The sequence below is a fragment of the Pandoraea sp. E26 genome (assembly GCF_000681415.1).
In the GTDB taxonomy this organism is placed as follows: domain Bacteria; phylum Pseudomonadota; class Gammaproteobacteria; order Burkholderiales; family Burkholderiaceae; genus Pandoraea; species Pandoraea pnomenusa.
Window position 1 is genome coordinate 1 of sequence record NZ_AYXJ01000025.1, and the last position, 57,140, is coordinate 57,140.

A 57,140-nucleotide genomic window follows, 5' to 3' on the forward strand; every position below is an offset into this window, starting at 1 on the left:
GCCGGGGAAGCGGTGGCGCGCGATATCGGGACGTATGCAGATAAGAAGCGAGATGCGGCACAAAAGCTGGCCTACGCCACGACCGATCCGGAGTTGAAGGCGCAGTATCAGAAGGAAGCGGATGACTGGAAGGAGGGCGGCGACTTCCGTGCGGCAATGCACGCCGCTGGTGGCGCCATCATCGCAGGCTTGGGAGGGGGCAATGCTCTCGGTGGTGCGTTAGGTGCAGGGTTGACGTCGAAGCTCGGCGGAACACTGAACGAACTGAGCGAGAGCATTCAGAAGGCCCACCCGACGGGCAACGCCGATATCGATCAGGCATTGGCGCAGATTGTGGCGACGGGCGTTGGTACTGCGGTGGGGGCAGCGGTTGGTGGGAGTTCGGGAGCGTTTGCCGGGTATAACGTTGATCGGTTTAATCGGCAGTTGCATCCGAATGAGCGGCAGTGGGCTAAAGACAATGCGAAAAGCTTTGCAGAGTTTTACGAGAACACTACAGGAAAGGCCATAAGCCAGAGCCAAGCGGAAAACATGCTATTGGCCAACGGTTACCGATTAGTCGACGCATCTGCTAGCAAGGGGCCGGGAGGTGATGCAGTTGCGGTGGCATATATCGGCAAGAACGCCGGTTGTATGTTCACAGCGACTGCCGCCGAGTACAAGAATCCTTTCCTGTACGGAAACAAGGACGGTTCGCTAACGCCGGAGCAACGGGCATTGCCGGGAGCCATTGCTAATCCTAAACTCGGCCTTGCTATTGCGGGCGCGTTGGCGGTGCCGGCGGTCCTTCCTGCATTGTCAGCCATACCGGGGGCGCCGATCTTCGGGGTTGACGGGGCATTGGGGTCGACAGCATGGACTTCGGCAGCAGGAACCGGCACGATTAGCGCGGGCATCAATGCTGGCTCGCAGTATTGCCAGAACGGGACAGTCAATCCCGTTGATGTAGCCATTGCCGCGATATCGGGAGGCGTTGGCGTATACGGCGGGCTGGGATGGAACCGTTGGTGAATGGCGCGGGCGGTGCGATAGGCACGGCGATCAATAACGCCGTATTCGGTAAGCGCGATAGCATTATGTTTGGTGGCTTAGTGAGCGGCGTTAGCGCGGTCTTCGGCTATGGTGTTGGCAAAGATATGGAGACGCGGATCAACTCCATTCTGCGGCCCACGATCAACGGTTCGGGCTGGGCGGATGTCGGAAAATGGGCAGGGCCGTCGGGATTGAACTTCCTGTTACCGAACAATTTGGGTGTAATCGGGGCCGGCGTAGCCGGCGGGTCAGGTTCTGAGGCGGCGAGCGCCGCAATAAATGGTGTCAAGGATCGAATGGAGTCTGCAAAAAAATGATGCGTTTAGTGCTCCTACTGCTATTGGCCTATGCCCTGTCGATGCTATGTTTCGCGGCGATCAAAGTATCGTCTGTCCTGATGGCTGAAATATTTTACGGTGGAGCGTATCGGTGGGGAATGGATGACGTACGGTTTGTGCTGATTCGTGGCTCTCTCATGGCTCTAGTCTTCTGGATCGTGGCAATTCTGCAATATTTTCGGGTACGAAATCGGCTATAGCACAAACAACAAATGGAGATACCAGGATTTAGTGGACAGGGGTAGCCGTCGTAAGCCACTAAACGGTGCGTATACAGTGATCTCAAGGCTGAGGCAGACTGAACCGCACCGGGAATCGTGGAGGCTGGTTGGTTTAAGTTAATGCGGACACGTCAGCGGCATTTCTGAGTTGCCTGTAGTAGTTTGCCTCAGCTTCAGCAGGCGGAATATAGCCGAGCGGTTCCATCAGCCGATGATGGTTGTACCAGGCGACCCATTCCAGCGTTGCCAGTTCGACGGATTCCCTCGTTTTCCAAGGGGCGCGCCGATGAATCAGTTCCGTCTTGTACAGGCCGTTGATCGTCTCGGCCAGCGCATTGTCGTAGCTGCCGACCGACGGCTCGATGCCGGCCTCAGCCAGCCGTTCGCTGTAGCGGATGCTGACGTATTGAGACCCTCTGTCGGAATGATGAATCAAAGTCCCGTCCTCACCCGGTTGGCGGGCGTACAGCGCTTGTTCAAGTGCATCCAGAACGAAGTCCGTGGTCATCGACGAGCTGACGCGCCAGCCAACAATACGGCGGGCAAACACGTCGATCACGAATGCCACGTACAGCCAGCCTTGCCATGTCGAGACATACGTGAAATCCGACACCCAGAGCTGATTCGGTCGGTCAGCCTTGAACTGCCGGTTGACTCGGTCCAGCGGGCGCGGCGCGGTCACCTCGGGAATCGTCGTGCGAACACGCTTACCGCGAACTGCGCCACGCAAGCCCTGCAGTTTCATCAACCGTCCGACCGTGCAGCGTGCCACTGCAATGCCTTCCCGGTTCATCTGCTTCCAGACCTTCGGCACGCCGTAGACCTGCATGTTGGCCTGCCAGACACGCTTGATCTCCGGTTGCAAAAGCTCATCGCGTTTCGCGCGGGCGCAGCGCTTCGACGGATCGCGAAGTTGTGCTGCATGGCGTCGGTAGCCCGACGGGGCAATCCGCAAGACCTTGCAGATCGGCTCGACCCCGAAGGTGTCGCGATGCTGATCAATGAAGGCCTTCAGGACTTGAAACGGCGGTCGAGCTCCGCCTGGGCGAAAAACGCGCTCGCCAGTTTGAGAATCTCATTGGTCCGGCGCAGTTCCTTGACCTCGCGCTCCAAGGCCTTGATGCGTTCACGCTCGGCCGTACTCACGCCATCGCGCTCTCCACGGTCGACCTCGTCGCGCTTAACCCAATCCAACAGCGTCTGCGGCGTGCAGCCGATCATCGGCGCAATCGATTCGACTGCCGCCCACATCGAAGGATGCTCGCTACGCTGCTCGCGTACCAGGCGCACTGCGCGCTCTCGGACTTCCGGGGAAAACTTGCTTGGCTTCTTGTTCATTGCTCCATTCTCTCAAGAGTTGGAGCCTCCACAAAATCCGGTGCGATTCATGGTGCCCATGGATGGTTGGCCGGAGCAAGCCAAGGCGCGAATTCCGATCTCGTGAGCTATGGATCCAGTCCTAAGGTCGGTGACTTTCGTGTCGGTTCCTCCGTCTCCGCGAGTGCCATGCTTGGTCCTCTGGCCGGACAGTTCGGAGGTGGTGCAGGTCTTTTCTCTAACATTCAAGGAACGCCCATCACAGGGGGGTACTGGCAGACCAAGGGGGTGGCTGCAATTGGACCGAATGTCGGCGTTGGAGCCGAAATTAAATTCAATATCATAGAGTTTACTTATAAGGGGAGGTAGTTGATTGATGATGAATGCGAGCGTTGGGCGGTTTAATGTTATTAGGCGCCTCATAATTGCTATTATGGTTTTTGGATTTATTGGTTTTTTGGGATTTAAATTATTGCCGAAGTGGCTGGAATACATAACGATATTTTATGTTTTATTTTTTGTGGCGATTTTGTTTTTATTGATTTCGAAGTTTTACAGGTGCCCATATTGCAATTCTATACCGCGAGGACATCCGATTCCGTATGTGGATCTGGCTCCGGAAAGCTGCAAGGTATGCGGCCGATCATTGAGGGTGGACGATCAAGGTGATTCTTCTGACTGTGCGTGATAAATAGTGAGGTAACGGACGATTTTATATCCGCGTCGCTGTCGAGGTCCAACGGCGACGCCAACTCGGATTCGACTTTCCAGAACAACTCTGATATCAACGCGAGCAATACGGCGGTGATCGTGAGTGAACGCACCATCACGCTGACGAACGGCGCGAACCAGACGCAGGATCTGGCGAGCCTGAATCGCGATACGTCGAATCTGAACGAAACGGTGAACCGAACGCCGGATTTGCAGAACCTGCTTAACGATCAGTCACGCTTGATGGCAGCGGCGACGGCGGCCGGGGAAGCGGTGGCGCGGGATATTGGGACGTATGCGGACAAGAAGCGAGAAGCGGCGCTAAAGATGGCCGACGCCACGACCGATCCGGAGTTGAAGGCGCAGTATCAGAAGGAAGCGGACGACTGGAAGGAGGGCGGCGACTACCGTGCGGCAATGCACGCCGCTGGTGGCGCCATCATCGCAGGCTTTGGAGGGGGCAATGCGCTCGGTGGTGCGTTAGGTGCAGGGTTGACGTCGAAGCTCGGCGGAACACTGAACGAACTGAGCGAGAGCATTCAGAAGGCCCACCCGACGGGCAACGCCGATATCGATCAGGCATTGGCGCAGATTGTGGCGACGGGCGTTGGTACTGCGGTGGGGGCGGCGGTTGGTGGGAGTTCGGGAGCGTTTGCCGGGTATAACGTCGATCGGTTTAATCGGCAGTTGCATCCGGAGGAGAAAGCACTCGCCAAAAGGATCTCAGACGACGCAAAGGCAAGGGCATTAAAGAACACGGACGGATCACCGATCACAGCGGAGCAGATAGAGGATATGCTGCGCTCTGCGGCCAATAGCCATTATCGCGAGACTATTACAACAGGTATGGTAGTGCCGCTGAATGGGAGTACTACCGTGGGTCGGCTCTATGACACGGCCGGTATGAGAGTGACCAACGATGGAGCGGGCAACTACTATTTGGTGCAGGATTCGTCGATGTTTGCATCGCCTTCAGACGCGTTAAGAAATCTGATTCAGCAAAGCACCGGGGGACCGACTTCGCCCTACAGTTGGAACGTCCGGTCACCAGAGGCCGCGCAAGCAGGCTCGGCTCAGACACTTTCGACGAGCCCGTTCGCACAGGGGTGGAATACCGGCGAGAACTCTGCGGGAATTCAAAATTCCGATCCAAGAAATACGCCAACTATTGGCTTTCAAGCTGGATTCCATCTGCCGATTTCACCAGGGGTTAGTATCGGACCGAATGTCAGCTACACCGCTAACGATGGGGTAATGTCAATAAAGCCAGACGTTTCTCTTGGGACGATCTATGACATTGGCATGAGCGTTGGTTTTTCTGGGGATTTAAAGTACTCCGGACCTTCCGTTGTCAATTTTGGATTGGGGAGGTATCTAGGTGTTCAAATAACGCCGAGTAACTCCTTGGCTTGGGCGGAGAAATCTTGGATTGCTCCGGGTAAATATTTTAACGGAATAAGCTTTGGTATCGGGGTGGGTGTTTCGTCCCCAGTCAACGTGACGCTGGATCCGACATATTAGTATCAGAGCGGGAGGTGGATTTTCATGTGCGTCGTGGAGCTTGGTCCCCTTGGTGGTGCTTTGCTGTTTGTCTTGTTCATGTTTTTGTTGGTAAGTATTCTAGGAATAGTTCCTGGAATTCGGAGGGGTGTTGATAAGGCGGGAGGGAAAGTAAAAGAAGATTTGCGGGCTTTCGTGATTCTGGGTAATGGAGCTCTCAGATCGGGAGGAGGGTTATATCGTCTTAGTCTCTATGATCGATATTTAGTAATGGCTCTTATATCAGCGTCTTCTTATTCTTATCGTGATGTGGAGATCGTTGATGGTCAGTGGGGGGATGGTCGCTTAGTATTAGTTTTGCTTCGATTCCGAATGGTGATTTACGGGCGTCCGAATTCGGTCGATGCATTTCGCCGTGCACTTGCAATTCAAATAGAGTCGTGCGCTGGTCGAGGCAAATGATCGTTGACCCCGCACCCGAATTAGTACCCGTCTGACGTCACCCCAGAAGTGGATGGAGTTGACCCTGTAATCCCGGACACAGCGTCACGCTAAGGTTGCTGAATCCATCATGTCCAATCTCCAGACTACGTGATTGGACTCTAAATCCATGCGTTACCCAAATAGGGGGCGACGTCGGGGAGGGCTGGTCAGTGACGTTGAGGCGCAGGCAAGGGACAGCGTGCCCCATACCCTTGCCATGCAGGGTTTCTTGAGTGCCACTTGCACGAACTGATTCCTACTGGAGTCCCCGGCGGGAGTAAAATCGTTGCCACGCTATCTCGCGTATGCAATGCAGGTGCGCAATGCCGATCAACTATCTACGTGGTTTCACACATCCGGCACGAACCGACGCGGCCAATCGGCGTCTCGGCCGGTGGCTGGCGTTTGTCGCTGGGGCGGCCAATGCCGGCGGTTTTCTGGCGATGGGACAGTACACGTCCCATATGTCGGGCGTCGTGGCGTCGCTTTCCGACAATCTGGCGCTTGGCCAGATTGTCCTGGTCCTCACCGGACTCAGCGCGCTCCTGGCGTTTCTCACGGGGGCGGCCACCTCGGCGGTACTCATCAACTGGGGCCGCCGCCATCACACCAACAGCGAGTACGCTGCACCGCTGATGCTCGAGGCCATGCTGCTGCTGTGTTTCGGCTTCGTCGGGGCGAATCTGGCGCACCACCATTGGCTGTTCGCGCCCGGAACCGTAGCGCTGCTCTGCTTCGTCATGGGCTTGCAAAATGCAATCATCACCAAGATTTCGAAAGCGGAGATTCGCACGACCCACGTCACGGGTCTGGTGACGGACATTGGCATCGAGCTCGGAAAGCTGCTTTACTGGAATCGCTCGCAAGCCTCCCCGGACCGCAAGCATGTGAGCGCCAACCAGGCGAAGCTACACCTGTTGTCGTCCTTGCTGGGCATGTTCTTTATCGGTGGCCTCGCCGGTGCGCTCGGCTTCAAACATCTCGGTTTCGTCTCGTCGGTCCCGCTGGCCATCGCGCTCGTCGTGCTGGCCATCGTGCCGCTGCTGGACGATTTCTCCCATCGGGCGCACCCGTGATCGGCAGGCGACAGGGCGCGAGCACGGACGAGGTTGTTGACACACACATGCCAGGCCCACATGCCAAGCCCGCATGATCATGCCGGCGAGCACGGCGGCAAGCACAACGGTCCGTCGCGTTTGCCGGCACCCGCGCAACCCGTCGCGCCGCGCCCGGATCGCGCACTTCCACCGGGACCGAACGCCCGACTGACCAGCCGAACTCGACCCAGAACGGCAGCATGCCGAGTCGCCTGAGGCACGCGTGATACACCGCGAGCGCGACCGACAGACCATATGGCGTGCAACGTTTGCTGGGCAGTCATGTACGGCTGCCAGACGTGCCGCGTCGGACGCTCCACTCCCGCGAACATCAGCAGATTCTGGTGGCGCAGCATGCGCCCAAACGCCTCGACATCGTCAAGCGAGACGATAAGCGTCGTTTCCGGATTCACGCTGTCGACGATCACCTGCGCGTCATCGAGCGTCGTGAGCGTCATCGAGCGTCCTGTGCGCCAGCAGTCCGAAAGCTGGCCGAGGTCGACAGTGCGAACCCCTCGTCGATCCAGCCGGTGATGCCGCCGATCATGATCTTCACTGGTCGGCCGAGCTGGGCAAGTCGGATCGCGCCTCGCGTGGCACCGTTGCAGTGGGGCCCCGCGCAGTAAGTGACAAACAAGGTGTCGGCCGGAAAATCGGCTAGTTTCGACGCAACGAGCTTTCCGTGGGGGAGGTTAACGGCACCCGGCACGTGCCCTCGGGCGAACAGCGCCGGGCTTCGAACGTCGAGCAGGACGAATCCGGGGGCGCCACTGGCTAGCGCGCTGGAAACATCCCAGCAGTCGGTTTCGAATTGCAAGGACGTCTGGAAATGATCGAGCGCGCGGGCGCTGTCGGCGGCGGGGACTGCGGTGACGGCGTTGGTCACGTGGCTTGTAGACATGGTCGAATTTCCCGTGGTGAGGGTGATGGGAGAGAACGCGATCCTTCAGTGCCCATTCTGTGCCCGCGCGGCGCACGGGGTAAGTGGCGTAATCGACAACATCCGGTAACATTACGCCATGAACCCACATTTCGTTGTCGCGCTGGCGTACGACCGGCTCTGTACCTTCGAATTCGGCTGCGTGACCGAGTTGTTCGCGCTGGAGCGCCCGGAGCTCGATGTCGAGTGGTACCGCTTCGCTGTCTGTGCGGCCGAACCCGGTCCACTGCGCGCGGCCGGGGCAATCACGATCTGCGCGCCCTACAAGCTTGGAATGCTCGATCGGGCGGATACGATCGTCGTGCCAGGGTGGCGCGATCCGGACGAAGTCCCGCCCGAGCCACTGCTCAGGAAGATTCGTGCCGCGTATCGGCGCGGCGCCCGGCTTTGCACCATCTGTTCCGGGGTATTCGTGCTGGCGGCCGCGGGGGTGCTCGACGGCAAGACCGTCACCACCCATTGGCGCTATGCGGAAAAGTTGCAGCGGCGCTACCCGAATGTGCGTGTGCAGCCGGATGCGCTGTATGTGGATGAAGGACAGATCGTCACGTCGGCGGGATCGGCGGCGGGACTCGACATGCTGATCCATTTGGTGCGGCGCGACTACGGCAGCCCCGTGGCAAACCGGGTAGCGCAGCGGCTGGTGCTGCCGCCGCATCGTGAAGGTGGACAGGCGCAGTTCGTCCCCCGGCCAATGCCGCCGGACGGAAGCAGCCGGCTGGCCAGGCTGATGGACTGGGTGCGCGAGCATCCTGCCTTGCCCCACACGCTGCAATCGCTCGCCGAACGGGCCGCGATGAGTCCGCGCACGTTGCAGCGCCAGTTTCAGGACGCGACAGGCATGGCGCCGTACGAGTGGCTCGTGCGCGAGCGCGTGAGCGTGGCGCGCGAGATGCTGGAGGCGGAAACGCCCCCGACGATCGCGCGTATCGCCGAGCTGGCGGGGTTCGGTTCGGAGGAATCGCTGCGCCGGCACTTTCGGCGTCTGGTCCTGACCAGTCCGGCGGCATATCGGGAAAAGTTCGGTCATGGTGCCGGGGGGGCGGCCAACCGGTAAAATGGCGGCGCAATGGCACGACGATGTCATTCTTACCTAGGATCCCCGGAGGGCCTCATCAATGCGCAAACTCGCTTTTCTGCTTCTTGCCAGCACGGTGCTGCTGGCCAGCTGTGCCGTATATCTTCCCGACGATGGTCCGCATGGCGGTCGCGGCGGTCCCGGCAATGGTTTCTGCCCGCCGGGCCAGGCAAAGAAGGGGAACTGCTGACGCGAAACGCGGCGCGCATGCCATTGCCGCAGCCCGCGGCCTGGGCATGACCGGCGCCGTCATTCATTGCGTCGACGCGCCTGCCGAACGCGGCATCGCTGACGGCTCAGCCGCCCTGACTTCCCGGCACCATCCGCGCCATGATCTGCTCGCGCACACGAATCAAGTGTTCGCGCATTGCCGTTTCGGCCAGGTCCGGCGCCCGATCGCGAATCGCGTCGGCGATCGCCTGATGCTCGATGTCGCGCTGACGGATACGCTCGGGGCAGTGCGGCATGGGTTGTTGCACGTGCAGGCGAACGTCCGACCCGACCCGTCGGACGATCTGATAGATGTCCGCCGCGAGTGCATTGCCCGAGGCCGCTGCGACCGCGCGGTGAAATGCCAGATCGGTGGAGCCGCGGTCGGCACCCGGTGGCGTGGACGCCGCACGCTCGATTCGCGCGATCTCGACCGGGGTCGCGCGTACCGCCGCCAGACGCGCGAGGAACGGCTCGAGCGCCAGCCGCAGTTCTATCACTTCGAGCACATTCGTGCGCCCGGCCAGTATTTCGCCGCTGCGCTTCGACTGACCCTCACCGCGCCCCCGCGGTGACTCCAGTTCGCCTTCCTCGCGCAACACCTTCAGTGCATTGCGCAACTGATGACGCTTCACGCCCAGTTCGTCGGCCAACTGCCGCTCCGCCGGCAAGGCGTCGCCGTTGGCGAGGCGGCTTCGCAGACTTTCAACCAAATCGACCATAGCTATTTTCTCCACTACAACCAATGGGTTTGGTTGCACGCCAAAAATTCTACCGAGGCAGCATGATAGCGGAATTCACAACCATCGGCTAACACGGCGAGGTCTTGTTTTTTAGTAATTCACGTCAATTATTCGGTGTCGATGTGCGAATCTCGAGGTTGCGCCAAGACTGTTTTGGTTCAACCAAACTAACAACCAAATAATATCAACCATAATAACCAAATACATTTTTGGTTGACACAAAAAATTTGTATTGATCTAATCGTTTGCATCGGCAGTCAGTGAAACCCCACCCGGAGGTAGCACAGCATGATGCAAGCCACGCAGCAAGCCGCTGGTCGCGCGAGCGAGCAGGAGATGCGGCAGATGTACGAGGAAATCGGCAACGCGCACCTGTTTCCGTTCTGGGCGCGTAGCGCCGACGTCGAACACGATGAAATCCGGCAACTGATGCAAGGCCAGCGCGCCGTGCCGTATCTGTGGCGCTATCGGGAGGTGCTCGAGCCATTGCTGCAGCGCTCGGCGCGCCTGATTTCCACGGCGGACTCCGACCGGCGCTCGCTGATTTTGACTAATCCCGGACTCAAGCCCCGACGCGCGACGGTGACCACGCTGTACACCGCCTACCGCCTGAACGATCCGAACGAGATCATGCCGCCGCACCGGCACACCGCGAGCGCCATTCGCCTCGGTCTGACAGGTGCCCAGAACTTCACCGGCGTCGAAGGCGAGGATGTGGTGTTCGGCCCGGGCGACATGGTGCTCACGCCGCGCGACACATGGCACAACCACGGCAATGTGGGCAGCGAACCGGCCATCAACCTGTCGGTGCTCGATTACCCGCTCGTCGAAACGCTCAACGCGCTGTCGTTCGATCACGATTACAGCGAGGGCGGAGCGGTCATGCGCAAGCAGTCGGCGCGCTTTCCCGCCGATTACTCCGCCATTACCTACGGTGCGGGCGGGTTGATGCCGCGCTTCGTCGACCATCGACGCGGCGCAAACGGTTCCTCGCCGATGTTCATCTACCGCTACGAAGCCGTGCGCGAATTGCTGGAGAAGCATCGCGAGTGGGCCGAGAACCCCTACGAAGGATTGCGCATCGAGTACGTCGATCCGCTTCGCGGCGGCCCGGTCTACAAGACGATGACCTTCTTCATGCAGATGCTGCGTCCGGGCGAGCGCACCTTGCCCATGAAGCAGACGGCCAGCCTGCTCGTGTCGCCGCTGGAGGGGGCCGTGCGTGCAACGCTCGATGGCGAGGCGTTCGAGACGCATCAGTTCGACACGCTCGCCGTGCCGGGCGGCACGTGGGCCGAATACGAGAACACGAGCGCCACGCAACCGGCCATCGTGTTCATTGCGAGCGACGAGCCCGCATTGCGTGCGTTCGGCCTGCTCCAGCGCTGGGGCAAGACCGCCGGCGGCGACATCATGCTGCTCGACTGAGGGGAGTCGCCATGGCCAAGGCGTGGAACACGCGGCGGGTGAGTCACATCGACTGCCCTGGCGGCGGGCAGGTGTGGATCGACCGGAACATCCTGTACGTCTCGCACATGCGCCCCCCCGCCGGAACGTCGATCTACGACGTGTCGGATCCGAAGCATCCGCGGCTGCTTGCCACGCTCGAAGTGCCGATGGGCTGGCATTCGCACAAGGTTCGCGTGCAGGACGGCGTGATGCTCGTGAACTACGAGAAGTTTCGCGAAGGTGCGCCCGAGTTCGGTGGCGGGCTGGGTATTTTCGATGTCACGTGCCCGTCGGAGCCGCGTCCGATCTCGCGTTGGTACTCCGGCGGCGAAGCCGGCGGCGTGCACCGGTATGACTTCGACGGTCGCTACGCGTATATCTCGCCGACCGCCGAGGGCTTCGTGGGCAACATCGTCAAGATCCTCGATCTGGCTCGTCCCGAGCAGCCCGAGGAGGTCGGCCGCTGGTGGATCCCCGGGCAGAACGTCGGCGCCGGCGAAGCCTATCCGTGGGACGACTACGTGCGTCCTCGCTGCCATCACCCGCTGCGCATGGGCGATCGTCTCTACGTGTCGTACTGGCACCATGGTTTCTTCATCCTGGACATCTCCGACATGTCGGCGCCGAAGCTCGTCTCGGGCCTGAACAGCAGTCCCGCGCATCCGCACCCGACGCATACCGCCTTGCCGATCCCGGGCATGGTCAAGGGACGCCGGGTCATGGTGGTGGCCGACGAGGACGTGGCAAAACTGCGGCCGTCACCGCCGTCGTTCGCCTGGATCTACGACATTACCGACGAGCGCCAGCCGATGCCGATCTCGACGTTTCAGGTCGAGGGCGTCGACCCCGATGGCATGCCTCGCGAGCCAATGTCGGGCTGCCACCAGCCCTCCGAGCGTTTCGTGGGGACGACGCTGCCGTTCGCGTGGTTCGCCAGGGGCATGCGGCTGGTCGACATCGCCGATCCGTTCGCCCCGAAGGAGATCGCGTACTACGAACCGGATCCGCCCGCCGGCTGCGAGCGCGCCTCGTCCAACGACGTGACGATCGACGATCGCGGTCTGGTGTACCTGCTCGACCGGCAGCAGGGCATCGACATCATCGAGTGCTTCCCGGGATGACGCTTCGCCCCGGACAACGACAACGAGGACGGCAATGACGATTTCGGTACATGGCAAGCGCAACCCGAACCTTCCGTTTCACCCGGCCGTGCGGGCCGGCGACTACGTGTTCGTGTCGGGCCAGGTAGCCAAGGACGAGGACGGCGGCATGATCAGCGGCACGATCGAGGAAGAGACGCGCGCCACGATTCTCGCCGTGCAACGGGCGCTGCGCGCGGCCGGATGCGATCTGGCCGATGTGGTCAAGGCCACCGTCTACCTGGAGGATGCGCGCGACTTCGGCCGCTACAACGGCGTGTTCAAGGAGTTCTTCCCGGACGGACGTCTCGCGCGCACCACGGTCGAGGCGCGCGCCGTGATCACCACGCGAATCGAGATCGAATGCATCGCCTACCGGCCGCTGTGAGCCACGCCGGCCCGTCGCGACACCCACCGAACATCACCTGAGGACACCGACATGATCAAGCTTTACGGACGCGCCACTTCGGGCAACGTGCAAAAAGTCATTTTCCTGCTCGAAGAACTGGGGCAACCCTACGAACGGCTCGACTACGGTCGCCAGTTCGGCAACACCGGCACCCCCGAATATCTTGCCATGAACCCCACCAACAAGGTACCGACGCTGGCCGATGGCGAGCTCGTGATTTGGGAGTCGAACACGATCCTGCGCTACCTCGCGAGCCGGCAGGCGTCGTCGCTGTATCCCGCCGATCCGGCGCAACGCACTTTTGTCGAGCGATGGATGGACTGGACGCTCGCGTCGCTCAACCCCGTTTATCTCGCCGGCTTCAAGGACGCGAAGAAGCCGAGGGAGGCGCAAGCGGCCGATACGGGACCGAACCTCGCCGCCGAGCTGACGATCCTCGACAAGCACCTGCGCGAGGTGCCGTGGTGTGCCGGACAGGCGATCAGTCTTGCCGACATCGCACTGGCGCCGCTGGTCAGGCGCTGCGTGAACTTCCCGTTCGATTTGCCGGCGCTGCCCGGCATCGCGGCATGGCTCGGGCGTATCGAAGCGCGCCCCGCGTTCGCGAAGGCGACCAGCGCCGGCTGACGCGCGACTGCGCGAGGTCGTCGATGCACGATGGCGTTCGCGCCGCATGCCGCGCCGAGCGCGGCGTGAAGCGCGGACCATGATTCCGGAATCGCAAGACTGGAGTGTCCCCATGACAAGTCCCGATCGGCCCGACGGGGTGACGACGGTGCGCACGACAGCACCGGCGCATACACAAGCGCCCGTCCCGTCGCCGCAGCCCTACATCAGCGTGAGCGGACTTTGCGTCGACTTCGAGACGCAAGGGCGTGTGACCCGCGTGCTCAATGACATCCACCTGTCGGTCGAGCGTGGCGGCTTCACGTCGCTCGTCGGGCCCTCAGGGTGCGGCAAGAGCACGCTGCTGAAGGTGCTCGCGGGGTTGCAGGCGCCCACGCTGGGGCGCGTGAGCGTGGGGGGCATGACGCCGGCCGAGGCGGTGCGACAGCGCCGCATCGGCCTGGTGTTCCAGGAGGCGGCGCTCATGCCGTGGAAGAGTGCCTTCGACAACGTGTGCCTGCTGATGGAGATCGTTGGCACGTTTGGCGACAAGGAAGCGATTCGCGCCCGCGCGCTCGAACTGCTCAACATCGTGGGACTCGGGCACGCCGTGGATCGCAAGCCGTCGCAGTTGTCGGGCGGCATGCGCCAGCGCGTGGCCATCGCGCGCGCCCTGGCGCTCGATCCGGAGGTACTGATGATGGATGAGCCGTTCGGTGCGCTCGACGCCATCACCCGCGAAGAGATGAGTGACTTCCTGCTCGATCTCTGGCAACGGACCGGCAAGACGATCGTGTTCGTGACGCACTCCATCGACGAAGCGGTGTTCCTGTCGCGCGACGTCACCGTCATGGCGACGGGGCCGGCCCGCATTCTGGAGTGCCTGACCGTGCCGCTGGCCTACCCGCGCAACGAGGACAGCTATGCGACGCAGGCGTTCGCGCAGACGGCGTCGCATCTGCGCAAGCGATTGAAGGAAGGCCATCGGGCCGGGAGGGCGTCATGAGCGTATCGCCAACGGAAGTCGTGCCCGCCGGCGCGCGCGGGCGCGCCGCCCCCAAGCCGTTTCGCGGCCTGTGGCGCGCCGGTCCGGGCGTGGCCCTGCTCGTCGTGCTGCTCGTGCTCTGGGAGGCCGGGCTGCGCGTGTTCGACGTGCCCGCATTCGTGTTGCCGACCCCGACGCAGATCGCCGGGACGCTGGTGACGAAGCAGCCCGAGCTCGCCGCCGCGGCATGGGTGACGGCGCGCGAGGTGCTGTATGGCTTCGTGCTGTCGAGCGTCGTGGGGGCACTGCTCGCGATCGGCATTGCGCGCTTCGAGCGGTTGGGCGGCGCGGTCTACCCGCTCATGGTGGTCTTCCAGAACGTGCCGAAGATCGCGCTCGCGCCGATCTTCGTGCTCTGGTTCGGCTATGACCTCATGCCCAAGATACTGCTTATCGTCGTGATGGCGTTTTTTCCGGTGGCGCTCAACATGCTTGTCGGCCTGCGCAGCGCGGATCCGAACCTGGTCGCGCTGCTCAAGTCGGTCGGCGCCACGCGAACGCAGATCCTGATGCGGGTGCAGATCCCGCACTCGCTGCCGTCGCTCATGGCCGGCATCAAGGTCGCCATCACGTTGAGCGTGATCGGCGCCATCGTGGGCGAGTTCGCCGGTGCGTCGGCCGGGCTGGGCTACGTCATCCAGTTCGCTTCGACGCAAATGCAGATGCCGCTCGTGTTTGCCGCCCTCGTCGAGGTGTCGCTGCTTGGCGTGCTCTTCTACTACGCCGTCGAGGGATTCGAATACCGGTTCATTACGTGGGGCGGCGAATCACGCCACTGATCGCCGGATGGCGGGGCGGCGGGGCAGTGGGGTAGCGGGTTAGCGGGTTAGCGGAGTGTCGAAGCGTCTTCCTTTTCAGCGCTTTTTTCTTGCAGGAGTACCAGCGTGAGCAGATTGAGCAAACTGTTTTCGGGGCTTCTCGTGTCGGTGTCGTTGCTGGGCGCCGCGGCGCCTGCGTCGGCCGCCGATGATGTCATTGTCCAGCTCGACTGGATCGTGCGCGGCAATCACGCCATGTTCTTCGTCGCGCGAGACAAGGGCATGTTCGCGAAGCAAGGCATCAACGTCACCGCGATCCGCAAGGGCACCGGCTCGGTCGACGCGCTGCGCATGGTCGCCAACGGCAGCGCGCAGTTCGGCTTCGGAGATCTTTCGACGTTGCTGGTCGCACGCACGCAGGGGGCGGCGAACTCAGCGCTGGTCGCCGTCAATCAGAAGAGCCCGCTGGCCATGGTGTCGGTCAAGTCGCGCAAGCCACTTGCTTCGGCCAAGGACCTCAAGGGCCTGAACGTCGGTGTGCATCCGGCGGGTTCGACTTATGTGTTCCTGAAGGCCTTCCTCAGCAAGAACGGCATGTCGCTCGCCGACATCAGGCAAAGCACGGTCGCGCCGCCCTACGAAAATTACCTCGTGATGGGGCGAGTCGACGCGGTGCCCGGCTATATCGATGCGGAGGTGCCGTTGCTCGAGGAGAAGACGGGCGGCCCGGGCTCGCTCTCGATCCTCCAGGCGGCCGACCACGGTCTGAACGTCTACGGATCGGGCGTTTTCGCCTCGGACAAGATGATCGGGGCGAATCCGCAACTCGTGCAGCGCTTCGTGAACGCGTACATGGAGGCGTTCGCCTACGTGATCGCCCATCCCGACGAGGCGGTGGCGACCATCGTGAAAGCCAACCCCGAGTACAAGGGGCAGGAAAAGATCCTCGCCGAGCAACTCGACGCCGATTTCAAGCACACGATGTATTCGCCCGACACGGCGGCCAACGGAATCGGCTGGATCGATGCGAAGCGTTGGGGCGAGATGTTCGACGTTCTCCGAAAAGAGGGCTCCATCGATGCGAACGCGAAAGCCAGCGGCGGCTTCGACATGCAGTTCCTGACGGCGGCCAAGCCGCTGCGCAAGTGAAAGGGGGCGGCCATGACAGCGCGTATGTCCGAAAGCTTGCACGCGGGTGCGACCAGCCTGGTCCTCCCGGCCCATGAGGGGCTCTACTACGGCGGTGCGTGGCATGCCCCGCACGCGGGCCGTTACGTCGATGTCCACAGTCCGGGGGACGGATCGTGCATCGGGCGGGCCGCGGTCGGCGACGCGAGCGATGTCGACGCCGCCGTTGCGGCCGCGCGGCACGGGTTCGCCGTGTGGCGCGACACGCCGCCGCTCGAGCGTGCACGGGTGCTCAGGGCGGCGGCGGTGGAGATGCGCAGGCATGCGGCCGATCTGGCCATGCTCGACGCCGCCGACTGTGGCAATCCGGTGGCCGAGATGGCGGGCGACGTGATGGTCGCGGCGGCGCTGTTCGAGTTTTTCGCCGGGCTCGTCACCGAAATGAAGGGAGCATCGATCCCGATGGGGCCGGACGCCATCGACTTCACGGTGCGCGAGCCTGTCGGCGTCGTGGCGAGAATCGTGGCGTTCAATCATCCCTTCATGTTTGCCGCGGGCAAGATGGCGGCGCCGCTGGCCGCGGGCAATGCCGTCATCATCAAACCGCCCGAGCAGGCGCCGCTGTCGTCGTTGCGTCTGGCCGAGATCGTCGGCGGCCTGTTTCCTCCCGGCGTCGTGTCGATTCTCAACGGCGGGCGCGACGTGGGCGAAGCCCTGGTGTCGCATCCCGGCGTGGCGATGCTCGGTCTCGTGGGCAGCATACCGACCGGCCGCGCCGTGGCGCGCGGTGCCGGCGATCGTATCAAGCCGATGTTGCTGGAGCTTGGCGGCAAGAACGCGCTGATCGCCTACCCCGACGTCGACCCCGATGCGCTGGCCGCGGCCGCCGTGGCGGGCATGAACTTCACGTGGTGTGGCCAGTCGTGCGGATCGACGAGCCGCCTGTTCCTTCACGAGCACCTGTACGACGCGGTAATCGAGCGTATCGCGCACCGTTGCAAGGCGTTCGTGCCCGGTCTGCCGACCGATCCGAAGACGACCATGGGCGCGATCATCAGTCAGGCGCAGCATGCGCGGGTCATGGCATACATCGCGTCGGCGCACGAGCAGGGTGCGCGACTGGTCCATGGCGGCAAGGTGCCCGACGATCCGGCGCTGGCCAACGGCTACTACATCGAGCCGACGGTGTTCGCGGATGTGGATCCCAGCATGCGCATCGCGCAGGAGGAAATCTTCGGCCCGGTACTCTCGATCATCAAGTGGCGCGACGAAGCGCAAATGCTCGCCGAGGTGAACGCGCTCGACTACGGGCTCACTTGTGCCATCTGGACCAACGATCTCGAGAAAGGCATGCGCACCGCCTCGCGGGTCAGTGCGGGCTTCGTGTGGATCAACGAAGTCGGCAAGCACTTTCTCGGCGCGCCGTTCGGCGGCATGAAGCAGTCCGGCATGGGGCGCGAGGAATGCCTGGGCGAGATGCTGTCGTTCACGCAGGAGAAGAACATTCACGTCAGCCTGCGCCGCGTTGCCGCGCAGCCATGATCCTCCACCGTTCGCGAGACCCTGGCATGCAAAGCACTTTTGACTACATCATCGTTGGCGCGGGCTCGGCCGGTTGCACGCTCGCCAGTCGCCTGACCGAAGACCCGGAGGTTCGGGTGCTCGTGCTCGAGGCCGGCGGATGGGATCGCGATCCATGGATTCACATTCCGCTCGGATGGGGCAAGATTCTCACCAAACGGCTGCACGACTGGATGTACGACTGCGAGCCCGAGGAGAATGTTGGCGGGCGAAGCGTGGAATGCGCGCGCGGCAAGGTCGTGGGCGGTTCGTCTTCGGTCAACGCCATGGCGCACGTGCGCGGCAATCGCGCCGACTTCGACCGCTGGGCGAGTGACTACGGACTGCCCGACTGGTCCTACGAGAACGTGCTGCCGTACTTTCGCAGGCAGGAGCGGTGGGAGGAGGGGGGCGATACGTTTCGCGGCGGCGACGGGCCGCTCAACGTGCAGCGATGCCGTTACCAGGACCCGTTGCTGGGCGCGTTCGCCCAGGCTTCGCGCACGGCGGGACATCCGTGGGTCGACGACTACAACGGTGCCGCGCAGGCCGGCTTTAGCCGGCTTCAGATGACGATCCGCAATGGCCGCCGCTGCAGCGCGGCGAGCGCCTATCTGCACCCGGCGCGTTCGCGCCCGGGGCTTCGGGTCGAGGTCGGCGCGCTCGTTTCACGCGTGATCCTCGAAGGCGAGCGTGCCGTCGGCGTGGAGTACTGGCAGAACGGCGTCAGGCATGTGGCGACAGCCGGGCGCGAGGTGCTCTTGTCGGGCGGTGTCATCAATACACCGCAACTGCTCATGCTCTCGGGGATCGGCGACCCTGCGAGGCTGGCGCAGATCGGCGTTCGCACATCGGTGGCGAGTCCCGGCGTCGGTCGCAACCTGCAGGACCATCCGTCGGTGATCGTCATGTATCGTCGCGCAAGTCCGGGACCGTTTCACCGGATGATGCGTCTGGATCGCATCGGCATCGAGTTGATCCGGGCCTACTTCACGGGCAAGGGCTTCGCGGCCGACGTGCCCGGTGGGGTGGTCGGTTTCATGCAAAGCGGACAGGCGCCGGCGCCGAGCGAGGCACCCGATCTGCAACTGTTGCTCACGGCCGCACCGCTGGGGGCGTGGCCGTACTTCCGGCCGTTCAGGCAACCGTTCAACGACGGCTTCGCCTGCCGCACGGTCCTGCTGCATCCGCAAAGCCGGGGCGAGGTTCGCCTGGTCTCGGCCGACCCGGCCGCAAAGGCGCGGATTCACCAGAATTTCCTGTCGACGCCATACGACTGGGCCGCGTTGCGCGCGTCGGTGCGCATGGTGCGCGAACTGGCTGCCCAGCCGAGTCTGGCGCCATTTATCGGCGCGGAGATCGCGCCGGGGCCGACGATGTCGACCGACGCACAGATCGACGCGTTCATCCGCAAGACGGCCATCACCGTCCATCACCCCGCCGGCACCTGCCGGATGGGGGCACTCGACGACCCGATGGCCGTGGTGGACAGCGAGTTGCGGGTAAAGGGGGTGCAAGGGCTGCGCGTGGTCGACGCCTCCGTCATGCCCGACCTGACCTCCGGCAATATCAATGCGCCAGTCATCATGATCGCCGAGCGCGCGGCCGATCTGATTCGTACCGGCGTGCCGTTGCGCGCTCACCCGCGCGCGCATGAGGCAACGGAAGCGGTGGCGGCATGAAGCTCGCGCTCGCGGGACTCGGCAGGCATCGTCTGGTGGTCACCCAGCCGCTGGACGACGCCGAGATCGATCGCCTCGACCGCTTCTTCGAGGTGGCGATATGCGCGCAGGCGATGTCGCGCGCCGCGCTGAGCGAGCAGTTGCGCTCGGCGGCCGCGGCGCTCGTGGGAGAGACCGATGTCATCGACGCGCAGATGCTCGACGGTCTCGATGCGCTGCAAGCCGTGTGTTGCCTGACGCCGAGCGAGCCGCACATGGACATCGCGGCGATGACCCGTGCCGGCGTGCGGGCGATGTCGTCGCCCGACGCCCGGCGCGCCGTGGAGAACCTCGTGGCGGCCTTCGGCTTCGGCAGGCTCGGCGGACGTCCCCCCGATCTGCTCAACCCCGAACTGCTCTGCGATTGTTGCAGCTTCTGACGTCGCGAGGTCCGGCGTACCGCGCGTCTCCGACGGACTGGCGGGGTTGCCGAGGTCCGCGACGTCCCGGTACGCGGCGAGGCGCCGTGCCACTGGCCGACTACGGCTTCAAATGCCGTTCCAGCAAGTCGATGTCGTCGCGCAGCAGCTTGAGCACGCCGGCGGCGCTTTGCTCGCCCAGTTGTCGCCCGGCGTCCTGCTCGACCGAGCGCAATGCCATGTCGGCAATCTGCTCGGCAATTTCCTCTGCCCTGCGCGGTCCCGACGGGGCGAACCACCATGCCGTCCAGTTGCACATGCCGATGATCGAGAAGGCGGCCACCTTCGCGTCCATCACCCGGAACTGGCCGCGCTCGATACCCAGTTCGATTGCCTGCCGGAACTGCTCGAGCACCGCGCGACGCGACTGCTCGGCGAGCTTGCGCTGCTCGGGCGGCAGATTGTCCTCGTTGCGCTCCACCACACGAAATTGCAGCGGATGCGTGAGGATCAGGTGCGCGTGTCGAAGCACCCGGTGCCGGAGCATTGCCGACGGTTGCCGCAAGTGCGCCGGCAGCGCCTCGGACGCCAGTTCCCCGGCCGCTCGCGTGATCACCGTGGTCAGCACTTCGAGAATCGCCTCCTTGCTCTTGAAGTAGTAATAGAGCGCCGGCCGACTCACGCCGACCACGTCGGCGATGTCATTGAAGCTCGTCCCATCGAATCCCCGTTCAATGAACAGGCGCGTCGCCACCTCAAGAATGTTCTCCCGGAGCGCGTCGCTCTTTGTTTGTGCTTTGCTCATGTCGATTGCCTTTTCGGTCTTTCGACGCTCGCGTCAGAAAGCGCCAATAAATTCGAACGATAGCGAAAATCCATCGCCCAGCAAAGCCCGACCTATCTCCCCATCAGGTTTTTTACGCATTCGTCAAAATTTTACGGAAATGTTTACCAATCCGTAAAAATTTGAACTAGTATGTAAAAAAAAGGAGGTGGAACGATGAATCAACAGCGACACGGCCGCGGCGATGGTCTGGGCGCGACGGCGGGTTTCCTGAATACCGACTGGAATCCGCGCGACCTGCCCTTGGGGGCGACCACGCGCAACGTGGTACTGCGCACCGCCGACGGCGCGGCCACGAGCGGCGCGCTTTACGCCGCGGGTGCGTCGGATACGGTGGTTTGCATCATGCATCCGCGCGAATTCATGGCGTGCCATTACCTGATCCCCGACATCGTCGGGGCGGGCTACGCTGCCTGGACTCAGGCGCCGCGCGCGGTCGGCAACGACATGCGCCTCGAGCACGAACTGGCGCTCTTCGACGTGGCGGCGGCCATGCGGTTTCTGCGCGATGCGGGCTTCAGGCGCATCGTGCTGCTCGGTAATTCGGGCGGCAGCGGCCTTTATGCGCTATACGTGCAGCAGTCCGGCCTCGCGCCGGAGGCTCGGATCGAACGCACGCCCGGCGGGCGTCCCACCAGGCTGGCGGCGCTCGATATGCCGGTCGTCGACGGTGTGGTGTTCGTCTCGCCGCATCCCGGACAGGGCGCGCTGCTGCAATCGTGCATCGATCCGTCGGTCACCGACGAACACGACGCGTTGTCCGTCGACCCGACCCTCGATCCTTTCGACGGCGCCAACGGTTATGTGGCACGTCGGGCCGATGCCGATGCGTCGGTGCCGTCGACTCCGCTGTCGACTTCGCCGTCGACCCGGTACGCACCGGATTTCGTCGAGCGCTACCGCGCCGCGCAGACCGCGCGCGTGGCCCGGCTCGACGCGATGGCGCGGGATCTGATCGCCGCGCGCCAGGCGGCCCGCGAGCGTCTGCGGCGCGACGGCGCGAATGCCGCCGCCCATGTGCGCCGCCTGGCCGCGCACACGCCGCTGATGACGGTCTGGCGCACCGACGCCGACCTGCGCTGCTTCGATCTTTCGCTCGACCCGTCCGATCGACGTTTCGGCTCTCTCTGGGGCAGCGATCCATTTGCCTCGAACTACGGTTCGGTCGGCTTCGGGCGCGTGTGTTCGCCGGAAGCCTGGCTGTCGACATGGTCGGGCCTGTCGTCGAATGCGCTGCTGTCGAAGACCGCTTCCGCCATCGTTCAGCCCACGCTGCTGATCGAGTACACGGGCGATCAGGCGTGCTTCCCGAGTGTGATCGCGGACATCCACGCGAGTCTCGGCGCGTCGCACAAGACGCACCGCCGCGTGCGCGGCGATCATCACGGCCGTGCGCTCGCGCCGGGCGAGGAGGCCGGTCGTTACGTTGCCGGGCGCCTGCTGCAGGACTGGCTGCGCGAGACCTTCCCGCAATGACGCGCCCCCGCATTGCATCGAATCCACGAACCCACGAGACCTGAGATGAAGTTGAACGACATCCCCCCGGCCGGCCCCGCGCAGCTCGCGTTACGCTTGCACGGCGTCGACCACACGGCCCGTCCGACCTGGCGCCTGCGAGAGACCGTCGAGTTCTACCGCGACGTGCTGGGCCTGCCGCTCATTCACACGATTTCCGCGCGCGGCTGGGGACCCGCCACGCATCCGGACTTCCTGCATTTCTTTTTCGACAGCGGCAACGGCAGCACCATCGCGTTCTTCTATTACCTCGGCAGCAACGAGCCCGCATCGCTCGCGTGCCGTCCGGGCCGGGCACCGCTGCCGGACGATCATGTGTTCGACGCCACGCACACGGCATGGCTTGTCGACACGCAAGACGCCCTGCAAGCCTGGAAGGCGCGCCTGGAATCGCGCGGTGTGACGGTGTCCGCGGAGACGGCGCACGAGGTGATCGCGTCGATCTACTTTCGCGATCCGAATGGCTACTTCATCGAAATCACGCGCAAGCTGCGTCCGTTGGAGGCCATCGACGCCCGCGACGCCGCGGCCACGCTCGACGCCGCCATGGCCCTCGAAGACGAAGCGCGCGCGGGTGGCGAGCCATTCGCCAGCATCGATGCCGTGTGGCGGCGCAAGGCGGAATGCCTCGCTCAACGTGTGCTTCGGGAGCCCCGATCGTGAACCGCCATTCGCTGCAGATATTCGTGTTGAACGTGCCCGAGTTCGCCTCGCTCACGGCGGCCGCGCGGCGGATGCCGGAATGCCGGGTCGACGACGTCGGCGATTACGTCGTGATTTCCAGCGACGCGCCCATCGCCTTCGAGCGCCGCGCGCTGGGGCTCAAGCCCGCGGTCTGGTATGGGCTGTTCACGGGCGGCCTGAATGGCCGGATAGAAACCTATGAACGCGACATCGTGCGGATTGCCCCGCGCGCATGAGTTCGCGTCAGCTCGTGCAGGAGACAACATGAGCGGTATTCATCACCGTATCGACGGCGTGACGTACTGTCCGCCGGATCTGGCCAGACGCTATTTCGCCTCAGGCGCATGGCGCGACACCACGCTCGGCGACGCCTTGCGCGCCACCGCCGGGCGCGTGCCGGACCGGCCAGCCTACATCAGCGACGAGGCATCGATTTCATTCGCGGCGCTCGACGCCCGTAGTGAGCGGCTCGGTGCGGCGTTGATCGCGCTGGGGCTGCGTCCGGGCGACCGGGCGATCTTCCAGATGGGCACCACCGTCGACACTGTCGTAGCGTTGATGGGCGCCTACAAGGCGGGTGTCGTGCCGGTGTGCGCGGTGCCGCAGTATCGCGAAGTCGAGATCGGCCAGCTCGCGGCGCAATCCGAGGCGCGAGCCTATTTCGTGCAGGCGGATTTCTCGGCGTTCGATCTGGTCGGCTTCGCGCAACAGATGATGGACCGGCACGCCGCGCTGGAACATCTGCTGGTCGCGCGAGGGGCAGGCGCCGCCGAGCGAGGGGCGCAGCACGCCATCGAGGGGCTGATCGACGACATGACGCTCGAGCGCGCCCGCGCCATACTGGCCGACGTGCGCATCGGCAGCGAAGACGTGCTGAGCTTCCAGCTCTCGGGCGGCACGACGGGCGTGCCGAAGATCATTCCGCGTTTTCATGCGGAATACCTGGGCCACGCCCTGGCCTGGATGCGCCACATCGGCATGACCGAGCATAGCCGCATGATCTGGTCGCTGCCACTGCTGCACAACGCCGGTCAGTTGTATGGACTCGCATCGACCATCGCCACCGGCATGACGACCGTGCTCATGCCGCGCGTCGATATCGCCCGCATGCTCACGCTGATCGAGACGCACCGCGTCACCCACGGTCTGTCGATCGGGCCCGTGGCGCCGCAGATGATCGCCTACAAGGACGTTGCCCGCCATGACCTGTCGTCGCTGGTGCTGTTTGGCACGATGAGCCGCGCCGATTCGCTCGAAGCCCACCTGGGCGTGCCGTGCTTCAACCTGTACGGCACGACCGAAGGACTTCTCATGGGCGCCGGTGCGCATCTGCCGGCGGCGCTGCGTCACCACACCCAGGGCCTGTCGGGCTGTGAGGACGACGAGATCCGTGTGCGCTTTCCCGGCACCGACCAGCCGGTCGACGACGGCACGCCGGGCGAGCTGTGTTTTCGCGGGCCATCGAGCCTGCGCGGCTACTACAAGGCGCCTGAAGCCACGGCGCAGACGATGACCTCCGATGGATTCGTGCGCACCGGCGACATGGTGACGGCGCGGATCATCGACGGCGTGCGCTGCTTCGCCTTCGAGGGGCGTTTGCGCGACAACATCAATCGCGGCGGCGAGAAGATCGGCTGCGAGGAGGTCGAGGCGTACGTAAGCCAGCACCCGTCGGTCGCCGACGCCAAGCTCGTCGCCATGCCGGACCCGTTCTATGGCGAGAAGGGGTGTGTCTACCTGATCGTGCGTCCGGGACATGCGGCCCCGTCGGTCGCCGAACTGGCTGGCTTCCTCGTGAGCTGCGGATTGGCGAAGTTCAAATGCCCCGAGCGCGTCGAGGTCGTCGATGAGTTTCCTGTCACGCGCGTGGGCAAGGTCGACAAGGCGTCATTGCGCGCGGCCATCGCCGGGCGGATCGCAGCCGAAACTGCCGGAACTGCCGGAACCACCGGAACCACCGGTGCCGCCGACGTCGCAGCCGTGCACGCCGCGAAGGAGGGCGCATGATCAGCACGGAATATGTCGCGAGCGAGTGCCCGTTCGTGGTGCGTCGTCAAGTGCGCTGGGGCGAGTGCGATCCCGCCGGGGTCGTCTTCACGGCGAGCTTCTCCGACTACGTGATCTCCGTGGCCGAACTTTTCTACGGAGCGTTGTTCGGCGGCACGCCGCAGGCCGTCAAGCACCGGCACGGCTTCGGTACGCCCACGCGCGCGCTCGAATTCGACTTTCGCCGCTCACTCTGGCCCGACGATGCCATCGACGTGACGGTGGACGTGATCGACATCCGAAACCGCACTTTCACGTTGCAGATGACGGCACGCAAGGCCGATGGCGACATCGCGTTCGTCGCACGGCTCACGCCGATCTGTATCCGGCGCGGCGTGCGCGAGTCCATCGACATGCCTGCTGTGCTGCGCCACGCCCTCGAACAGTACCGGGATCGCGTCGCGCAAGCGGCCGCGCCTTCATTCGCAGGAGAATCGACATCATGACCCAACCCTCGCAAGCGTGCTTTCGCATCGGCCAGATCGTGCCGAGTTCCAACACCACGATGGAGACCGAGATTCCCGCCATGCTGCGTGCGCGGGAACGAATGCTGCCGGAGCGTTTCACCTTCCATTCGAGCCGCATGCGCATGCATCGCGTGGTGAAGGAAGAGCTCGAGGCGATGAATCGGGAGGGGCTGCGCTGCGCGGCCGAACTGGCGGATGCGCGCGTGGATGTCATGAGCACCGCATGTCTCGTGGCCATCATGGCGATGGGGCCGGGCCACCACCGACAGGTGGAGGACGACTTGCGGCGCGTGGCACGCGAGAACCACTGCGACGCGGCCGTGATGACCTCGGCAGGTGCGCTGGTCGCCGGACTCAAGGGACTCGGCGCGCGCAAGATCGCGCTCATGGCGCCTTACATGAAGCCGCTCACCCAGGCGGTCGTCGACTATATCGAACATGAAGGCATCGAGGTGCTCGACGCATTGTCGTTCGAAATTCCCGACAACCTGGCGGTCGGGCGCCGCGATCCGATGCAGTTGCTCGATGACGTAAAGCGCCTGAACACGGCCAATGCCGACGCCGTGGTGTTGTCGGCGTGCGTGCAAATGCCGTCGCTGCCGGCGATCCAGCTCGCACAGGACCGGATCGGTCTGCCCGTCACGTCGACCGCGGTGAGTACCGTGCGCCAGATGCTCGACCACCTTGGCCTCGCGCCGATCGTGCCCGGCACCGGGGCGCTGCTCGCCGGCGACCTGCCGCTCGCGCGCATCGCCTGAATCGCGCCAATTCGCATCCACGCACCCAGGAGTCCCTCATGAAAATTGCCGTGATCGGTGGCGGGCCAGCCGGCCTGTATTTTTCGCTGCTGATGAAGCAGCGTCACCCTGCGGACGAGATCGTCGTCCACGAGCGCAATGCGGCCGACGCCACCTATGGGTGGGGCGTCGTGTTCTCCGACATCGCCCTCGCCTTCCTGAAGGAGGCCGACGAGGCGTTCTTTCGCAAGTTCACGGCGCACCATACGCGCTGCGATTACATGGAGATCGTGCACCAGGGCGTGCCGGTGCGCCTGAGCAACAACCATTTCTCGCGCACCTCGCGCATCGACATGTTGGGCGTGCTCCAGCGGGCTTGCGCCGACGTGGGCGTGGACGTTCGCTACGGCAGCCACGTGAGCGACCCCTCGCATCTGCCCGACGCTGACGTCGTGATCGCGGCAGATGGCGTGAACAGTGAAGCGCGCACGCGCATGGCGGCGCATTTCGAACCAAGCTTCGACGAGCGGCGCAACAAGTTCGCGTGGTACGGCACGTCGCGCTTGTTCCACCCGGTGTCGCTGATCTTTCGCGAGACGCCGCAAGGGGTGTTCATGGCGCATGCCTACCAGTACAGCCCCGAGCGCTCGACATTCCTCGTCGAGGTCGATCCGCATACGTGGCGGCGCTGCGGCCTCGATACGGCCACCGAGCAGGAGAGCCGGGCGTTTTGCGAGCGGATATTCGCCGACGACCTTGGGGGCCATGCACTGCTGACCAATCGCTCGAACTGGTTCCAGGCGCGCGTGGTAAGCAACGCCCACTGGTCGCACGGCAATGTCGTGCTGCTCGGCGATGCGCTGCGCAGCGTGCACTTCTCGCTGGGCTCGGGCACGCGCATGGCCATGCAGGACGCGATTGCGTTGGTCGACGCGCTGAGCGCGCATCGCAACGATGTGCCGGCGGCATTCGCTGCCTTCGAGCACAGCCGGCGTGGGGCATCGGACCGGTTCCAGGACGCCGCGCGTCGCAGCCTGGACTGGTACGAGTCGGTCGACAGCCGCATGCATCTCGATCCCGTGAGCTTCGCCTACGACTACATGCTTCGCACCGGGCGCGTGACGCACGAGGACCTGCGCGAACGAGACCCGACGTTCATTGCGCGGGTGGAGTCCGTTGCGGCGCCGGCGTTGCGCGGGCATGCGGCCTGACGGCGCCAGTGGGCACGAGGGCAAGAGGGCAAGAGGGCGAGGGCAATACCCCGAACCCTCCATAAGAAGGGGCGACCACGCCCCTGACACACAGGAGACATTCATGGACAAGCACGGCACCCCGCAGGCGTCAGTCGACGTACGGGACTTCATCAACGCGGCCCCCGTGTCGCGCTTCCAGATCATGATCAGCGTGATGTGTTTCCTGATCGTGGCACTCGACGGATTCGACATTGCGATCATCGGCTTCATCGCCCCGCACATCCGCTCGGAATGGCAGTTGTCGATGGTATCGCTCGGCCCGCTGTTCAGCGCGGGGTTGCTCGGGCTGATGGTTGGCGCGTTCTGCAGCGGGCCGATGGCCGACCGCATTGGCCGGCGGCGTGTGTTGATCCTGTCGGTGGCGTGGTTCGGTGCGGCGAGTGTCGGGGCGGCGCTCGCGCCCAATGTGGCGTGGTTGATTGCCATGCGCTTTCTGACGGGGCTCGGGCTGGGCGGCGCCATGCCCAACGCGATCACGCTGACTTCGGAGTTCAGTCCCGAGCGACGCCGCGGCACGTTGCTCACGCTGATGTTCTGCGGCTTCTCGCTCGGCTCGGCGCTCGGCGGCGTGGTGACCGCGTATCTGGTCGCGGGCTTCGGCTGGCGAGGTGTACTGGCCATCGGCGGACTGCTGCCGCTCGCGTTGGTGCCCGTGCTCTGGCTCACGTTACCCGAGTCGGTGCGCTTCCTGGCGATCCGGGGCGGTACGCAGGCACAGATCGCCGCGATTCTGCGGCGTGTGTCGGCCGCGCGGGTGGGCGCGGGGCAGCGTTTCACGGCGGCCGACGATCGCCTGCCGTCGTCACCCGTGGTGCAACTTTTCCATCGCGATTACCGGCGTGGCACGCTGCTGCTGTGGCTCGCATTCTTCATGAGCCTGTTGTTGCTGTATCTGCTCATCAACTGGCTGCCGATTCTGGCCCAGCGCAGCGGACTGACGCTCAAGCAGGCATCGATGTTCGCCGGACTGCTGCAGGGCGGCGGCGTGCTCGGTGCCATCGTGCTGGGCGTGCTCATCGACCGGTTCCATCCATACAAGGTGGTCGCGGTGGCGTACCTGCTGGGCGCCGTCTCGGTGGCGTCGCTGGCGGTGGCCGACGGCGCGCTGTGGCTCGCGATCGGCATTTTCGTCACGGGCTTTTGCGTGAGCGGCTCGCAAGTGTGCGCCAACGTGATCGCGTCGGCCTATTACCCGACGTCCAATCGCGCCACGGGGGTAGCCTGGGCGCTCGGCATCGGTCGCGTGGGCGCCGTGGCGGGGTCGTTCGGCGGTGCCTTCCTGCTCGCGGCCGGCTGGAGCAACGCCGGCCTGTTCACGCTGCTGGCGATTCCGGCCGCGCTGGCGGCGCTGGGTATCCTGCTCGCGGGCTCGCGCCACGGGCGCGCGAGCGCGCCCGGCGTCGCGGCGCCGTCGGGCCCAGCATTGTCTTGAACGGGTAAGGTCCTCGGGGGCACTTCGCGCGCGGCCCGACGGCGCGCGTTCTTTCATGCATTTGAAATTTTGGGGGCGATGGCGCAACGCGTGAGCGTGGCGTGGATTGCCGCCGCAACGGCGGGGCGAAGTCGCGCGCGACCCGGTCGCGCCAGCGTGCGCGGCGGTTGGGCGACCAATCATCCGACCGTCTGGTCTGCCAGGCATCCGAATGACGTAATGGGCATGCGTCTTGCTCGGGTCCCTCTCGTTAATCGATTTTCGATTCCGGTTTCGACGAAGAGGAGGACACGTTTGCAACTCGGTACGCTGACACCGCTGAAGGCTTTCGAGGCTGTTTCGCCCGTCGACTGGGCGTTCGCCGCCGCGGCCATGCTGTTGACCTACGCCGTGTTAACCGGTGTGTTGCGTCTTGCGGTGGGCCGCTTCGGTGCGCTCTCGCGCCGCATGAAATCCCAGGCCGCCGGCATGATCGTCGAAGTGCTCGGGGCAACACGGCACTTCGTCCTGCTGGTTGCGGCCTTGCTCATTGGCCTGAAGATGCTCGATCTCGGTGACCGGTGGGACACCGCCATCGTCCACGGATGGACGGTCCTGTTCTGCCTGCAACTGGCGCTCTGGGTCAATCGGGCGGTGAGCGTGTGGTCGACGCGGCGACTCCGGCATCGCGAGTCCGTGCCGGACAATCCCGTCATCGTCACCATGACGGCCTGGACGGTGCGCGTGCTCGCATGGGCGGTTCTGCTGCTGGCAATGCTGGCGAACTTCGGCGTGAATATCACCGCCTTCGTTGCAAGCCTGGGCATAGGCGGCGTGGCCGTGGCACTGGCCGTGCAGAACGTGTTGAGCGATCTGTTCGCGTCGCTTGCCATCGGGCTCGACAAGCCGTTCGAAGTCGGCGATTTCATCGTGTTCGGCGAGGTGGCGGGCACGATCGAGCGCATCGGCCTGAAAACGACGCGCATTCGCAGCCTGAGCGGCGAGGAGATCGTGTGCGGCAACACCGAACTCCTCAAGAACACCTTGCACAACTACAAGCGCATGGTCGAGCGACGCATCGTCTTCACGTTCAGCGTGAGCTATCACACGGTGCCGGACAAGCTCGCCCGGGTGCCGGAGATGGTCAAGGCCGCGGTGCAGGCGTCGGACAAAACGCGCTTCGACCGGGCGCATTTCAAGCAGTTCGGTACCAGCTCACTGGATTTCGAGGTCGTGTACTTCGTGCTCAGCCCCGACTTCAATCTGTATATGGACCTCCAGCAGGACATCAATCTCGCCCTGATGCGCGCCTTCCTGAAGGCGGACATCCGTTTTGCGATTCCGGCCAGCGTGCAGTATTTCGCCCAGGCCCCGGAGCCTCCCGAAGCCGCCGCCGTCGTGCACTGAGCCGCGCGCCGCATCGCCTGTCGGCACGGTCATTGCGGCGTGGTAGGATCGATCGCAACCACGCGCTTCGATGCGTGGCTTCGATCCAATCCGGACTCGTCGCGTGACGAGGAATTCAGGAGGCCAGCATGTCTGCAGAACAGAAGACGTCGCATCGGGGGTTCACCATCATTACCGTTCTCGAGCGCCTTTCCAAGGGCCGCGCACGGCTCTCGGCCAAGGTGCTCGCCAGCGACGAAGACCACAAGCGTCGCCTCGGCGGCAAGAAGTTGCTCCAGGCCAAGCGCTGGTTCGATCATTTCGCCGACGATCTGGCCGCGCCGGTGATCGCGGGACTCAAGCACACCATCGACCTCGAACTGGCGGCGGCGAAGACCCCGCCGAAGACGGCGAGCCGGCCTTCGGACGCCAAGGCGGGCAAGGGCGGGGCAACGGCAAAGCCGATGAAGGCGTTGAAAGCGCTGAAGGCCGCCAAGCTCGCCAAGCCGACAAAAGCCGCAAGGGCGGAGAAGGCGGAGAAGGTCGCCAAGGCTGGAAAATCGGGCAAGGCGGATGCCACGCCGAAGGTCGGGAAGGTCACTAAGGTCACTAAGGTCGCGAAGGTCAATGGCGCGTCGAAGGTTGGCGCTGCGCCGACCTCGGGAGCCACATCGGCAGCGAATGCGGGCGCCGGCAAGACCGGGCTGCGCAGGACCGCTCCGGCCCGCAAGCGAACCGATATGGCTTCGGCGTCTCCCATCGGTACACCGGCACCGACGCCGGTCAGGCGCGCCTCGGCGAGAAGCGCGGGTTGACGCGCTACGGCCTGAGAGGCTGACGGCCGGCGCCCCCGGGACGATTGGGTGCCGAGCATTATCGATTCGTTATCCTGACTGAATTTTTAGCGGCGCACGCCACTCCGGCGGAGCGCCGTTTTTCATTGAAACGTCGAAGCGCCGCACATGGGGGCGAGAAACGGCCGTGACGCATGGGCCTCGCGTGATGACCGTTATCATGCCGCGCGAAGTCGTCCTGACCTGCACCGCATAGGTCCTGCATTTACAGCGACGGGAGCGTCGGCGGGGTCCGTCGCGCCTTCGCGTCACCCAAAATGGGTGCATTGCGCGCGCATTCTGTGTATAATCACGACCTTGTCCAAAAAATGGGCATTGCGGGAAGTGGCGCTCACTGACGAACGATGAGAATGCCGCTTCGCCATCAATCAACCGTTCAGCCAGTCTGGAAGGCGCGATGCGGGGTTCACGCGACAGTGGGCCGGGTGTCGAATGCCAATCGGGAGATCGCAGAGGAGGTGAGTCGCGGTCCCGCCGGATGTGGTGTAGTGCAGTCCGTGGCAAGTCCGTTCGTCGCGCCTGGCAGGAGATGTCTCCGGCAGGGCGGGGAAGGGTGTCTTTGCGCGGTAAATTAAATATGCGGCTCGGTTGAGCCGATCACTATTCGAGATATTGCATGACCAAGATCGTTATCAAAGACGGTGAACCCGTTGAAGTCGCACTGCGTCGTTTCCGTCGCGCCATCGATGGCACGGGCCTGATCAAGGAAGTCAAGGCACGCGCTGCTTACGAAAAGCCGACGGCCGAGCGCAAGCGCAAGAAGGCTGCTGCCGTGGCCCGTCTGCGCAAGCGTCTGCGCAGCCAGACCCTGAAGAAGAAGATGTACTGAGCACGCCATTGCGCCGACGCGGCGCAATGTGTGCAAAGTCAAAAAACCCGCCGCGAGGCGGGTTTTTTTATGGACCGAAGGCAGGCGCGGGGCTGCGAGCCGATTTGTTAAACTTGTGCCCCCCGCGGTCTTGTCGAGAATGATCGGCCGCCGACTTTCCCCCACTATTCCCCTATGAAAACATTGACCTTTGCCGCGCTCGACGCCCTGACCCAACAAGCCGAGCAGTCGCCTCGCGCGCGTATGAACCAGAACCTGCACGACGCGCTCGACGAGCCGATCCAGCGTCTGGCGATTGCGATGGAACCCTCGACGTATATCCGCCCGCACCTGCATCACCACACGTGGGAGTTGCTCACGTCGCTGCGTGGCCGCCATATCGTGCTGACGTTCGACGCGGCGGGCGTTGTGACGGACCGTTGCGTTCTCGGCGAGGACACCAGCGTGGTGGAGACGCCGCTGGGTGTGCATCACACCGTGCTGTCGCTGGACCACGGCGCCGTGATTTTCGAGGTGAAGCACGGTCCTTACCGGCCCTTCGTCGAAGCCGACTACGCCGCCTGGTCGGCCCCTGCCGGGACGCCGGAGGCCGCGGCGTTCATGGAGTGGGTCAAAACGGCCAAGGTCGGCGAGCGCTGGGCGGCCTGATCAGCGCGTCCATCCCTGAAATTCGGTGGCCATGGCGATCAGCGCCCTGGCTGCCGCGTCGACGGACCCGGGCCGGCCGTCGCGAGGCCACGGCATGCCGCAGTCCTGCTCGTCCCCTGTGTCAGCGATACCGAAACGGGCGGTATCGAACGGTTCGAACGGTTCGAACGGACCGTGCGGTTCGCGCTCTGGCATTTGTACGGTGGGCGTTGTCAACTGCCAGACCGGTACGCCCAGGCCCTGCGCGAGATGTGCCTGTGGCGGTTGCAGGGAAATGACCAGATCCAGGTTGTCGGTGAGGGATGCCTCGTCGGCCAGATCGTCGAAGTCGGCGCGCCAATCGATCCAGTCGATGGATGCCGGCAGTGCGATGTCCGCCTCGCCAGGCGCGCGCTGCCCGAGCGGAACCCAGGATACCCCGGGCACGCGCAGCAGCGGCGCGAAGTTGACCTGCCGGCGCGCGCCCGGATGCGGGCCGACGCCGGGGGGGATGTCGTCGTACCCCGCGAAGCCAACGCACAGGCCATGTTGCGCGGCGGCGGCGAGCCGGTCGCGCCAATGCCGCGCGGCGGTCATGGTCACGCGCAGGTGGGGGCGGCCGGCATGTGTTGACGCCGCCTGCGGCCCCAATGCGCGGGCCAGCGTACCGATCGGGCAGCGAAGATCCCAATCCGATACGTCGCGCGGCAATCGGGAAATCACCACCACGCGTTCCCCCATCGACCATTCGACGAGACGGCGCACGTTCGCCGGTCCGATGAAGCCCACCTTGCGAAATCGCGCGGACGCCATTTCCAGGTATCGCAGCTGACTGACGAGATCGCCGTCATGGCCGCTGCCGATGACCAACAGATGCCGGTGCAGCGTGTCCCCGCCACCGGTCCATGTCGGGAGCGGGCAATCAGGGTGCGGGCTGAGGGCGGCGCCGACCCGTGCCCAGGCGTGAGCGATGGCATCGGGTTGGGGGCGGGTGTCGGACATCGGGACGTGTATGGCACGCTGCGGAGGCTTCGTCATGCGAATCCTGGCATCGATCAGGAATGGGGGGCGACGATATCGGCGGGGCGGTGGCGGTATTCGGACACGGAAACCCGACGATATGACGCCGGCGAGGTGCGCAGGTGGCACCTCAAAAATGATAGTTCAGCAGAATCGTCGAACTGGCCGCGTGCGTTTGCTGCCGGGGCGAATTCGTTTGCTGGACGGCAAAATATTTGAGATTCGATGCCGGTGCGCGGCGAGGGGGCGCTCGGGATCGGATCGGCCTTGGGGCGGGGAATACGGCGCTTTGCCCGAAGGGTCCCTGCCCGAGAGCGCGCAAGTGGCGGTCCTGGGCAGGGAGGCGGCAAGCGCTGCGCTGCCTTGAATTACTTCTTGCGGCGCACGGCCTTTTTGGGGCGCGGTGCGTCGTCGTCCTGGACGGTGAGCTGGCCGCCCGTGCCGAGGCCGCCGGCGACGGTTTGTTGCTTGTAGTTCTTCACGGCGCGCACGACGTTGTTGTACGAGTCGGTGAAGGCGGCAACGATCACCTTGCCTTCCGCCGTGTTCGAGTAACCGCCGAGCGAGCCGCCGGCCGAGCTGCCGACGATGCGGCCGAGGGCGCCGAAGTCCATGGCGCTCGCGCTGCCTTCCGCGGCGGCGATCTGCACGCTCGAGCGGTTGTCGATGACGGTCAGCAGCGTACTGGCCTCCTTCGAGTTCATGCTGCCGGCCAACGCGCCGATGGCCGAACCGATGCCGCCCGGCAGGAGGCCGGCGATGCTCGCGCCCGCGCCACCGGCGTTATTGTTGGTAAACGTGATGGACGGGCTAAGTGCGTAGTCGGCCGACACCATCTTGCCTTTGCCGAAGTTCGACTTGTTGCGCAGTTCCCCTGACTGCTGCAGGGCGCGCTCGCCCATGACCGTATCCATGCCGCGCCCGCGCTCGACCACAACGAAGCAGTTCGACTGCTGAACGAGCAGCTTGAGCACGGGCACGGTGGAGCCGAGCTTGTACTGGCCGGTCAGGATGCCGTACCACGGCGCCGTAGTGTCTTCGATGACGGCGAGCGTGCCCAGCGGACGGTCGCATTTCTCGAGGGTTTGATTGGCGTTTTCGGCGTTGGCGCCGCCGGCCGATCCGGTGGCGGCTGTCTTGGCGCTGCTGCTCCCCATGTTCATGGTCGAGCACCCGGCCATGATGCCGGCCGCGACGAGCAGGCCGGAAATTTTTGCGAGATGGTGTGCCATTTTCCTAGTCTTCAGATTGTTGTTATGGAAATTCGCGGCGCTGCCTTACTCCTCATGCGGGGAGTTTCGGCCAGGTCGGTGACGCCGCCGTCGGTCAGGAGTCGGGAAATCAGGAGTAAGAAGCAAATTACGATAGGACTCCTACGCTGAAATGCCTCGTAAGAGCATTCCGCGCCGCATGCTAGCACGCACTTCAAACGCGTATTACCTATTAAAAATCATGGGGATTACGAAAGGATTAGTGAGATGCCTTTCGACGGATGAGGTAAGGATTAGGGGGAAACCATCGGGGGGCGAGTCGCATTTGTCGTTGGGATACCGAACGACATTAAGGGCAAGCTCGGTGAACGGTCGACGCGGGAGGGGGCCGTTTCACCGCACTGGGGGAAAGGCCGGAGGGAATGACCGGAGAGAGGCGAATGCCAGCCGAATCGGCGACCGACGCATCGAGGCATGCGTGGCATCGTGCCAAAACCGCATCAGCGTGGGTCGTCGATTTGTCGCGGCGTTGCCGCAGCCAAGGCGGAAAGCCTTGCTTTTTGGTCCCCCCGACAGGAATCGAACCTGTATCTAGCGCTTAGGAGGCACTCGTTCTATCCATTGAACTACAGGGAGGGAGCGGACGCGATCCACTCAGAAGGGGCAGAGTATAGCAAAAACGCCCGGCAAGAAGGAATGCGTCCCGATTGGCCGCTCGTCAAGCGTGTTGAAGCCAGCCATCGCCCGCTCACGTCGTCTCGCGGCACCGAGCGGGGCTCGGGAATTTCCCGATGGAACAACCGTCTTCGGCATTTGTTCCATTGACGCTACAAATTGGTCCTCCTAGAGTCATCGCCATGATGACTCGTCTCCCATCCTCCTGCGTGTTGGCGCGCGTTTCGAAACGTGCGTCGTATCGCGTCCTGCGCGAATAGTCCGTCGCACCCCCAACGCGTAGCGCCGCGACCGGTTTCGCTTCGCGTGATTTTCCCCTGTCGCCCCATGCCTGACGACGCGCCCGCTGACTGCGCGTCGCGGTGTCGTGCGCCCTGACGTCCGAGCCTCCCGCAACGCCGCATCGGCTTGCAGCGAGGCGCCGGCGTCCGGCGCCGAGGGGAGGCTGTTTTCCCGAATCGCAGCAAACCCAAAGCCCGAAGTCCTCACGCCCTTCAAGCCAAGACCATAAGACTCATGAAGACCACTCAACGCAAAACACTGAAATCGCTAACCCTCGCCGGTGCCGCGCTGGCGCTGACGACCGCCGCGACATCCGCGCTCGCGCAATCGAGCGTCACGCTCTACGGCCTGATCGAAGGTGCTGTCGTCTCGCAGAATCACGCCAGCCCTGACGGCGGCCGCGTCTATTCGCTGAACCAGTCCGGCGAGGGCTTCCTGTCGGCCAGCCGTTTCGGCCTCCAGGGCATCGAGGACCTCGGCGGCGGCATGAAGGCGCGCTTCGTGCTCGAAAACGGCTTCAATTCGCAAGCCGGAACGTTCGATCAACAGGGGCAACTCTTCGGACGCCAGGCCTTCGTCGCATTGCAAGGCGGCTGGGGTGAAATCGCATTCGGGCGTCAATACACGGGCGCCGTCGTGGCGATCTCCATGGTCGATCCGATCTTCATCGGTGCGCCGCCCACGAACTCGTGGCTCGTTTTCCTCACCGGCCAGCGCTATAACAACGCGCTCACCTGGACGAAAAAATTCGGCCCCTTCGGCGTGAACCTGCAATACGCCTTCGGCGGCATCGCAGGGCAGGGCTCCGCACGCTCGTCAGCCTCGGGCGGGGTGTCGTGGGAGCAGAACGGCAACGTCTTCACCGGACAGTTGCAGCAGACGCACGACTCGCAGAGCCGTACCGCGAAAACCTGGTCGCTCGGCGCCAAGGTCAGCTACGGACAATGGAAATTCCACGCCGACTACCTGCAAAGCCAGCGCGACCCCGGATTCGACGTGACCAACGGCGGCGTCGACTACGCGTCGATCACCAACATGAGCACCGCCGCAACGCCCACCACCGTGGCGGCCATCGGCTCGGTCTTCTCCGCCGCCCGACGCGATCAATTCTTCACGCTCGGGGCGAGTTACCTGCTCAACCCGTCGTGGCAATTCATCGCCGCCTACATGTATGACAACACCAGTGCCGTGAACTTCAGCGGCAAGCGTCAAACGCTGTACGGCGTCATCGACTACTTCCTCTCGAAGCGCACCGACGTCTATTTCGCGACCGCTTACGAACGCGTCGACGGCGGCTGGGCGGGGCTGTTCGGCACCTCGACCACGAACTGGACCGGAGGCAACGGCGTGAAGCTCAACGGCTACGATAACCAGATGAGCTATTACGTCGGCTTGCGTCACCGCTTCTGAGCGGCCGCCGGGCGCCGCGGGTCGTACGCCCGACGCCCGTCCTGCGGACGGGCGAGCGGGACGCCGCGCGAGCCCGATATCGCCGCCGCAAACGCGTGCCGCGCAGCTCACGAGCCGTGCTGCGCGGCACCGTGAAGGTCCTTGTTCCGCCTGGGTTTGAAGTGCCTCCGCGCATCGCCGGAAAATCCTCGCACAGGGCTTAGGTGTTTTCCCGATGGGACATTTTGTCTGCTTATTTGTTCTATTGACCGGACATTATGACACTTCCAGAATCGTCGCATGGATACCCCACTACCGCTGCCGAAGTACCACCAGATCTACCTCGTGTTGCGCGAGCAACTGCAGGAGGGACGTTTCGATCGCGACGGCGTGCCCGGCGAGCACCTGCTGGCCGATCAGTTCAGTGTGGCGCGCATCACGATCCGCAAGGCGATGGAGATGCTCGTGGCCGATGGGCTCGTGGTGCGCCGCCCCGGACTGGGGACGTGGCCGCTGCATGCCGGACAACGCACCGGCGGCGGCAAAGGCCCCGGTATCTCGCGTGAGAAGGCGCACCTGACCGGTCTGCTCGAGAACATCGTCAACATGGGCCTGCGCACGAACGTGGCCGTGCTCGAATCGTCCGTGGTCGGTGCGAGCGACGCTGTGGCCGAGGCGCTCGCGCTGACCCCCGGCGCTCCGGTCTACAAGAGTGTTCGCGTGCGCAGCACGCAAGCCGGCCCGCTGTCGTACATCACCACGCACGTGCCGAAGGACATCGCCGAGATTCGCAGCGACGACCTCGAACGCAAGCCGCTGCTCATGCTGCTCGAAGAGGCCGGCGTCGAACTCGGCGGCGCGACCCAAACCATTTCCGCGCGCCTGGCCGACGCCGTCGTGGCGCGCCACCTCGACATCGCCGTCGGCTCCGCGTTGCTCGCGGTCACGCGCCTGGTGCGCGACGTCGCCGACCGCCCCGTGCAACTGCTGCAAGGCCTGTATCGCCCCGATCGCTACCAGTACCAGCTTCAACTCTCGCGCGTCGGCGACATCGACGCCAAGGTCTGGGTCAGCGAAGAACTGTCTGCCCAATTCCACTGATCAAGTCCGGAGACCCACACATGAGTTCGCGTCGCACGTTCCTGCGCCAGTCCACCGCCATGGCCGCTCTGGCCGCCACCTCCAGCGCGCCGTGGTTGGCGCACGCCGCCGGAAAACCCGTCAAGATCGGCGTGCTGCACCCGGTCACCGGCGCACTTGCCTATTCGGGCCAGCAGTGCCGCCTCGGCGCCTTGCTCGCCATCGAGGACATCAACGCGGCCGGCGGCATCAAGTCGCTTGGCGGCGCGCCCATCGAGGCCATGCTGGGCGACGCGCAATCGCGTCCCGAAGCCGGTTCGGCCGAAGTCGAGAAGATGAACGAAGCCGGCGTGTCCGCCATCGTCGGCGCCTACGCGTCGGCGATTTGCCTCGCCACCACGCAAACGGCCGCGAAGTACGGCTTGCCGCACGTGGTCGACGTCGGCGTCGCGGATCAGATCGTCGAGCGCGGGCTGACCAACACGTTTCGTTTCGGCCCTGGGTATCGCATGTGCTCGATGCGCGCGGTCGACGATCTCGCCGCGCTGAACAACGCGGCAGGCAAGCCGGCGAAGACTGTGATGATCGTGCACGAGGAATCGCTCTTCGGCACCGGCACGGCGGCGCTGTTGCAGAAGGAACTTCCCGCGCGCGGTTTCGAGATCAAGGAAGTGATCAAGCACGCCAATCCGACGCGCGACTTCAACAATATCGTGCTGCGCATGCGCTCGGTCAATCCGGACATCGTGATTCCGGCGAACTACTACAACGAGTACGCCTTGCTGCTGCGCGCGATGAAACAGCAGAAGGTGCGTCCGAAAGCGATCTACTCGGTGCTCGGCGGCGCGGCCTCGAGCTACAAGTTCCTCAAGGAGTTCCCGGACATCGCCGACGGCATCATCGACTGCAACCACTGGTTCAATCCGAAGGACCCGCGCGTGGCGACGCTCAAGAAGCGTACGGAAGCGAAGGGCGCCTATTTCAGCTACGAAGTGTTCATGACGTACACGGCCATGATGCTGCTCGCCGACGCGATCGAGCGCGCCAAGTCGGTGGATCGCGCGGCCATCACGGCGGCGCTCGCATCGAGCACGTTCAAGGACCACCTGATGCCGTACGGCCCGACGAAGTTCGAGAAGGGCCAGAACCTGGGCGCCCAGCCGCTGCTCACGCAGGTCTCGGGCGGCGACATCAAGGTCATTCTGCCGGACAGCTACCGTCAGGTCGCGCCGGTCTTCCCGCTCAAGGCCTGACGTGATGTTCGACCCGGTCATTCTCCTGTCGGCCGTGCTCAACGGCCTGACGACCGGCGCGGTCTATGCGCTCATCGCGCTGGGCCTCACGCTGGTCTACGGCGTGCTGCACATCATCAACTTCGCGCACGGCGCGGCGTTGATGGTGGCGCTGTACGCGGTCTGGCTGCTCAAGGAAAAGCTCGGCATCGACCCTTATGTCGCGCTGCCGTTCGTCACGCTGGGCATGTTCGCGCTGGGCTACGCGCTGCAGCGCGTGGTGATCGAGCGAGCGAGCCACGGCAAGGACGAGAACATTCTGCTGGTCACACTCGGCCTGGCCATCGTGCTGGAGAACCTGGCACTCGTGTGGTTCAAGTCCGACACCCATACGATCGACACGCCGTACACACTGGCCACGGTCGACGTTGGCCCCGTCATGCTCGCCGTGCCGAAGCTGATCGCATTTGGTGGGGCGCTCGCCGCGGCGGCCGTGCTGTTCTGGATCATGCGCGCCACCGATCTGGGCCGCGCGATTCGGGCCGTCGCCAAGGAAAAGCATGGCGCGAAGCTCATGGGCATCGACGTGGAACGGGTGTACGCGCTGTCGTTCGGGATCGGCATGGCCTGCGTGGGCGCGGCGGCGTGTTTTCTCATGCCGGCGTACTACGTGAACCCGCAGGTCGGCGGCGGTTTCGTGCTGGTGGCCTTCACCATCGTCGTGCTGGGCGGCATGGGGAGCTTCGTGGGTGCGCTGGTGGGTGGCTTGCTCATTGGCGTGGTCGAGTCGCTCGGCGGGCTGTGGCTCGGCGATTCGCTCGGGCAGATGGGCATCTTCGCCATTTTCATCATCGTCGTGCTGCTGCGTCCGCAGGGGCTGTTCGGTGCACGGGCATGAACCGGGGGAGCAGGAGCCAACGATGAAAGATCTTCGAATGATTGTGCTGTTCGGCGTGGCGATGGCCGCGCTGCTGCTCACGTTGCAGTCCGGCGTGTGGCTGTCGTTCCTGATGATGACGTTTTACGCCGTGCTGCTCTCGCAGTCGTGGAACGTGCTCGGCGGGTTCGGCGGCCAGTTGTCGTTCGGCCACGCGCTGTTCTTCGGCGTGGGGGCGTACGCCCAGGCCATTGCCCAGTTGCAATGGGGCTGGAACCCGTGGCTGGCCATGCCGTTCGCGATCGCCATGGGCACCGCGGTTGCCGTGGCGCTCGGCGCGGTGACGTTTCGTTATGGCCTGAAGGGGTCGTATTTCGCTCTGGTCACGCTGGCCTTTGCCGAGGTGTTCCGCATTCTGGCCGTGTCGCTGCCCTTTACCGGCGCGGGCGTGGGCCTGATGGTGCCGCTGCGCCAAGGCGTGGGTAATTTGCAGTTCGCATCCCCGCGCGGTTACGCGGCGTTGCTGCTCGTGTTCGTGATGGCGGCGCTGCTGGTGACGGCGTGGTTGCGGCACTCGCGCTTCGGCGCGTGGCTGCAGGCCGTGCGGGACAACGAGAATGCGGCCCGCGCCGTGGGCGTGAACCCGCTGCGCGTGAAGCTGGGCGCGATTGCGCTGTCGGGCGGCTTCATGGCGGCGGCCGGCATGTGCTACGTGCAGATGTTCCAGTACATCGACGCGGGCATCGCGTTCGGCTCGACCATCTCGGTCGAGGCGCTGGTCGGGGCCATCGTCGGCGGGCTCGGCACGCTGTGGGGCCCGGTGCTCGGCGCAGCCGTCCTTTACGCGCTCGGTGAATTCACGCGCAACCTGTTCGGCGAACTGCCCGGCCTGTCGATGGTGATCTACGGCGCCGTGCTCATCCTGATCGTGATGTTCCTGCCGCGCGGCATGACGGGCGCCGGGGCCTCGATCCGACGCGTGCTCGGCATGGAACGCAAGGCCGTGGCGCAGGGAACCGCGGCGGACGAGACGCGTACCGCATCGCGTGAGGAGAACGCCCGTGTCTGACATTCTTTTGAAGGCCGAAGGCCTGTCCATCACGTTCGGCGGCCTGAAGGCGGTGCAGGACGTGAGCTTGTCCGTCAGGGCCGGCACGCTGACCGCCCTCGTCGGTCCGAACGGCGCGGGCAAGACCACACTGTTCGGTTTGCTGTCCGGCTTTATGACGCCGGGCGCCGGACGCGTGGAATTCCAGGGGCGCGACATCACCGGGCAGGCACCGTACGAAACGGCGCGCCAGGGGCTCACCCGCACGTTCCAGATCGTGCAGCCGTTCGGGGCGCAGACCGTGCGCGAGAACATCGCCGTGGGTGCCCATCTGCATCTGCGCGAGCGCCGCGCCGCGCTGCGCGACGCGGAGGAAATCGCCTACCGAACCAATTTGCAGGCGCAGCTCGACAAGCCGGCGGCGGACCTCACCGTGTGCGGCCGCAAGCGGCTCGAGCTCGCCCGCGCGCTGGCCACTCGCCCGCGCCTGCTGTTGCTCGACGAAGTGCTCGCGGGGCTCAATCCAAGCGAGATCGACGAAATGATTCCCGTGGTGCGCGATATCGCCGCGAGCGGCGTGACGGTGCTGATGATCGAACACGTCATGCGCGCCGTGATGAGCCTGGCCGAGCACGTCTGGGTGCTCGCGCAGGGCAAGCTGATCGCGTCGGGCACGCCTCGCGAGGTGACGACCGACCCCGCCGTGATCGAGGCCTATCTGGGGCATGGCACGGCGGCGCGGCTCGCTGCGCAAACCGGAGGTGCGCAATGACCCATCTGCTCGAAGTCGAAGGCCTGCGCACCGGTTATGGGCGTGTCGAGGTGCTGCGCGGTGTCGATCTCACCGTCGGCGAGGGCGAGATCGTCGTGATGCTCGGCAGCAACGGCGCGGGCAAGTCGACGCTGAACAACACGCTGTCCGGCATCAACCCGGTCTGGGGCGGGCGGGTTCGCTTCGACGGGCACGATCTCACCGGCCGGCATTACCGCGACGTGGTCAAGGCGGGGCTGATCCAGGTGCCTGAAGGGCGCCGCATTTTCCCGAACCTGAGCGTTCGCGAGAACCTGTCGCTCGGCGCGTTTGCCCGCGCCCGCGCGTCGCGCGAACGCAGCCTGGAGAAGATGCTCGATCTGTTTCCGCGTTTGCGCGAGCGTATCGATCAGGCGGCCGGAACGATGTCCGGCGGCGAGCAGCAGATGCTTGCCATTGGCCGAGGGCTGATGGCCGAGCCGCGCCTGCTGATTCTCGACGAACCGTCGCTCGGCCTCTCGCCGCTCATGGTCGAGGAGCTTTTCTCGCTCATCGCGCGCTTGCAGCGCGAGGGCCTGTCGATCCTGCTCGTCGAGCAGAACGTGGGCCAGTCGCTCGAAACCGGGCAGCGCGGCTACGTGCTCGAGAACGGTGAAATCCGCCACAGCGGCACTTGCGCCGAGTTGCTTGCGAGCGACGATCTGCGGCGTGCGTATCTGGGAATGTAAGGGAATGACCGTGCCTCAAACTCTGACGCAAAAGCTGCTGGCTGCCGCGTGTGGCCGCGACACCGTGGCCGTGGGCGAGATCGTCACCTGTCGTGTCGATCTCGCGATGTTCCACGACTCCAGCGGCCCGCGCCGCCTGCAACCGATGCTCGAATCGCTCGGCGCTCAGCTGTGGGACAAATCGAAGGTTGTGCTTGTCATCGATCACTACGTGCCGGAATCGGACGACGAATCGCGGCGCATCGTGCGCATTGCGCGCGACTGGGCGAGCGCGCAGGCGCTGCCCAACGTGTACGACTCGGCAGGCATCTGTCACGTGGTGGTGCCCGAGCACGGCCACCTGCGCCCCGGCATGTTCTGCGTGGGCGGCGACTCGCATTCGCCGACCGGCGGCGCGTTCGGCGCGTACATGTTCGGCATCGGCAGCACCGAGATGCTCGGCGTGGCGGTGTCCGGCGAGATCTGGGTGAAGGTGCCCGACACGATCCGCATGCGCTGGGACGGGCGCCTCGCCGACGGCGTGAGCGCCAAGGACATGATGCTCCACATGATCGGTCGCTTCGGCATGAACGGCGGACGCTACCAGGCGATCGAGTTCTGCGGCGACGCCGTGCGCGCCCTGTCGATGCAGGAGCGCATGACGCTCTCGAACATGAGCGCCGAGCTTGGCTCGCAGGTGGGACTGATCGCGCCCGACGAGACGACCGTGGATTATCTGCGTTCGGTCGGCGTGACGGAGGCCATCGACATCGCGCGCTGGCAAGGCGACGCCGATGCGCCGGCCGAACTGCATGTGTTCGACGCGGGCTCGCTCGCCCCGCAGGTGGCGGCGCCGCATAGTCCGGCCAACACGCACGCAATCGGCGAGTTCGCCGACGTTACGGTCGACGTGGCTTATCTCGGCGCGTGCACCGGGGCGAAGCTCGACGACCTGCGGGCCGCCGCCCGCGTGCTCAAGGGCCGCAAGGTCGCCAGGGGCATGCGCTTCGTGGTGGCGCCGGCCTCGGCGCGCGATCAGGCGCAGGCCGCGCGCGAAGGCGTGATGGACGTGCTCGTGGAGGCCGGTGCCCAGGTGCTCGCCAATACCTGCGGCGCCTGCGCGGGCTACGGCGGCTCGATTCCCGAAGGCGCGACCGTGCTCTCGAGCACGGCGCGCAACTTCAAGGGACGCATGGGTTCGGAGACGGCCCAGGTCTATCTGGGCTCCCCCTATGCGGTGGCCGCCGCCGCGCTCACCGGCCGCATCGCGGACCCGCGCGAACTGCTGGCGTGATGCGCGCCGGACTTCCCGAACATTTTCATTGTCTCTCCTGAATCATGACAACGCCAACGTCTTCTTCCGGCCGACCCGAGGCGAGCGGCCACGCGACTGACGCCGACACGCATCGCGCGTGGGTGGTCGGCGCCGATATCGATACCGACGCGCTCGCACCCGGCGCCTACATGAAATTCGGCATCGACGAGATCGCACGCCACTGCCTGCATCGGGTGCGCCCGGAGTTCGCCGCGGGCGTGCGTCGGGGCGACGTGCTCGTGGCCGGGCCGAACTTCGGCATTGGCTCGTCGCGCGAACAGGCGGCCGCCGCGCTGGTGCACCTGGGCGTGCGCGCGGTGATCGCACCGTCGTTCAACGGCCTCTATTTCCGCAATGCCTTCAATGTGGGGCTGTTGCTGCTCACCTGCGCCGACGCGTCGCGAATCGCCGAAGGCGAGGACCTGCGGCTCGCGCCGCGCGAGGGCTATGTCGAGCGTGCCGATGGCAGCCGGCTCGCCTGCGAGAGCGTGCCGGGGTTCCTCCTCGACATGGTCGACGCCGGCGGCCTGCTCAATCTGCTCAAGCGGCGCAGCGCGGCATCCCAACCGACATCACACGGAGTTTCTTCATGCTAGATCCCGTCACCCTGGCGGTCCTCAAAGGACGGCTGGAGCAGATCGCCGACGAAATGGACGCGACGCTCTACCGCAGCGCCTTCAATCCCATCATTGCCGAGGCGCACGACGCCTGCCACGGCATCTACGACGCCGCGACCGGCGCGACCCTCGTGCAGGGCAAGTCCGGCTTGCCGGTCTTCGTCGGCGCGATGGCCTTCGCCGTGCAGGCGGCCGCGCGCACGGCCGCCGAGCGCGGCGGCATGATCGACGGCGACGTCTGGCTCTTCAACGATCCCTATGAAGGCGGCACGCACGCGAACGATTTCAAACTCGTGCGTCCCGTGTTCCGCGACGGCAAGCTCTATTGCTTTCTGGCGTCCGCCGCGCATTGGCACGACGTGGGCGGCGCGGTGCCCGGCAACTACAACCCGGCAGCGACCGAATGCTGGCAGGAAGCGGTGCAGATCCCGCCGGTGCGCATCGTACGGCGCGGCGAGCTCGACGCGGACGTGCTCGCGATCCTCAAGGCCAATACCCGTTTGCCCGACAGCCTTTGGGGCGATCTGAACGGGCAACTCGCCGCGCTCGAACTCGGTGCGAGGCGTCTGTCCGATCTGCTCGACGAGTATGGCGACGGCACGGTGCAGGACGCGCTGGCGCAATTGCGCGAGCGCGCCGTGAAGCTCATGCGCGCGCACGTGGCCGCGCTGCCGGATGGCGAGTACGTCTATCAGGACACGCTCGACAACGACGGCGTGCGCGACGAGCCGCTGACGATCGCGCTGCGCATGCGCGTGGCCGGCGAGTCGCTCACGCTCGATTTCACGGGGACGTCGCCCGCCTGCATGGGGCCGGTGAACATCTCGCGCGCGACCGCCATCGCGGCGTGCTACGTGGCGCTCAAGCACCTGTTCCCGGACGTGCCCGCCAATGCCGGTGTGCTCGACGCGGTACGGTTCGAGCTGCCCGACGGGTTGCTGATCTCGGCGCAACGCCCGCGTCCGGTGGGCGGCTATACCGAGACCATCCTGCGCATGATCGACGTGATCTTCTGTGCGATGGCGCAAGCCGCGCCCGAGCGGGCGATGGGGCAGGCGTACGGCACCATCAATGCGCTCTCGATCGCCGGCTACCGCACCGACCCGGCGCGGCGCGGTCAGCGCTGGGTGATGTTCAGCTTCTTCGGCGGCGGCCACGGCGGACACAGCGACGGCGATGGTCTGTCGCATGGCAACGCGCCGATCTCGACGGCGACCATTCCCCCGATCGAGATTCTCGAAGCCGCGTATCCGGTGCGCTTCACGCAGTGGGCGCTGCGCCCCGACTCCGCCGGCGACGGACGGCATCGCGGTGGCCTGGGCGCCATCTACGAAATCGAACTGCTCGAGGACAGCGCGGAAGCGTTCGTGTTCGGCGAGCGCGGACGCTCGGCGCCGCAAGGCATTGCGGGTGGCGCGGCGTCGGTGCCCAACGTGTTTCGCTATCAGAACGACGGCCAGTGGCATACGCCGCCGATGGCTTCGAAGATGCTCGGCATCAAGCTCGCGCGCGGGGAGCGCGTGCGGCTCGAGACGCCGGGCGGGGGCGGCTACGGCGCGCCGGCGGCGCGTGACGCCGCGGCACGCGCGCACGACCGCGCGATGGGATATGTGACGACCGGCGCGAACGACGCGCGCGAGAAGGAGCAACAGGCATGAGCGAAGCATCAACGATCGTCGGCGTCGACGTGGGCGGCACGTTTACCGATTTGTTCGTCCTCGACGAAGCCGCCGGCGTGGCGCGTATCGTCAAGGTACCCTCCACGCGCGGCGAGGAAGCACGCGGCTTCATGAACGGCATCGAGCGTGTCGACACGCAGGGACGCGGCGCGGGCGGTATCGCCACGATCGTGCACGGCACGACCGTGGGCACGAATGCCCTGCTCGAGCGCAAGGTGGCACGCACCGGCATTATTACCACGACAGGCTTTCGCGACGTGCTCGAAATGCGGCGCCGCGATCGCCCGGCCACCTGGGGCCTGCGCGGCAACTTCACACCCATCGTGCCGCGCGACCTGCGTCTCGAGGTCGATGAGCGGGTGCTGGCCGACGGCACGGTCCATACGGATGTAGACATTGCCCAGGTGGAAGCGGCCGCGCGCGAGTTGCTCGAGGCGGGCTGCGATGCCGTGTGCGTGTTCTTCGTCAACGCCTACGCGAATCCGGTCAACGAGCAGCGCGCCGTGGCCGCGGTGCGGGCGCTGTGGCCCAACGGCAACGTGACGGCGGCGACCGAGGTGCTGCCCGAGATTCGCGAATTCGAGCGATGCTCGACGGCCACGCTCAACGCGTCGCTCCAGCCGGTGGTGGGCAGCTACCTCACGCGTCTGGAGAGCGACCTGAAGGCGCGCGGCTTCGGCGGCGAACTGCTCGTGGTACAGAGCAACGGCGGCATCATGTCGCGTCAGACGGCGTGCGACGTGCCGGTGCGCACGGCGCTCTCCGGGCCGGCTGCCGGCGTGATCGCCTGTGCGGCCATCGCGCGGGCCGCGGGCTTCGCCAACGTGGTGACGGGTGACATGGGCGGGACGTCGTTCGACGTGTCGCTCGTGGCGGGCGGCGAGGCGTCGCTCTCGGCGCAGACGTCCATCGAATTCGGCATGGTGGTGCGCTCGCCGATGATCCAGATCGAGACGATCGGCGCCGGCGGCGGCTCGATCGCATCGGTGGATGCGGGCGGCCTGTTGCAGGTCGGTCCCGAATCGGCGGGCAGCATTCCCGGCCCGGCGTGCTACGGACGCGGCAACACGCGACCGACGGTGACCGACGCCAACGTGCTGCTCGGGCGCATTGCCGCCGACCGGCCGCTGGGTGGCGGTCTGCTCGCGAAACTCGACGCGAGCCTTGCCGCCAGCGCCATCGACGAGCATGTGGCCAAACCGCTCGGCCTCGACGTGTACGCCGCCGCCGAGGCGATGCTCACCGTCGCCAACGCCAAGATGGCCGGCGCCATTCGCCTGGTGTCGATCGAGCGCGGCCACGATCCGCGCCAGTTCGCCTATATGCCCTTCGGTGGCGGCGGCGCGCTGCACGTGTGCGCGATGATGCGCGAAGTCGGCACGACCACGGGCATCGTGCCGCGCTACCCGGGCGTGACCTCGGCGCTGGGCTGCGTGATCGCCGACATGCGACATGACAGCGTGCAAACGCTCAACCAGCCGCTCGCCGCGCTCGATACGGCAGATCTCGTGGCACGCGTCGAAGCGCTGGCCGAGGCCTGCCAGGCGCGCCTCGACTCCGCCGGCGTGCGCTTCGAAGGCGTGCGCGAGATCGTCGAGCTCGACATGCTCTACGTGGGCCAGAGCCATACGGTGCGCGTGCCCGTCACGCGCGAGCAGCTCGATCGCGACGGCATTGCCCGGGCGTTCGAGACCGCGTACCGCGACGCCTTCGGTCGCGCGCTCGAGGGCATTCCGGTGCGCATCATGAACCTGCGCTACGCGCGCATCGGCGTGCGCCCGAAGTTCGACCTGGCCGTGCTCGCGCCGCAGGCCGGCGCGATGCCCGAGTCGCTCGGCACACAGCGCGTCTATCACGCCGGACAGTGGTGGAACGCCGCACGCTACGCGCGCCTGGACTTGCCGGTCGCCGCTACCGTGGCCGGCCCCGCGATCCTCGAGCAGTCGGACACCACGATCTGGCTGGAGCCAGGGTTCTCGGGACGCGTCGACGCCCTGGGCAACCTGCTGATCACGCGCGACGCCTGAGCGGCGTGCGCACAACGGAGTTTGCAATGACACAAACGACGTCCGGGCTCGACGCGACGCGCACCGCGCTTGTCATCGTCGACCTGCAGAACGACTTCATCGCGCCGGGCGGCGCCTACGACCGGGGCGGGGCGGCCACGCGCGAGGCGCAGGCATTGCCCGCGCGTGTCGCGCCGGTGGCCGCGTCGCTCAAGGCGGCCGGTGGCTTCGTGGCGGCGAGCCAGTTCACGCTCTGGCCGGATGCGTCCGGCGAGCCGATGATCTCGCCGCATCTGCGGCAGTTGCGCCCGTTCCTGCGCCGGGGCGATTTCGTCGCCGGCTCGCCGGGCCATGGCACGGTCGCGCTGCTGGCCCCGCACGTGGATGTCTCGGTGTTGAAGGTCGCCTATTCGGCGTTCTTCAACACGCAGCTCGACTGGGTGCTTCGCCGTGCGGGCATCGACACGGTCGCGGTGTGCGGCATCGTGACGAACGGCGGTGTCGCCAGCACGGCACGCGACGCGCACATGCGCGACTATCGCGTGCTCGTGCTCGGCGACGGTTGCGCCGCTCCCACGCCTGCCATGCACGACGCCGCACTGGCCGACCTTCGCACCGTGGGCGAGATCGTGACTTGCGAGGCCTTCGCCGGCCTGATTGCAGGATGAGCGGCGCGGCTTCGGCGAGCGCGCCCGTGATTCGGCGCGGACAGCCGCCCGTGGACGATCTGCCGCAGGTCAGCGTGGTGATCGTCGGCGCCGGTGCTTGCGGCCTGAGCGCCGCGCTGATATTGCAGGATGCGGGCGTCGATTGCGTGGTGCTAGAGCGCGACGCGGTGCCCAGCGGTTCGACGGCGCTCTCGTCCGGCTTCATTCCGGCCAGCGGCAGCGAGGTGCAGCGCACCGCCGGCATCGACGACAGTCCCGCGCGTTTCGCGGCCGACATCATGGCGAAGACCGATGGCACCGCTGCGGCCCATCTGGTGCGCGCCTATACCGAGGCGTCGGGTCCGGCGATGGATGCGCTTGCCCGGCACGGGCTGACGTTCGAGATCCTCGATGGCTTTCTGTATCCGGGGCACTCCGTGCGGCGCATGCACAGCCTGCCCGAGCGCACTGGCGCGGCGTTGATGGCCGCGCTGGAACGCGCCGTGCAGGCAACCGACGCCGCGATCCTTACCCGAACCCTCGTGCGCGAACTCTGGGTCGACGAGACGGGGCGGGTGCGGGCGGTGGGCGGCGTGCGTCCCGACGGTGCCATGGAGTACCTCGGCTGCGACGTCCTGCTGCTTGCCTGCAACGGCTTTGGCGGCAACGCGGCGCTGCGTGCCGAATGGCTCCCCGAGATGGCCGATGCGGTCTACGGCGGTCACGAGGGCAACGATGGCAGCGCCTTGCTCTGGGGGCGCGCGCTGGGCGCGGCCCAGGCCGACCTTGGCGGGTATCAGGGGCACGGGTCCTGGGCGAGTCCGCACGGCGTGCTGATTTCCTGGGCCGTCATCATGGACGGCGGTGTGCAGATCAATCGCGAAGGGCGGCGGTTTCACGACGAAACGCACGGTTATTCGGAAGCGGCGGTGCATGTGCTCGCGCAGCCGGGCGGCATTGCCTGGAACGTGTTCGACGCGCAAACGCTGGCGCTGGCGCGCACGTTCCCCGATTTTCAGGAGGCGGAGGCCGCCGGGGCGCTCAGGACATGCCCCGACGTCGAGGCCCTCGCGGCGACCATCGGCTGCGAGGCACACATGCTGCGCGCCACGCTCGACAGTGTGGCGCCGGGCGTCGCGGCGGCCGACGGGCGCCGCTTCTCCCGCGCGCTCACGGCTCCGTACTACGCCGTGAAGGTCACCGGCGCGTTGTTTCACACGCAAGGCGGGCTCGACATCGACGCCCACTGCCGGGTGTTGCGCCCGGACGGCACCGCGCTGCCGAACCTGCTCGCCGCGGGCGGTGCGGCGCGCGGCGTATCGGGCAACGCGGTCTGGGGCTATCTGTCGGGCAACGGGCTGCTCTCGGCCGTCGCGGGAGGCTTCATCGCCGCGCACACGGCGATCGATGCGCTCGCCATCTCGCCAACTTCACAGGAGATTTCCCCATGACGACAACGTCGTCCCTGAAGGCGCGCCTGAACGAGGGCGTGCTGCTCGCGCCGGGCGTCTATGACGCACTCTCCGCGCTGATCGCGGCGCAGACCGGCTTCGAAGCGCTGTATCTGTCCGGGGCCTCCATTGCCTACACGCGGCTCGGGCGCTCCGACATCGGGCTGACCACCTACCCGGAAGTGGAAGACACGGTCGCGCGTATTGCCGAGCGGGTGTCGGTGCCGGTCATCGTCGACGCCGATACCGGCTTCGGCAACGCGCTGAACGTCAAGCGCACGGTGCGGGGGTTCGAACGCGCCGGCGCGGCCATGATCCAACTGGAGGATCAGACCTTTCCGAAACGCTGCGGTCATCTCGACGGCAAGGGCGTGATTCCCGCACAGGAAATGGCAGGCAAGATTCGCGCGGCGGTCGATGCCCGTCATGACGCGAACACGTTGATCCTCGCGCGCACCGACGCGATCGCGGTGGAGGGGCTGGAGGCCGCGCTCGATCGCGCCGAGCAGTATCTGGCGGCCGGTGCCGATGCGCTGTTCATCGAGGCATTGCGCACGACCGAGCAGATGACGGCGGCATGCGAGCGTTTTGCCACGCGCGTGCCGTTGCTCGCCAACATGGTCGAGGGTGGCAAGACGCCGGTGCAAAGCGCGCAGGCGCTCGCCGACATCGGCTTTCGCATCGTCATCTTCCCGGGGGGCACCGCGCGCGCCGTGGCGCATACGCTACAGGGCTACTATGGCAACCTGCTCGCGCAGGGCACCACCGCCGCGTGGCGCGAACGGATGCTCGACTTCGACGGCCTGAACGCGGTGATCGAAACCCCCGCCTTGCTGGCCGACGGTCGGCGCTACGAGTAACAACGTCTTCCCGGCGCGCCGAGCGCGCCGGGGGGGGAGGCCGTCGCGGGGTCAGACGACGCCGTCGGCGCGCAGCCGGGCGATCCGCTCGGTGTCGAAGCCCAGGCGCTCGCGAAGGATGTGGTCGCTGTGCTGCCCAAGCGTGGGTGGCGCGGTGCGCGCCTCGGGCGGCGTCTCGCTCATCTTCATCGGACTGGCCACGAGCCGGGCCGTGCCGCCCGACGGGTGCGGCAATGCCACCTCCATGCCGCGGGCCTTCACCTGGGGATGCGCGAAGACTTCCGGCAACGTGTTGATGGGCCCGCACGGCACGCCCAGCGCCTCGAGCTTGTCGATCCACGCATCCTTGCCGAATTTGCGCACCATCTGTGCGAGCAGCGGCACCAGCACCTCACGGTGACGCACACGTGACGGATTGGTCGCGAAGCGCTCGTCGTCGGCCAGCGCGGGCTCGCCGCCCGCTTCCACGAACTTGCGGAATTGTCCGTCGTTGCCGACCGCGACGATGATCCAGCCGTCGTCGCCGGTCTGGAACGTCTGGTACGGCACGATGTTCGGATGCGCGTTGCCCCAGCGCACCGGCGCATTGCCGCTGGCCAGATAATTCGTGTTGAGGTTGGCGAGCATGGCGACCTGCGTGTCGAGCAGCGCCATGTCGATGTACTGGCCCACGCCGGTGCGGTCGCGGTGCGTGAGCGCGGCCATGATCGCGAGACTCGCATACATGCCCGTCATCAGGTCCGCAATGGCGACGCCCGCCTTCTGCGGACCACCGCCGGGCAGCGCGTCGCGCTCGCCGGTCACGCTCATGAAGCCGCCGATGCCCTGAATAATGAAGTCGTACCCCGCGCGCGAGGCGTGCGGGCCGGTCTGGCCGAAACCGGTCACCGAGCAGTACACCAGATCGGGCTTGACCGCCTTGAGCGACGTGTAGTCCAGGCCGTACTTCGCCAGTTGACCGACCTTGTAATTCTCGACCACGACATCGCTTTGCGCCGCGAGTGCCCTGACGATCGCCTGGCCCTCCGGGCGCGAGATGTCGAGCGTGAGCGAGCGCTTGTTGCGGTTCGCCGCCAGGTAGTAGGCGGCTTCGGCGGTGTCGCGGCCCTCGGCGTCGCGCTGGTAGGGCGGGCCCCAGCTGCGCGTGTCGTCGCCCACGCCGGGGCGTTCGACCTTGATGACGTCGGCGCCCAGGTCCGCCAGATTCTGCGTGGCCCACGGCCCGGCCAGCACACGCGAAAGGTCGAGCACCCGGATATGACTCAGCGCACCCATCGTTCGTTATCTCCTTCGTGTCGTTGTCGGTCCCGCAATGCGAATTCAGGAAAATCACATGCGGAACAATGTTTTGCAATGCGGAACTTGTGACGAAGAGTCTACGGCGTCGCGGGGTGCGCTGACCAGCGTCGTTTCGCACTGCGGTTGGCGCGGCGACGCGGTGGGCGGGCCGATTTCCCGTATAATCAAAAGTTTGCAAAATATCCCGCCAGACGCCTTGTCTGGCCCGGTCCCCACGCTCTCACGCACGCTATGAAAGTCGCAGACATTCGGGAAAAATTCCTCAACTTCTTCGAGTCGAAGGGGCACACCATCGTGCGCTCGTCGAGCCTCGTGCCGTCCAACGACCCCACGCTGCTGTTTACGAACTCCGGCATGGTGCAGTTCAAGGACGTCTTCCTCGGTCTCGAGACGCGTCCGTACAAGCGCGCGACCACGGCCCAGCGCAGCGTGCGCGCCGGCGGCAAGCACAACGATCTGGAGAACGTGGGCTACACGGCACGTCACCACACGTTCTTCGAAATGCTGGGCAACTTCTCGTTCGGCGACTACTTCAAGCGCGAAGCGATCCAATATGCGTGGGAGCTGCTCACGGAAGTCTACAAACTGCCCAAGGACAAGCTGTGGGTGACCGTCTACAAGGAAGACGACGAGGCTTACGACATCTGGGCGAAGGAAGTGGGGGTGCCGACCGAGCGCATCATCCGCATCGGCGACAACAAGGGTGCGCGCTACGCTTCGGACAACTTCTGGCAGATGGCCGACACCGGTCCGTGCGGCCCGTGCTCGGAAATCTTTTACGATCACGGTGCCGATGTGTGGGGCGGCCCGCCGGGATCGCCGGAAGAAGACGGCGATCGCTACATCGAGATCTGGAACCTCGTGTTCATGCAGTTCAACCGCGACGAGCAGGGCAACATGACGCCCCTGCCCAAGCCCTGCGTGGATACCGGCATGGGGCTCGAGCGTATTGCGGCCGTGCTCCAGCATGTGCACAGCAACTACGAGATCGATCTGTTCCAGCACCTGATCAAGGCTGCCGGGCGTGAGACCGGCGTGACCGACCTGAGCGCGAATTCGCTCAAGGTGATCGCCGATCACATCCGCGCCTGCTCGTTCCTGATCGTCGACGGCGTGATCCCGGGCAACGAGGGTCGTGGCTACGTGCTGCGTCGTATCATCCGGCGCGCGATCCGCCATGGCTACAAGCTCGGCTGCAAGACGCCGTTCTTCTACAAGCTCGTGCCGGATCTGGTGGCCGAGATGGGCGTGGCCTATCCGGAACTGGCGCAGGCGCAGCAACGCGTGACCGACGTGCTCAGGCAGGAAGAGGAGCGCTTCGGCGAGACTATCGAGAACGGCATGGAGATTCTCGAAGGTGCGCTGGCGGATCTGGCCAAGCGCGGCGTGACCACGCTCGACGGCGAACTCGCCTTCAAGCTGCACGACACCTACGGCTTCCCGCTCGACCTGACCGCGGACGTGTGCCGCGAGCGCAGCATCACCGTCGACGAAGCCGGTTTCGACGCTGCCATGGCGCGCCAGCGCGAACAGGCGCGCGCGGCCGGCAAGTTCAAGATGGCGACCGCCCTCGAGTACACCGGCGACAAGACGCGCTTTCAGGGCTACGACACGCTCGCGCTCGAAGGCGCGCGGATCACGGCGCTTTACGTCGACGGCACGAGCGTGGGCAAGCTCGCCGCGGGCCAGCAGGGCATCGTGGTGCTCGATACCACGCCGTTCTACGCGGAGTCGGGCGGTCAGGTGGGCGATCAGGGGCTGATCACTGCTGGCGGCGCGCGTTTCGGCGTGTCGGACACGCAGAAGATCCAGGCAGACGTGTTCGGTCACTACGGCACGCTGGAGTCGGGCGAGCTGAAGGTGGGCGACACCGTCACGGCACAGGTCGATGCGGTGCGTCGTGCGCGCACCGTGCGCAACCACTCGGCGACCCACCTCATGCACAAGGCGCTGCGTGAAGTGCTCGGCTCGCACGTGCAGCAAAAGGGCTCGCTCGTCGATGCCGACAAGACCCGCTTCGACTTCGCCCACAACGCCGCGATGACCGCCGACGAAATTCGTCGCGTGGAAGACATCGTGAATGCCGAGGTACTGGCCAACGCGCCGACGCAGGCGGCGCTTATGTCGTTCGACGATGCCGTCAAGGGTGGCGCGATGGCGCTCTTCGGCGAGAAGTACGGCGACGAAGTGCGCGTGCTCGACATCGGTTCGTCGCGCGAACTGTGCGGCGGCACGCACGTGAGCCGCACGGGCGACATCGGTCTGTTCAAGATCGTGATGGAAGGCGGTGTGGCTGCCGGCATTCGTCGCGTGGAAGCGATCACCGGCGACAACTCGGTGCGCTTCGTGCAGAAGCTCGACGATCAGGTCAACGAGGCGGCGGCTGCGCTCAAGACGCAGCCGGCCGAACTCTCGCCGCGCATCGCGCAGGTGCAGGAGCAGGTCAAGTCGCTGGAGAAGGAACTGGCGGCGCTCAAGTCGAAGCTGGCTTCGAGCCAGGGCGACGAACTCGTCGAGAAGGCCGTCGACGTCAACGGCCTGAAGGTACTGGCCGCGCAACTCGAAGGTGCCGACGTCAAGACGCTGCGCGAGACGATGGACAAGCTCAAGGACAAGCTGGGCAGCGCGGCCGTCGTGCTGGCCGCGGTCGACGGCGGCAAGGTCAGCCTGATCGCGGGCGTGACGGCCGACTTCACCAGCAAGGTCAAGGCGGGTGAACTCGTCAACTTCGTCGCCCAGCAAGTCGGCGGCAAGGGGGGCGGCCGACCCGACATGGCGCAGGCCGGCGGCACCGATCCGTCGCAATTGCCGCAGGCGCTGGCCGGCGTGCAGGGCTGGGTGGCCGGCAAGCTGTAAGCGCTGGCGGTCCGATCGGCGCGCCCGGCGTCGTCACGCAACGTCGGGAGCACAAGGCAAAACGCGCACTTCGGTGCGCGTTTTGCTTTCATGGGGCGCTCATTGCCCCTTTTTGCACAAGGGAACCTGCGCAGTGCTCGATGGTTTGCATGTAAAGTATTCGGCAAACCCGGCGCGCCGAACGAGGAGCGCCGCATGAGAATCCCCCCCCACTCACGCCATGCCAGCCACACTCGCCGATTCCGAACGGTCCGTCCCGCCGCGCCAGCCTTCACCCGAACGGGCGGCCTGGCATATCGCCCTGTCGTGCATGCTCGCCCTCGCCATCGCTATGGGCATCGGGCGCTTCGCGTTCACGCCGATGCTGCCGCTGATGCTTCACGAGAAGCTCACCGACATCCAGCACGGCAGCTGGCTCGCATCGCTGAACTACGCCGGGTACTTCATCGGCGCGCTGTCGTGCATGTGGCTGCGCTTCACGCCGACATGGATCATCCGGTTTGCGCTTGCCGCAACGGTCGTGCTCACGTTGGCCATGGGCTTACTGGATTCGTTTGCCGTCTGGGCCGTGGTGCGCACGCTCGCTGGCGTGATGAGCGCATGGGCGATGGTGTTCTCGGCCGGCTGGGGGTTTCGCAAGCTCGGTGAGCTGCGCATGCCCAGCCTGGGCGGCGTGATCTTCGCCGGCCCCGGCGCGGGCATCGTGGTGACGGGCCTGCTCGCGAGCCTGAACGACAAGCTCTCCTGGCCGGCGCGCGGTGGCTGGCTGCTGTGCGGCGGGTTGGCGATGCTCCTGCTCGTCGCGATCTGGCGCACGTTCGTGGCCGACGCGCCTGCTGCCGCCAAGGCGTCGGAGGGCGCCTCGGGCCACGCGACGCCGCATGCGGTCAATCACGGCAGCGGCGAGAACGTGATTCCGGTCACCGTGCTCTACGGCTTTGCGGGGTTCGGCTACATCATCACGGCGACATTTCTGCCGGTGATCGCGCGGCAGTCGCTGCCCGGTTCGCCCTGGCCCGATCTTTTCTTTCCGCTGCTCGGCCTGATGGTGATTCCCGGCGCCATCATCGGCGCGCGTGCGCCGCTCGCGTGGGACAACCGCCTGCTGCTCGCGGCCTGCTACGTCATGCAAGGCGTGGGCGTGGGCATCGGCATCGTTCTGCCGAACGTGGCGGGCTTCGCCCTGGGCAGCGTGCTCGTGGGCCTGCCATTTACCGCCATTACGGTGTATGCGGTGCGTGAATGCCGTCGTTTGCGTGGGGACAACGCCAATGGCCTGATCGGGCTGGTCACGGCATCCTATGGGATCGGGCAGATCGTCGGCCCACTGGTAGCCGCACCGCTGGTCGCTGCCACCGGCAGTTTCACGGCCGCGTTGCTGTGCGCGACCGGTGTACTCCTGCTGGGTGCCGTCGGGTTCGTGTGGGACTGGCGGCGTTCGCGTGAACTCGCGCCTTGATTTGCTTCTGAATTCCCATCGATTCTCCACACGACAACTCCGGAAGCCTCGCGTATGTCCTTTACCTTGCAGGCGGGCAGAAAAGCCGCCACGGCCATGAGCGACGCCGAGCGTCGTATGCGCGTCGATCTCGCGGCCTGCTATCGTCTCGTGGCCCTGAACGGCTGGGACGACATGATCTA

Annotated in this window: 51 protein-coding genes, 1 tRNA gene, 1 pseudogene and 1 other annotated feature (1 of these 54 running past the window's edge); of the genes and pseudogenes, 44 read left to right on the forward strand and 9 right to left on the reverse strand. The window is 65.1% G+C overall.

Translation table 11 applies throughout. From position 1 onward, the window contains the following. Together W930_RS30480 and W930_RS0115180 are read left to right on the forward strand one after the other, a co-directional pair. Window positions 1-1,011 (forward strand): annotated as a pseudogene (locus W930_RS30480) (hypothetical protein); the annotation flags it as partial. Continuing rightward, window positions 996-1,349: a hypothetical protein gene (locus W930_RS0115180; protein WP_028731080.1), complete on the forward strand. Its 354-nt coding sequence runs from the start codon at window positions 996-998 to the stop codon at window positions 1,347-1,349. The pseudogene W930_RS30480 and the gene W930_RS0115180, both read left to right, overlap by 16 nt. A gap of 354 nt (window positions 1,350-1,703) precedes the next feature. On the opposite strand, the gene W930_RS0115190 is transcribed toward W930_RS0115180, so the two are convergent. Further along, window positions 1,704-2,929 (reverse strand): IS3 family transposase gene (locus tag W930_RS0115190; RefSeq protein WP_152552659.1). Its coding sequence is split into 2 segments (ribosomal slippage): window positions 1,704-2,638 and window positions 2,638-2,929, totalling 1,227 coding nucleotides; the frame shifts between segments, so codons are not numbered across the junction. After that, window positions 2,532-2,648 (reverse strand) — a sequence feature (AL1L pseudoknot). It overlaps the preceding gene by 117 nt. A gap of 663 nt (window positions 2,930-3,592) precedes the next feature. On the opposite strand from W930_RS0115190, the gene W930_RS29200 reads away from it, so the two are divergent. Continuing rightward, a complete protein-coding gene (locus W930_RS29200; RefSeq protein ID WP_028731083.1) occupies window positions 3,593-5,140 on the forward strand; it encodes a hypothetical protein in 1,548 nt (515 codons plus the stop codon). A gap of 785 nt (window positions 5,141-5,925) precedes the next feature. After that, window positions 5,926-6,678, forward strand: a complete 753-nt coding sequence (locus tag W930_RS0115205; RefSeq protein ID WP_023595215.1) for a YoaK family protein — start codon at window positions 5,926-5,928, stop codon at window positions 6,676-6,678. Between the two features lie 77 nt (window positions 6,679-6,755). On the opposite strand, the gene W930_RS0115210 is transcribed toward W930_RS0115205, so the two are convergent. Beyond that, on the reverse strand, window positions 6,756-7,157 hold the full coding sequence (locus tag W930_RS0115210) for a hypothetical protein (RefSeq protein ID WP_023595216.1): 402 nt from the start codon (window positions 7,155-7,157) through the stop codon (window positions 6,756-6,758). Next, window positions 7,154-7,600, reverse strand: a complete 447-nt coding sequence (locus tag W930_RS0115215; protein WP_023871774.1) for a rhodanese-like domain-containing protein — start codon at window positions 7,598-7,600, stop codon at window positions 7,154-7,156. The genes W930_RS0115210 and W930_RS0115215 overlap by 4 nt, the downstream gene beginning before the upstream one ends. Window positions 7,601-7,718: 118 nt before the next feature. Here W930_RS0115215 and ftrA point away from each other — a divergent pair, with 118 nt between their 5' ends. Next, entirely contained in the window at window positions 7,719-8,696 is a 978-nt protein-coding gene (gene ftrA, locus W930_RS0115225; RefSeq protein ID WP_023871772.1) for a transcriptional regulator FtrA, read from the forward strand. Between the two features lie 317 nt (window positions 8,697-9,013). Here the strand turns inward: ftrA and W930_RS0115235 are convergent, their stop codons facing one another. Beyond that, window positions 9,014-9,649: a FadR/GntR family transcriptional regulator gene (locus W930_RS0115235; RefSeq protein ID WP_023595219.1), complete on the reverse strand. Its 636-nt coding sequence runs from the start codon at window positions 9,647-9,649 to the stop codon at window positions 9,014-9,016. A 309-nt stretch (window positions 9,650-9,958) separates the two neighbouring features. Between W930_RS0115235 and W930_RS0115240 the strand changes: the two genes are divergently transcribed. The 10 genes from W930_RS0115240 to W930_RS0115285 all read left to right on the forward strand — a co-directional run bounded on the left by W930_RS0115240 (window position 9,959) and on the right by W930_RS0115285 (window position 19,865). After that, window positions 9,959-11,098, forward strand: a complete 1,140-nt coding sequence (locus W930_RS0115240; protein ID WP_023595220.1) for a cupin domain-containing protein — start codon at window positions 9,959-9,961, stop codon at window positions 11,096-11,098. 11 nt (window positions 11,099-11,109) lie between these two features. After that, complete coding sequence (locus tag W930_RS0115245) at window positions 11,110-12,240, forward strand: LVIVD repeat-containing protein (protein WP_023871769.1); 1,131 nt, start codon at window positions 11,110-11,112, stop codon at window positions 12,238-12,240. Window positions 12,241-12,274: 34 nt separating this feature from the next. Further along, the gene (locus W930_RS0115250) at window positions 12,275-12,646 is read left to right on the forward strand and encodes a RidA family protein (protein WP_023595222.1); all 372 of its coding nucleotides are present in this window, start codon (window positions 12,275-12,277) and stop codon (window positions 12,644-12,646) included. Between the two features lie 51 nt (window positions 12,647-12,697). Continuing rightward, on the forward strand, window positions 12,698-13,294 hold the full coding sequence (locus tag W930_RS0115255) for a glutathione S-transferase family protein (protein WP_023595223.1): 597 nt from the start codon (window positions 12,698-12,700) through the stop codon (window positions 13,292-13,294). Window positions 13,295-13,406: 112 nt separating this feature from the next. Further along, window positions 13,407-14,279 (forward strand): ABC transporter ATP-binding protein, encoded by an 873-nt coding sequence (locus W930_RS0115260; protein WP_023595224.1) that lies wholly within the window; start codon window positions 13,407-13,409, stop codon window positions 14,277-14,279. After that, complete coding sequence (locus W930_RS27620; protein WP_024788461.1) at window positions 14,276-15,097, forward strand: ABC transporter permease; 822 nt, start codon at window positions 14,276-14,278, stop codon at window positions 15,095-15,097. Before W930_RS0115260 ends, W930_RS27620 begins: the two co-directional genes overlap by 4 nt. 105 nt (window positions 15,098-15,202) lie before the next feature. Next, window positions 15,203-16,225, forward strand: coding sequence for an ABC transporter substrate-binding protein (locus tag W930_RS27625; protein ID WP_024788462.1), 1,023 nt, complete (start codon window positions 15,203-15,205; stop codon window positions 16,223-16,225). A gap of 24 nt (window positions 16,226-16,249) precedes the next feature. After that, a complete protein-coding gene (locus W930_RS0115275) occupies window positions 16,250-17,746 on the forward strand; it encodes an aldehyde dehydrogenase family protein (protein WP_023871767.1) in 1,497 nt (498 codons plus the stop codon). A 26-nt stretch (window positions 17,747-17,772) separates the two neighbouring features. Next, window positions 17,773-19,446: a GMC family oxidoreductase gene (locus tag W930_RS27630; protein ID WP_023595228.1), complete on the forward strand. Its 1,674-nt coding sequence runs from the start codon at window positions 17,773-17,775 to the stop codon at window positions 19,444-19,446. Further along, window positions 19,443-19,865 carry a hypothetical protein gene (locus W930_RS0115285; RefSeq protein ID WP_023595229.1) on the forward strand — a complete coding sequence of 141 codons (423 nt, stop codon included), beginning with the start codon at window positions 19,443-19,445 and terminating at the stop codon, window positions 19,863-19,865. Before W930_RS27630 ends, W930_RS0115285 begins: the two co-directional genes overlap by 4 nt. 100 nt (window positions 19,866-19,965) lie before the next feature. Here the strand turns inward: W930_RS0115285 and W930_RS0115290 are convergent, their stop codons facing one another. Further along, window positions 19,966-20,649, reverse strand: coding sequence for a TetR/AcrR family transcriptional regulator (locus W930_RS0115290; protein ID WP_023871766.1), 684 nt, complete (start codon window positions 20,647-20,649; stop codon window positions 19,966-19,968). A gap of 195 nt (window positions 20,650-20,844) precedes the next feature. Here W930_RS0115290 and W930_RS0115295 point away from each other — a divergent pair, with 195 nt between their 5' ends. The 12 genes from W930_RS0115295 to W930_RS0115345 all read left to right on the forward strand — a co-directional run bounded on the left by W930_RS0115295 (window position 20,845) and on the right by W930_RS0115345 (window position 32,518). After that, a complete protein-coding gene (locus W930_RS0115295; protein ID WP_023871765.1) occupies window positions 20,845-22,164 on the forward strand; it encodes a hypothetical protein in 1,320 nt (439 codons plus the stop codon). A gap of 45 nt (window positions 22,165-22,209) precedes the next feature. Continuing rightward, on the forward strand, window positions 22,210-22,866 hold the full coding sequence (locus W930_RS27635) for a VOC family protein (protein WP_330220679.1): 657 nt from the start codon (window positions 22,210-22,212) through the stop codon (window positions 22,864-22,866). Then, complete coding sequence (locus W930_RS31140; RefSeq protein ID WP_330220678.1) at window positions 22,863-23,123, forward strand: hypothetical protein; 261 nt, start codon at window positions 22,863-22,865, stop codon at window positions 23,121-23,123. Before W930_RS27635 ends, W930_RS31140 begins: the two co-directional genes overlap by 4 nt. Window positions 23,124-23,151: 28 nt before the next feature. Further along, window positions 23,152-24,894 carry an AMP-binding protein gene (locus tag W930_RS27640; protein WP_023871764.1) on the forward strand — a complete coding sequence of 581 codons (1,743 nt, stop codon included), beginning with the start codon at window positions 23,152-23,154 and terminating at the stop codon, window positions 24,892-24,894. Then, window positions 24,891-25,379 carry a thioesterase family protein gene (locus W930_RS0115310; RefSeq protein ID WP_023595233.1) on the forward strand — a complete coding sequence of 163 codons (489 nt, stop codon included), beginning with the start codon at window positions 24,891-24,893 and terminating at the stop codon, window positions 25,377-25,379. Before W930_RS27640 ends, W930_RS0115310 begins: the two co-directional genes overlap by 4 nt. Beyond that, on the forward strand, window positions 25,376-26,158 hold the full coding sequence (locus tag W930_RS0115315; protein WP_023595234.1) for an Asp/Glu racemase: 783 nt from the start codon (window positions 25,376-25,378) through the stop codon (window positions 26,156-26,158). The genes W930_RS0115310 and W930_RS0115315 overlap by 4 nt, the downstream gene beginning before the upstream one ends. Window positions 26,159-26,196: 38 nt before the next feature. After that, on the forward strand, window positions 26,197-27,348 hold the full coding sequence (locus tag W930_RS0115320; protein ID WP_023871763.1) for an FAD-dependent monooxygenase: 1,152 nt from the start codon (window positions 26,197-26,199) through the stop codon (window positions 27,346-27,348). Between the two features lie 103 nt (window positions 27,349-27,451). After that, window positions 27,452-28,822: an MFS transporter gene (locus tag W930_RS0115325; protein ID WP_023595236.1), complete on the forward strand. Its 1,371-nt coding sequence runs from the start codon at window positions 27,452-27,454 to the stop codon at window positions 28,820-28,822. 294 nt (window positions 28,823-29,116) lie between these two features. Continuing rightward, a complete protein-coding gene (locus W930_RS27645) occupies window positions 29,117-30,208 on the forward strand; it encodes a mechanosensitive ion channel family protein (RefSeq protein ID WP_023595237.1) in 1,092 nt (363 codons plus the stop codon). A gap of 128 nt (window positions 30,209-30,336) precedes the next feature. Beyond that, window positions 30,337-31,002 (forward strand): hypothetical protein, encoded by a 666-nt coding sequence (locus W930_RS0115335; protein WP_023595238.1) that lies wholly within the window; start codon window positions 30,337-30,339, stop codon window positions 31,000-31,002. Between the two features lie 655 nt (window positions 31,003-31,657). Beyond that, complete coding sequence (rpsU, locus tag W930_RS0115340; protein ID WP_010806331.1) at window positions 31,658-31,870, forward strand: 30S ribosomal protein S21; 213 nt, start codon at window positions 31,658-31,660, stop codon at window positions 31,868-31,870. A gap of 174 nt (window positions 31,871-32,044) precedes the next feature. Then, complete coding sequence (locus W930_RS0115345; protein WP_023595239.1) at window positions 32,045-32,518, forward strand: WbuC family cupin fold metalloprotein; 474 nt, start codon at window positions 32,045-32,047, stop codon at window positions 32,516-32,518. On the opposite strand, the gene W930_RS0115350 is transcribed toward W930_RS0115345, so the two are convergent. The 3 genes from W930_RS0115350 to W930_RS0115360 form a co-directional block, all read right to left on the reverse strand. After that, on the reverse strand, window positions 32,519-33,535 hold the full coding sequence (locus tag W930_RS0115350) for a glycosyltransferase family 9 protein (protein ID WP_144347299.1): 1,017 nt from the start codon (window positions 33,533-33,535) through the stop codon (window positions 32,519-32,521). It abuts the gene before it with no gap. Window positions 33,536-33,885: 350 nt separating this feature from the next. Beyond that, complete coding sequence (locus W930_RS30855) at window positions 33,886-34,749, reverse strand: CsgG/HfaB family protein (protein ID WP_023871762.1); 864 nt, start codon at window positions 34,747-34,749, stop codon at window positions 33,886-33,888. A gap of 540 nt (window positions 34,750-35,289) precedes the next feature. Then, window positions 35,290-35,364: transfer RNA gene (locus tag W930_RS0115360), tRNA-Arg, on the reverse strand. 555 nt (window positions 35,365-35,919) lie between these two features. On the opposite strand from W930_RS0115360, the gene W930_RS0115365 reads away from it, so the two are divergent. The 14 genes from W930_RS0115365 to W930_RS0115430 all read left to right on the forward strand — a co-directional run bounded on the left by W930_RS0115365 (window position 35,920) and on the right by W930_RS0115430 (window position 51,344). Next, entirely contained in the window at window positions 35,920-37,095 is a 1,176-nt protein-coding gene (locus W930_RS0115365; RefSeq protein WP_023595242.1) for a porin, read from the forward strand. Between the two features lie 279 nt (window positions 37,096-37,374). After that, window positions 37,375-38,175, forward strand: a complete 801-nt coding sequence (locus tag W930_RS0115370) for a GntR family transcriptional regulator (protein WP_023595243.1) — start codon at window positions 37,375-37,377, stop codon at window positions 38,173-38,175. 20 nt (window positions 38,176-38,195) lie between these two features. Beyond that, a complete protein-coding gene (locus W930_RS0115375) occupies window positions 38,196-39,407 on the forward strand; it encodes an ABC transporter substrate-binding protein (RefSeq protein WP_023595244.1) in 1,212 nt (403 codons plus the stop codon). A 4-nt stretch (window positions 39,408-39,411) separates the two neighbouring features. Next, the gene (locus tag W930_RS0115380) at window positions 39,412-40,284 is read left to right on the forward strand and encodes a branched-chain amino acid ABC transporter permease (RefSeq protein WP_023595245.1); all 873 of its coding nucleotides are present in this window, start codon (window positions 39,412-39,414) and stop codon (window positions 40,282-40,284) included. Between the two features lie 22 nt (window positions 40,285-40,306). Further along, a complete protein-coding gene (locus tag W930_RS27650) occupies window positions 40,307-41,332 on the forward strand; it encodes a branched-chain amino acid ABC transporter permease (RefSeq protein ID WP_023871761.1) in 1,026 nt (341 codons plus the stop codon). Next, entirely contained in the window at window positions 41,325-42,083 is a 759-nt protein-coding gene (locus tag W930_RS0115390; protein ID WP_023871760.1) for an ABC transporter ATP-binding protein, read from the forward strand. Before W930_RS27650 ends, W930_RS0115390 begins: the two co-directional genes overlap by 8 nt. After that, window positions 42,080-42,790 carry an ABC transporter ATP-binding protein gene (locus tag W930_RS0115395; RefSeq protein WP_023595248.1) on the forward strand — a complete coding sequence of 237 codons (711 nt, stop codon included), beginning with the start codon at window positions 42,080-42,082 and terminating at the stop codon, window positions 42,788-42,790. Before W930_RS0115390 ends, W930_RS0115395 begins: the two co-directional genes overlap by 4 nt. 4 nt (window positions 42,791-42,794) lie before the next feature. Continuing rightward, window positions 42,795-44,063, forward strand: coding sequence for a 3-isopropylmalate dehydratase large subunit (locus W930_RS0115400; RefSeq protein WP_023871759.1), 1,269 nt, complete (start codon window positions 42,795-42,797; stop codon window positions 44,061-44,063). A gap of 44 nt (window positions 44,064-44,107) precedes the next feature. Continuing rightward, on the forward strand, window positions 44,108-44,680 hold the full coding sequence (locus tag W930_RS27655) for a 3-isopropylmalate dehydratase small subunit (protein WP_023871758.1): 573 nt from the start codon (window positions 44,108-44,110) through the stop codon (window positions 44,678-44,680). After that, window positions 44,674-46,359, forward strand: coding sequence for a hydantoinase B/oxoprolinase family protein (locus W930_RS0115410; protein ID WP_023595251.1), 1,686 nt, complete (start codon window positions 44,674-44,676; stop codon window positions 46,357-46,359). The genes W930_RS27655 and W930_RS0115410 overlap by 7 nt, the downstream gene beginning before the upstream one ends. Continuing rightward, window positions 46,356-48,407: a hydantoinase/oxoprolinase family protein gene (locus W930_RS0115415; RefSeq protein WP_023595252.1), complete on the forward strand. Its 2,052-nt coding sequence runs from the start codon at window positions 46,356-46,358 to the stop codon at window positions 48,405-48,407. The genes W930_RS0115410 and W930_RS0115415 overlap by 4 nt, the downstream gene beginning before the upstream one ends. 26 nt (window positions 48,408-48,433) lie before the next feature. Next, entirely contained in the window at window positions 48,434-49,054 is a 621-nt protein-coding gene (locus W930_RS0115420) for a cysteine hydrolase family protein (protein WP_023871757.1), read from the forward strand. Beyond that, window positions 49,051-50,484 (forward strand): FAD-dependent oxidoreductase, encoded by a 1,434-nt coding sequence (locus tag W930_RS27660; protein WP_023595254.1) that lies wholly within the window; start codon window positions 49,051-49,053, stop codon window positions 50,482-50,484. Before W930_RS0115420 ends, W930_RS27660 begins: the two co-directional genes overlap by 4 nt. Next, window positions 50,481-51,344 (forward strand): oxaloacetate decarboxylase, encoded by an 864-nt coding sequence (locus W930_RS0115430; protein WP_023871756.1) that lies wholly within the window; start codon window positions 50,481-50,483, stop codon window positions 51,342-51,344. Before W930_RS27660 ends, W930_RS0115430 begins: the two co-directional genes overlap by 4 nt. A gap of 51 nt (window positions 51,345-51,395) precedes the next feature. Here W930_RS0115430 and W930_RS0115435 read toward each other — a convergent pair whose 3' ends face one another. Next, window positions 51,396-52,619, reverse strand: coding sequence for a CaiB/BaiF CoA-transferase family protein (locus W930_RS0115435; RefSeq protein WP_023871755.1), 1,224 nt, complete (start codon window positions 52,617-52,619; stop codon window positions 51,396-51,398). 255 nt (window positions 52,620-52,874) lie between these two features. Between W930_RS0115435 and alaS the strand changes: the two genes are divergently transcribed. The 3 genes from alaS to W930_RS0115450 all read left to right on the forward strand — a co-directional run. Continuing rightward, the gene (gene alaS / locus W930_RS0115440; RefSeq protein WP_023871754.1) at window positions 52,875-55,499 is read left to right on the forward strand and encodes an alanine--tRNA ligase; all 2,625 of its coding nucleotides are present in this window, start codon (window positions 52,875-52,877) and stop codon (window positions 55,497-55,499) included. 220 nt (window positions 55,500-55,719) lie between these two features. Further along, window positions 55,720-56,958 (forward strand): YbfB/YjiJ family MFS transporter, encoded by a 1,239-nt coding sequence (locus W930_RS0115445; RefSeq protein WP_023871753.1) that lies wholly within the window; start codon window positions 55,720-55,722, stop codon window positions 56,956-56,958. A 54-nt stretch (window positions 56,959-57,012) separates the two neighbouring features. Continuing rightward, window positions 57,013-57,140: the 5' portion of a class II aldolase/adducin family protein gene (locus W930_RS0115450; RefSeq protein ID WP_023871752.1), read on the forward strand. Its footprint extends 643 nt past the window's final position; the window shows 128 of its 771 coding nt (coding positions 1-128); its start codon is at window positions 57,013-57,015; its stop codon lies off the right edge, out of view.

What these genes read in the sequence shown, in the direction of transcription:
- W930_RS0115260 (WP_023595224.1), top strand. Translation starts at nt 13,407, where the DNA reads ATGACAAGTCCCGATCGGCCCGACGGGGTGACGACGGTGCGCACGACA.
- W930_RS0115365 (WP_023595242.1), top strand. Translation starts at nt 35,920, where the DNA reads ATGAAGACCACTCAACGCAAAACACTGAAATCGCTAACCCTCGCCGGT.
- W930_RS27620 (WP_024788461.1), top strand. Translation starts at nt 14,276, where the DNA reads ATGAGCGTATCGCCAACGGAAGTCGTGCCCGCCGGCGCGCGCGGGCGC.
- W930_RS0115430 (WP_023871756.1), top strand. Translation starts at nt 50,481, where the DNA reads ATGACGACAACGTCGTCCCTGAAGGCGCGCCTGAACGAGGGCGTGCTG.
- W930_RS0115290 (WP_023871766.1), bottom strand. Translation starts at nt 20,649, where the DNA reads ATGAGCAAAGCACAAACAAAGAGCGACGCGCTCCGGGAGAACATTCTT.
- W930_RS0115180 (WP_028731080.1), top strand. Translation starts at nt 996, where the DNA reads ATGGAACCGTTGGTGAATGGCGCGGGCGGTGCGATAGGCACGGCGATC.
- W930_RS0115205 (WP_023595215.1), top strand. Translation starts at nt 5,926, where the DNA reads ATGCCGATCAACTATCTACGTGGTTTCACACATCCGGCACGAACCGAC.
- W930_RS0115275 (WP_023871767.1), top strand. Translation starts at nt 16,250, where the DNA reads ATGTCCGAAAGCTTGCACGCGGGTGCGACCAGCCTGGTCCTCCCGGCC.
- W930_RS0115295 (WP_023871765.1), top strand. Translation starts at nt 20,845, where the DNA reads ATGAATCAACAGCGACACGGCCGCGGCGATGGTCTGGGCGCGACGGCG.
- W930_RS0115345 (WP_023595239.1), top strand. Translation starts at nt 32,045, where the DNA reads ATGAAAACATTGACCTTTGCCGCGCTCGACGCCCTGACCCAACAAGCC.
- W930_RS0115445 (WP_023871753.1), top strand. Translation starts at nt 55,720, where the DNA reads ATGCCAGCCACACTCGCCGATTCCGAACGGTCCGTCCCGCCGCGCCAG.
- W930_RS0115255 (WP_023595223.1), top strand. Translation starts at nt 12,698, where the DNA reads ATGATCAAGCTTTACGGACGCGCCACTTCGGGCAACGTGCAAAAAGTC.
- W930_RS27635 (WP_330220679.1), top strand. Translation starts at nt 22,210, where the DNA reads ATGAAGTTGAACGACATCCCCCCGGCCGGCCCCGCGCAGCTCGCGTTA.
- W930_RS0115415 (WP_023595252.1), top strand. Translation starts at nt 46,356, where the DNA reads ATGAGCGAAGCATCAACGATCGTCGGCGTCGACGTGGGCGGCACGTTT.
- W930_RS27640 (WP_023871764.1), top strand. Translation starts at nt 23,152, where the DNA reads ATGAGCGGTATTCATCACCGTATCGACGGCGTGACGTACTGTCCGCCG.
- W930_RS27660 (WP_023595254.1), top strand. Translation starts at nt 49,051, where the DNA reads ATGAGCGGCGCGGCTTCGGCGAGCGCGCCCGTGATTCGGCGCGGACAG.
- W930_RS0115370 (WP_023595243.1), top strand. Translation starts at nt 37,375, where the DNA reads ATGGATACCCCACTACCGCTGCCGAAGTACCACCAGATCTACCTCGTG.
- W930_RS0115410 (WP_023595251.1), top strand. Translation starts at nt 44,674, where the DNA reads ATGCTAGATCCCGTCACCCTGGCGGTCCTCAAAGGACGGCTGGAGCAG.
- W930_RS27655 (WP_023871758.1), top strand. Translation starts at nt 44,108, where the DNA reads ATGACAACGCCAACGTCTTCTTCCGGCCGACCCGAGGCGAGCGGCCAC.
- W930_RS0115320 (WP_023871763.1), top strand. Translation starts at nt 26,197, where the DNA reads ATGAAAATTGCCGTGATCGGTGGCGGGCCAGCCGGCCTGTATTTTTCG.
- W930_RS0115245 (WP_023871769.1), top strand. Translation starts at nt 11,110, where the DNA reads ATGGCCAAGGCGTGGAACACGCGGCGGGTGAGTCACATCGACTGCCCT.
- ftrA (WP_023871772.1), top strand. Translation starts at nt 7,719, where the DNA reads ATGAACCCACATTTCGTTGTCGCGCTGGCGTACGACCGGCTCTGTACC.
- W930_RS0115315 (WP_023595234.1), top strand. Translation starts at nt 25,376, where the DNA reads ATGACCCAACCCTCGCAAGCGTGCTTTCGCATCGGCCAGATCGTGCCG.
- W930_RS0115420 (WP_023871757.1), top strand. Translation starts at nt 48,434, where the DNA reads ATGACACAAACGACGTCCGGGCTCGACGCGACGCGCACCGCGCTTGTC.
- W930_RS0115235 (WP_023595219.1), bottom strand. Translation starts at nt 9,649, where the DNA reads ATGGTCGATTTGGTTGAAAGTCTGCGAAGCCGCCTCGCCAACGGCGAC.
- W930_RS0115325 (WP_023595236.1), top strand. Translation starts at nt 27,452, where the DNA reads ATGGACAAGCACGGCACCCCGCAGGCGTCAGTCGACGTACGGGACTTC.
- W930_RS0115240 (WP_023595220.1), top strand. Translation starts at nt 9,959, where the DNA reads ATGATGCAAGCCACGCAGCAAGCCGCTGGTCGCGCGAGCGAGCAGGAG.
- rpsU (WP_010806331.1), top strand. Translation starts at nt 31,658, where the DNA reads ATGACCAAGATCGTTATCAAAGACGGTGAACCCGTTGAAGTCGCACTG.
- W930_RS0115215 (WP_023871774.1), bottom strand. Translation starts at nt 7,600, where the DNA reads ATGTCTACAAGCCACGTGACCAACGCCGTCACCGCAGTCCCCGCCGCC.
- W930_RS0115395 (WP_023595248.1), top strand. Translation starts at nt 42,080, where the DNA reads ATGACCCATCTGCTCGAAGTCGAAGGCCTGCGCACCGGTTATGGGCGT.
- W930_RS0115285 (WP_023595229.1), top strand. Translation starts at nt 19,443, where the DNA reads ATGAAGCTCGCGCTCGCGGGACTCGGCAGGCATCGTCTGGTGGTCACC.
- W930_RS0115250 (WP_023595222.1), top strand. Translation starts at nt 12,275, where the DNA reads ATGACGATTTCGGTACATGGCAAGCGCAACCCGAACCTTCCGTTTCAC.
- W930_RS0115310 (WP_023595233.1), top strand. Translation starts at nt 24,891, where the DNA reads ATGATCAGCACGGAATATGTCGCGAGCGAGTGCCCGTTCGTGGTGCGT.
- W930_RS0115375 (WP_023595244.1), top strand. Translation starts at nt 38,196, where the DNA reads ATGAGTTCGCGTCGCACGTTCCTGCGCCAGTCCACCGCCATGGCCGCT.
- W930_RS0115335 (WP_023595238.1), top strand. Translation starts at nt 30,337, where the DNA reads ATGTCTGCAGAACAGAAGACGTCGCATCGGGGGTTCACCATCATTACC.
- W930_RS27630 (WP_023595228.1), top strand. Translation starts at nt 17,773, where the DNA reads ATGCAAAGCACTTTTGACTACATCATCGTTGGCGCGGGCTCGGCCGGT.
- W930_RS0115435 (WP_023871755.1), bottom strand. Translation starts at nt 52,619, where the DNA reads ATGGGTGCGCTGAGTCATATCCGGGTGCTCGACCTTTCGCGTGTGCTG.
- W930_RS30855 (WP_023871762.1), bottom strand. Translation starts at nt 34,749, where the DNA reads ATGGCACACCATCTCGCAAAAATTTCCGGCCTGCTCGTCGCGGCCGGC.
- W930_RS0115400 (WP_023871759.1), top strand. Translation starts at nt 42,795, where the DNA reads ATGACCGTGCCTCAAACTCTGACGCAAAAGCTGCTGGCTGCCGCGTGT.
- W930_RS0115380 (WP_023595245.1), top strand. Translation starts at nt 39,412, where the DNA reads ATGTTCGACCCGGTCATTCTCCTGTCGGCCGTGCTCAACGGCCTGACG.
- W930_RS27650 (WP_023871761.1), top strand. Translation starts at nt 40,307, where the DNA reads ATGAAAGATCTTCGAATGATTGTGCTGTTCGGCGTGGCGATGGCCGCG.
- W930_RS0115350 (WP_144347299.1), bottom strand. Translation starts at nt 33,535, where the DNA reads ATGACGAAGCCTCCGCAGCGTGCCATACACGTCCCGATGTCCGACACC.
- alaS (WP_023871754.1), top strand. Translation starts at nt 52,875, where the DNA reads ATGAAAGTCGCAGACATTCGGGAAAAATTCCTCAACTTCTTCGAGTCG.
- W930_RS0115210 (WP_023595216.1), bottom strand. Translation starts at nt 7,157, where the DNA reads ATGACGCTCACGACGCTCGATGACGCGCAGGTGATCGTCGACAGCGTG.